Origin of the sequence: Pandoraea thiooxydans (assembly GCF_001931675.1) — a bacterium.
Taxonomy (GTDB): domain Bacteria; phylum Pseudomonadota; class Gammaproteobacteria; order Burkholderiales; family Burkholderiaceae; genus Pandoraea; species Pandoraea thiooxydans.
Genome location: NZ_CP014839.1, coordinates 3,706,009 through 3,763,679 on the forward strand (window position 1 = coordinate 3,706,009; position 57,671 = coordinate 3,763,679).

Consider the following 57,671-nt stretch of genomic DNA (forward strand, 5'->3'; position numbering starts at 1 on the left):
GCCGCCGTTCATCGAAATATTGCCGCCGGTGATGGTGTCCTTGATGTACTGATACTGGCCGTACAGCTTGACGAATTTGAAGTCGTACGCCGCGCCCAGTTGCACGGCGCGCTGGCTGCTGAAGCCCGGGATCTCGCTGTTCAGGTCGCCCGGCGTATTGTCGAACTTGACCTGCTGGTACGCCAGGGTGGCGGAGAACGGGCCATGGAAATACAGCAGGTTGCCGCCCCATTTGTTCTGGCCCGCCTGGCCGGCCTTGTTGCCGAATGCGTATGCCAGATTCGCCGTCAGGCCACGGAAGTCGGGCGTCGTGTAGGCCACCGCGTTGCTCCAGCCGGAGTCGCCGACGATGCCCTGGCCTGAAGCGCCCATGAACGTCTGATAGATCATCGGCCCGAAGGTGTACGAGTCGATGAACGGGTTGAAGAGAATCGTCGAAACGAAATACGGCGTGGTCTCACGCCCCATCGTCAGGGTCCCCAGCGTGTCGCTCTGCAGCCCGACATAGGCATTGCGCGAGAAGGTGGTATCGCCGGTGAAGCGCCCGTACTGGCCGTTTTGCGGCAGGAAGAACCCTTCGATCTTGAACATCGCCTTCAGGCCGTTGCCGAGATCCTCGGTGCCCTTCATCCCCCAGTACGAGGTCGACATGCCGCCGCCGCCCTGCGTCCAGGCGGTGCCCGACTGGCCCGGGGTCTTGATCGCGCCGGCCCAGGCGTCGACCTGGCCGTACAGCATCACCGACGATTGCGCCAGCGCGCTGCCGGCCGACGTCGCCGCAATCAGCGCGCCCGCGAGATATTTCACAAATTTGCCGCTCATGCCGTCTCCTTGATTTTTTTGAATGAATATTGGCCCGTGCCACGACAACGTCGCGGTGGCAACGCGTGACTTCGGGCAACTCCCGGCAAGCGCGATGACCGCATCATTTCACCCAGCCCGGCAAAAGCTGAGCTGTGATTTTTGTCTTGCCTGAAGTTCGTTAATGTTGCGCGAGACGATCGCGAACGGCCATCCCGCGAAGTGTTATCGCAGGTATAGCGGATGCGATATAGGCAAAGCCGCGCCGATCAGGTAAGAATCGGCGCGGCTTTGTGGAAGGTTACCAGGGAAAAGCTGCGTGCAGACCGCGGCGGACCAAGCGGCGCGGGATCAATCGCGGCGCCCGCGCCCGCGCCCCATCAGGGAGCCTTCGGCCATCGAAGGCGGCCCGAAGCTGCGGGCCCGGTTATCGGCCGGCGCGGCCCAGTTCGGGTAAGCCTGCTGTCCGCGATCGGCATTGAAGCGCACGATGTCCTCACGCAGCGACGCCCGGTCCGGGCCATCGAGCAGGCCTCGCTGCCCCGGCCGCGCGTGCGCCAGCGGCGACAGCGAAGTGGCGCATAACAAGACGATTGTGAGAGACAGGCGATGGGCATTCATGATTAGGGGTCCACGATCCGACCGCAAACAAAGCGGATCGGCTCCCCTTTAATGTAGGTGCGCACCCTGCCGTTGTCGACTGTAAAGTTGTTAACAATCGGGTGGGGTTGCAACCGTTTGTAACTGCCGCCGGGTATGGCTTTACGACAGTTACTTCTTCTCCACGGCGATGGAGATCTGGCGGATCCGGTCGCCGCGTTCGGTGACTGAATCGATGGCGCTCACCGCGAAACTCACGGGTGCGCCGAACTTGCGAGTGACGGTCCGCCACTCCGCCGGCAGCTGGTCCGCGTGCGACACGTCGGTGCGCCGCACCAGCTCGGTCCGGGTACAGCGTGCCACCTGCTCGGCAAACACCTGGGCCGAATGGCGCATCACCGGCACGCTCTGCTCGCTGAAGTCCCACACGCATTCATAGGTCGGCGCCAGGCCAGGGCCACGGAATATCTGGCAGTCGCCTCGCGGCATCTGGTAGGTCGCCTGGAAGCTGGCGCCCTTGTCGTCTTTAAACAACAGTGGCCCGGTGATATCGGAAAAACCCCGCTGCGCGCTGCGCGCGAGATCGTAAATACCCTGGCACTGACCGGCGGCCCACGCCATCTGCGCACCGCATAACAGCACGACCACGAGTCCCCGAATGCACTTTGCTGCCGTTTTCATCGCTCGATCCAAAAAAATTGCCGCTCGATCGCGGCGCGAATATTCATTGTTTGCCGCCGCTCGCCGATCGGCTCGCGGCTCCCGGTTACGCAGGCCAGACAGATCGCATTGCATGGCCAGGCGCAATAACCGTTTTCTGACGGGGTATTGCGTCACCTTGCGCCTAATTCTAATGAAATTCGGCAACCGGTTCATCCAAATGAATGATGTCTCGCTCATAAAACCGCCTATACTTCAAATGCAGTTCTGCTGCTGGGTACTGCCTGCTTTGCGACCGGTTGCAGTACAACCGGAGGCGGCACCTCGTGAAGCCAAGTCTGCTTGGCATTGCCGGTCCGGCGCAAGTCCGGGCGCGGCGCGCCCTGTGGGGCAAAACCGGCGGGAGTACCGCCGGTTTTCTTTTTGGGCCTCCCATTAGGGCAAGTGCCGATTCCACGCATTTGGCCGATCTGAAACACTGGATTTACAAGAACTATAGCTGATGGGCACTCACTTCATACCAATGGAGTGTCTGTGGATACCGAAACCGCTATTGTGTGGTTGCTCAAGAGTCGACCTGCCTGGTCTTTTCGACTCCAGAGAATTATTGCCACCCCCACCCATCGCAACCCCGCCTGTTGCCGCCGCGCGCGGCCACCCCGACCGAGATCGAAAACGACGGCTGTCCGAGCGGCAGACCGATGGCGAGCGAACCCATCGGCCGCCTTACCGGTCAAAATTTCGACACACAGGAGGGCATCATGATCGGACTCGCCAAACTACTCGATGGCCTGATGGTGCTGTATATCCTCGCGGCAACCGTATTCGGCGTGCGCACCAGCCATGTGCATGCCGACGACCTGCTGGCCAGCATTGTCGGCGCGCTGCTCGGCGTGACGCTGTTGATCATGCTGGCGCTGCCCTACTATCTGTCGCTGACCACGCTGAGCACCTTCCACGAGCGCCGCGCCAAACTGGTGCGCTGGCTGCACCGGATGCTGATCGCGCTGGCGCTCGGCACCATGGTGCTCGCGCTGATCAACGGCTTTTCGCCGATGCGCATGATGCTGCTGCTGATGCTGGTGATCGCCGTGTCCGTGGTCAATCTGCTCGCGCTGGCGCAGCGGCGCGCCCGCGACCACCGGCTGGGTTATTCCTGAGTTCTGCCGGCGCGCTGGAGAGCCGGCGCGATTTCGGCTTTGTATTTAATTAAATCGTGAATTAATATGAAGTCATGCGCCCCCCAGCCTCCATACCCGTGCCACGCCGGCCGGGCCGACCCGCCAACCAGCCCGGCAACGATCATCGCGACCGCTTGCTGGACGCTGCCACCGCCCTGTTCGCCAGGCAGGGCGCGGCGGCCACCTCGCTGACCCAGATCGCTCGCGCGGTCGAGCTGACCCCGGCAATGGTGCATTACTACTTCAGAACCCGCGATCAATTGCTCGATGCCGTGGTCGACGAGCGTATCGGCCCGCTGATCGAGCGCGTCACCGGTCCGGCACTGGACAACGGCGCCGAAGCCCAGGGCGCGGTCGAGATGATCGTCGGCCTGGCACGGCGCATGCTGCAGACGGCCGAACAGGCACCCTGGTTTCCGCCGCTGTGGATACGCGAGATCGTCAGCGACGGCGGCCTGCTGCGCGAGCGCATGCTGCAGCGTTTCGCGTTGCCGCGCGGGCAGGTCATCGTCACACGCATCGCGGCGGCCCAGGCCCGCGGCGAAATCAATCCGGCGCTCGAGCCGCGCATGGTGTTCGTCTCCGTGCTCGCCCTCACGCTGCTGCCGCTGGCGACCGCGTCGATCTGGCGTCGCCTGCCCGAGCCGGGGCACCTCGATACCGACGCCCTGGCGCGCCATGTGAGCGCACTGCTCACCAGCGGTCTTGGCACCCCACCCACGGAGCGCGACAGCTCATGAGCCACCCGATCAATCTGTCTCGCCTGGCACGTTCCCTGGCACACTCCCTGGCGCTGCTGCCAGCCCTCTGGCTGGCCGGGTGCGGCAAGCCGACGCCGCCCACCTACCAGGGCTACGCCGAAGGCGAATTCGTCTACGTCGCGTCGCCGCTGGCCGGCCGGCTCGACCATTTGTGGGTGCGGCGCGGGCAAACCATCGGCAACCACACGCCACTGTTCGCGCTCGAAGCAGCCGACGAGCTTGCCGCGCAACAGCAGGCGCAGCAGCAACTGCAAGCGTCCGAGGCGCAGCTTGCCGACCTGCGGCTCGGCAAGCGGCCCGCCGAATTGGCAGTGGTGCGCGCGCAGCTTGCCCAGGCACGGGCCAACGCGCGGCAGGCCGACCTGCAATACCGGCGCGATGCCGGACAGTTCAAACTCGGCGGCATCTCGCAAGCGCAGCTGGAGGCCAGCCGCGCCGTGCAATTGGCCGACGACGCCAAAGTGCGCGAGCTGAGCAGCCAGTTGGCGGTGGCCCGACTGCCGGCGCGCGCCGACCAGATCAGGGCGCAAACCGCACAGGTGGCAGCCGCGCGCGCGGCGCTTGCGCAGGCCACCTGGAAACTCGATCAGAAGACCGTCGGCACCACGCAGGCCGGGCTGGTGTTCGACACGCTGTACCGCGTCGGCGAGTGGGTGCCGGCCGGCAGCCCGGTAGTCTCGCTGCTGCCGCCCGGCAACATCAAGATCCGCTTCTTCGTGCCCGAATCGGTGGTCGGCGCACTGCGCATCGGGCGCGCGATCGCCGTGCATTGCGACGGCTGCGGCGCCGCGATTCCCGCCAGACTCACCTACATCTCGACCGAGGCCGAATACACGCCGCCGGTCATCTACAGTAACGAGACCCGCGCCAAGCTCGTGTTCATGGTCGAAGCGCGCCCGGACAAAACCGACGCGCCCCGCTTGCACCCGGGTCAGCCGCTCGAGGTAACGCTGCGATGATGCCCGCGCGCACGGCCCCGGACGACGGCTATGCGATCGACGTGCATGGCTTGAACAAGCATTTCGGCGACAAGCACGTCGTGTGCGACCTCACCATGCAGGTGCGGCACGGCGAGATCTTCGGTTTTCTCGGCCCCAACGGCAGCGGCAAGACCACCTCGATCCGCATGATGTGCGGGCTGCTCACACCCGACAGCGGCCACGGCACCTGCCTGGGCTTCGATATCCTGCGCCAGCGCGAACAGCTCAAGCGCCGCGTCGGCTACATGACGCAACGCTTCTCCTACTGGGACGATCTCTCGATTCGCGAGAATCTCGATTTCGTCGCGCGGGTCTACGGCATGCCGCGGCGCCGCGAGGCGGTCGAGCGCGCTCTGGAAAATCTCGGCCTCGCGCAACGCGCCCATCAACTGGCCGGATCGCTCTCGGGCGGCTGGAAGCAACGCCTGGCATTGGCCGCCTGCATGCTGCACGAGCCCGAACTGCTGCTGCTCGACGAACCGACCGCCGGGGTCGACCCCAAGGCCCGGCGCGACTTTTGGGAAGAGCTGTATCAGCTGGCTGCGCGCGGCATCTCGGTGCTGGTCAGCACGCATTACATGGACGAAGCCGAGCGCTGCCACAAGCTGGCATATATCGCCTACGGCAAGCTGCTCGCGCAGGGCACCGCGGCCGACGTCATCGCCGGCCAGCAACTCAGCACGTTCTCGGTGGCCGGTCCCGACCTGGCTGCGCTCAGCCAGCGGCTGGCGGGCCAGCCCGGGGTCGACCAGACCGTCGTGTTCGGCGGCGCGCTGCACGTCACCGGGCGCGACCGCGCCGCGCTCGAGGCCACGCTGCAGCGCCTGGCCGCGCACACCGACTACCGCCCCACACCGATCGACACCGGCCTGGAAGACGTGTTCATCCACATGATGAACCGCTCGGCCGACAACTTCGGGAGCACGCCATGAGCTTTTCCTGGCGCCGCTGGTGGGGCATCGTGCTCAAGGAATTTTTGCAACTGCGGCGCGACCGGATCACCTTCGGCCTGATCATCGGCATGCCGTTGATCCAGCTGATGCTGTTCGGCTATGCAATCAACACCGATCCCAAGCACCTGGCCACCGCCGTCATCGCCGCCGACCACAGCCCCTTCACGCGCACCTTCCTGGCCGATATGAGCGCCTCGAACTACTTCGACTTCGTCGGCGAGCTGCCCAACGAGGCGGCCGGACGCGAGGCGCTGGCGCAGGGGCGGGTGCAATTCGTCGTCAGCATTCCGGCCGACTTCACGCGCAAATTGCTGCGCGGCGAACACCCGGCGCTGCTGGTCGAGGCCGACGCCACCGATCCGTCGACCATCGGCAACGCCGTCGCGGCACTCGTGCAGTTGCCGCAGTCGCTCTCCGACAAGGATCTGCACGGCCCCCTCGCCCCGTTGGCCGCGCGCGCGCCGCCCTTCGAAGTGCGTGTGCACAACCTCTACAACCCCGAGCGCATCACCCAGTACAACATCATTCCGGGCCTGATGAGCGTGATTCTGACCATGACCATGGTGATGATGACCGGCCTGGCGATGACCCGCGAGCGCGAGCGGGGCACGATGGAAAATCTGCTCGCCACACCGGTCGAGCCCATCGAGGTCATCACCGGCAAGATCGTCCCCTACGTATTCATCGGCCTGGTACAGGCCACCATCATCCTGCTGGCCGCCAAATTTCTGTTTCGGGTGCCGTTCGTCGGCAGCATCGGCTCGGTGTATCTGGCCACGCTGCTGTTCATCGCCGCCAACCTGACGGTCGGCATCACGCTCTCGTCGCTGGCGCAAAACCAGTTGCAGGCGGTGCAGCTGACGTTTTTCTATTTCCTGCCGAGCATCCTGCTCTCGGGCTTCATGTTTCCGTTCCAGGGCATGCCGGGCTGGGCACGGGTCATCGGCAGCGGCCTGCCAATGACGTATTTCAATCGGCTGATCCGCGGCATCCTGCTCAAGGGCAACGGCTGGGTCGACCTGTGGCCCAACATCTGGCCGCTGATGGTCTTCACCGTCATCGTGATGAGCGTGGCGGTAAAGTTCTACCGCAAGACACTTGACTGATCGAGTAACGACCATGCGCGCTGCCCGCTTCTCCCGTGCGACCCTGCCAATGCTCGTGATGCTTGGCGCACTCGCCGGCTGCACCGCCGGGCCCGACTTCAAGGCTCCCACGGCGCCGCGCGTGGCCAGCTACGTGGCCGGCTCGCTGCCTGCGCGCACCGTCTCGGCCGACGCACCCGGCGGCCAGGTGCAATATTTCGTGAGCGATCAGAGAATCGCCGCGCAATGGTGGACGCTGTTTCACTGTGCCGCCCTGAACAAGCTCGTCGAGCAAGCCCTGCGCGACAGCCCGACGCTGGCACAGGCGCAGGCCCGCCTGCATCAGGCCCAGCAGGCGCTGGCCGCGCAAACCAGCGCGTTCGATTACCCCAGCGTCAACGGCACGCTGTCGACTGCGCGCCAGCAGATCAATACGCGCGCGATGGGCCTTGGCGCGGCGCCGAATCCGGGGCCGTTCACCCTCTATAACGCTTCGGTCGGGGTAAGCTACACGCTCGACTTGTTCGGTGCGCAGCGGCGCGCGCTCGAGGCGTTGCGCGCGGCGCTCGACTATCAGCGCTTCGAGCTCGCAGCAGCACGCCTGACGCTTGCCGCCAATGTGGTCACCGCGGTGGTGCGCGAGGCGTCGCTGCGCGATCAGTTGCGCGCCACGACGACGATCGTCGACGCCCAGCGCAGCCAATTGCGCATCACCGAGGGCCGCCACCGCCTGGGCGCGGTGCCCGAGCTCGACGTCATCGCCCAGCGCAGCCAATTGGCGCAAACCGAAGCCACCCTGCCCGGCCTGCGCCAGCAGCTCGCGCAAACGCGGCATCTGCTGGCGGTCTACCTTGGCGTGCCGCCCGGCGCGGCGCGCCTGCCAGCCATCGAGCTGGCCGAGCTGCACCTGCCGACCCGGCTGCCGCTGGCCCTGCCGTCCGAGCTGGCACGCCAGCGGCCCGACATTCAGGCCGCCGAAGCGTTGTTGCATCAGGCCAGCGCCAATGTCGGCGTGGCCACCGCCAGTCTCTATCCGCATATCAGCCTGAGCGCCTCGCTGGGCACTGAAGCCACCGGCCTGCGCGACGTGTTCGGCCCCGCCTCGGGCGTCTGGAATCTGGGCGCCGCGCTCACCCAGCCGCTGTTCCACGGCGGCGAGTTGCGCGCCCGCCGGCGTGAGGCCGTGGCCGCCTACGATCAGGCTGCCGCCGCTTACCGCCAAACCGTACTCGCCGGACTGCAGAACGTGGCCGACACACTGCGCGCACTGCAAGCCGACGCGCAGGCGCTGCAAGCGCGCGCCGACGCCGCCGCGCAGGCCGAACGCACCTACCGTATCACCCAGGGACAATATCGCGCCGGCGGCCTCAGCTACCTGGCCGTGCTCGACGCGCAGCAGCGCGTGGCCCAGGCACGGCTGGCGCGCATCCAGGCCACCGCGCAGCGTTACGCCGACTCGGCCGCGCTATTGCAGGCGCTGGGCGGCGGCTGGTGGGCGCCGGGCGCGCCCGACTAGGCGTCGGTCACCACCTCGAGCGCGCCGCCCAGCATCTGCCGCGCGCTCATCTCGAAGGCCTCGAGCTCGGCGCTCTTGAGCCGCACGCGCAACGTCACGGCCTCGCCATAGCCGACCTCGAGCACCTGCGCGCCGCTTTTCTCGCACAGGCGGCGCAGCGCCGACTCCGCCGCGAAAGCCACGCGGTAGGTCCGCTCGACAGTCGGTTCGGCCTGCACCAGCGTAGCGCGCTTGAGCGCTTCGCTGATCGCCTGCCCGTAGGCGCGCACCAGCCCGCCCGCGCCGAGCTTGATGCCGCCGTAGTAACGCACCACCACACCCAGCACGTTGTTCAGGCCCTTGTGCATCAGCACGTTGTACATCGGCTTGGCGGCCGTGCCCGACGGCTCGCCGTCGTCGTCGAAACCCGACGCGCCCTCGCACAGCAGCACCCAGCAGTAATGCGTCGCGCCGGGCCATTGCGCGCGGATCTCCTGCAGCCGCTGGCGCGCCTCGTCACGCGTGCTCACGGGCAGCACCATGCCGATGAAACGGCTTTTGCGGATTTCGATTTCGGTTTGGACGGGTGCGGCTAATTCAGGCACGGCGTAGCTCGCGCAATAGTGACGCGCTAGGGTATCAGCAATCGGCGGTATCGAAGACGAATGACAATTGCGGTGCAGGCGCCACGTCGTCGCCCGACGGCGCCAAGCGCCTGGCCGCCGTGCGCGTGCGAGGCTGGCGCGCCGCACGGGGAGCTCGCGGCACGGCCGCCGGCGGAGGCGCCAGGCGGAATTCGCGGCCGTACCCCAGTTCCACCACCCGCGCCTTGCCGGCGCCCAGATGCCGGGCGAGGATATCGTGCACGTCCCGGTCGAACGCGACCACCGGCGGCGCGGCGGCCAGCACGTCGGCAACGCCGGCCTCGTCGCGCGCCGAGCCGAGGTAGCTCCAATTGTCGATCACATGCCATTGGCGCTCGTCGCGCGTGCGCGGCGCCTGCTCGACCACGGCGATCGGCCCCGCATAGGGCCAGGCCCGCATGGCATGCGGCGCGAGCGCGGCGCGCAAGCGCTCGGTGTGCGCCTCGCGCGCTTCCTCGCCGACGCAAGCGCCCTTGCAGCGCTTGATCTGATACGCAAAGCAGGCGCGCCGCCCATCGGCTTTCTCAAGACCGAGCAGGCCGTGGCACAGCTGATGCGCGTCGGCCAGCTCGCGCAGCCCGGCTTCGGCGCGCGCCTTCGAGACGAACGGCCCGAACAGCGCCGCGGCCTGGCCAAAATCGACCTGATGCGCATACACCAGTTCCGGCGTGTCGCTGTCGGGTGCCAGGCGCCACGCGCACAGCCCCGCCTGGCGGCGCAAGCGGCGGTTGTGCGGCGGCGCAAACTGCTTGATGAGCTGCGACTCGAGCAGCAGCGCACCGATCTCGCCCGCGGTCGGGCGGTACTCGATGCGGCGGATTTCCTGCGACAGGCGCAGATCCTTGGCGACCCGGTGATCGCCCGAGAAATGCGAGGCGACGCGCTGCTTCAGATTCACGCTCTTGCCGATGTAGAGCAGCAGATCGTTCTCGCCATAAAAGAGATAGACCCCCGGCGTGGCCGGAATCTCGTCGAGCGACCCTTCGGGCAATTGCGGCGGCGTGCTGGCGCGCTTGATCAGCGACTTGACCGCCGCGTCGATCAGCTCGACCGAATACAGGCCGTGAATGCGCTGCCAGAATTGCCACAGCAAATCGGCATCGGCCAGCGCGCGATGGCGCCCGGCCGGCTCGAGCCCGAAACGGGCGATCAAGGCGTCGAGCCCGTGCCGCTGCACCGACGGGAAAAGATGGCGCGAGAGCCGCACCGTGCACAGCACGTCGGCCTTGAACTGAATGCCGGCGCGCTTGAACTCGTTTTTCAGGAATCCGTAATCGAAGCGCGCGTTATGCGCGACGAACAGCTTGCCCTCGAGCCGCTCGGCGAGCGCCTCGGCCAGCGACTCGAAGCTCGGCTGGCCGCTTACCATGTCGTTGGTGATGCCGGTGAGTTGCTGGATGAACGGCGGGATCGATTCCTGCGGATCGACCAGCACGCTCCAATGCTCGACGCCGGCACGGCTGACCTCCACCACGCCGATCTCGGTGATGCGGTCGTGCGTTGCGTTGCCGCCGGTCGTCTCCAGATCGACGAACACGATCGGGCGCGTCAGGCGTTCGGCCAGCGCTTGCGCATCCAGGACTTCAGGCGAGGAAAATTCTTCGGAGCTCACAACTCGGGATCAGAGGGGGCAGCAATCCAGCGATTTTACTGCCAGCGCCTTCCTCGCGTGGCGCGCGCACCGAAATTCACGCCGCAGCCCCCTAGCCGTGGGCTGCGCGGCTGTCGGCCGGCGCCTGCTCGCGCGCGCTCATGCCGTAGTCGCGCACCACGCCGGCGATACGCAGGCGGTAGTCGGCGAACACACCGCCGCGCCCCATCGCCTGCGCCTGCCGGTGCGCCTCGACGTTACGCCAGGCCGCCACCGCCGCCTCGTCGCGCCAGAACGACAGCGACAACAGCTTGCCGGGCTCGCTCAGGCTCTCGAAGCGTTCGATCGAGATAAAGCCGTCGATACGCTCGAGTTGCGGGCGCAGGCGCGCGGCCGTCTGCAGATAAATATCGCGTTGGCCGGGGGCCGGAACCACTTCGAAAATCACGGCAATCATGGCAAGTCTCCTGTTCATGCAAATCGATTGGCCGGCCGCTTACGGGTGGAATTGCGGCAGGCGGATATTGCCCGAGCGGCGATAGGCGAACGTTCTGCTCAGCGCGGCCGGGTCGAGCCCCGCGTGCAGCAACTGTTCGACCGCGGAGGCGGCGATGGTCACAGCCAGCATCTCGCCCGGGCACGCGTGCACACCGGCGCCGAACGTCCACGCACGGCGCGCGGCGCGCCGCGGCAAGAACGCGTCGGGCGAGGCATTCGCCGCCGGGTCCCGATTGGCCGCGGCCAGTACGACCAACAACGCGGCGCCGGCCGGTAATGTCTGGCCAGCCACCGTTGCCGCTTCGGCAGCGAAGCGGCGGGTGTTCTGCACCGGCGCGTCATATCGCACCACTTCCGCGACCACCTCGCGCAACGCATGCCAATCGTGCTGCGGCGATTGCGACAACGACGGCTGCCGGCCCAACGCAAGCAGCGTGTTGCCGATCAAGGCGGCCGTGGCTTCATAGGTCTGCGAGAGCAGGCCGATGCCATTGGCGACGACGATATCCGTTGGCAAGCGCCCCATGGCCTGGGCCGCATCGGCCAGCGCAACCAGGTAAGCGCTCGTCCTCGTGCGCAGCAGCGCATGAAAAAGCCGCTGCAGATGTTCGGCCGCGCGCGTGCCGCGCACCACGGCCGCCGTATCGGCCAGGGGCGACAGGCAGCCGACGAAGTCATCGGTCCAGGCGGCCACCTCGTCCAAATGGTCGTCCGGCACGCCGAGCAGATGCGCGACGGCGCGCGCGGGCATTTCGCGCACGAACGCGTCGAGCCCGGCCAGATCCGCCGCCGGCCGATGCTTGCCCAGCAGCGCCTGGGCCGATGCCAGGCCAGCCGTGCGCGCGGCCTCCGGCCCAATCGCCGCGAGCGTCGAGGCCAGTGCCTGCTTGAACGGGCAATGACCGGCGCCGTCGTTCATGCGCACCAGACGCCCGAAAATCTGCCCCGCCGCCGTGTCCTGCAACGCCTTGGGCACGGGCTCGGCCGGCGGCCTCACACGCAGCGCGGGATGCCGCAGCGCGGCCTCGACCGCTGCGGCGCTGGCCGCCACCCATAGGCCGAGCGAGGCATCGTGCCACAGCGGGGGGCGCGCGAGCAGCTCACGATAGTAGGGATACGGGTCGTCGTGGGTGACGGCGGCGATCGGGTCGGACGGCGACATGCTGGAAACTCCGGCGAAATGTGGCGAGGCGGCAGAAGGGCCCTGTTGTCCGACAGTATCCGCGGTGCCATCGGCACCATGTTTCACTGCGTATTGAAGCGTCGCCGTCAATCGATGGCGCGCGCTTCCAGGCAGGCGCCGATCTCGGCAATCAGCCGCTCGGCCCAGCCGCGCAGCAGCCGATTCGACGGCGCCGCCAGGCTCGAATACGCGACGATGCGGTACACCCTGCCGCGCGGCAGCTTGGAGACGCGCGCCGGGTCCAGCCAGGCATCGTTGTTCACCAGCAGGCGCAGTGTTTCCAGGCCAATCAGGATCGGCCAGGCGCAGGCCAGCCGCAAGCGCAGCGAGGTGGGCGGAATCGCCAGCATATAGTCGACGGCGGCGCGGAAATGCGCCAATGTCCGTTCGACGAGCTCGCGCAGCAGCGGGCGCGCGCGCTGGGAGGCATCCGGCAACAGCAGTTCGGCCGGCGTCAAACCCTCGTGCGCCAGCATCGTGGCGGGAAGGTAACAGCGGCCGATGCGCAGATCCTTGCCGCAGTCGCGCAGGATATTGGTCATTTGCAGCGCCTTGCCGAACCGGATGCCACGCGACATGATCGACGCCTGCTCGCCGCCGAAGGTGCCAGGCACGTGCGCATCGGTCATCCGGGTCCAGAACTCGCCCACGCATCCGGCCACGAGGTAGGTATAGCGGTCGAGCTCCTCGTCATCGCGCAGAGCCGCGATGCGCCCCGAATGCTCGTCGGGAAAGGTTCGGAGGTCGAATTCCATGCCGGTGCTCAGGGTCGACACGATATCGCGCACTGCCGCGCGATCCGCTTCGCTCAACTGCGCCAGGACTGCCAATGCGCAGCCGAGCGACTCCAGCAAGACCTTTTCGTCCGATACCTGGCGCGGTGCCACATCCGCCGCAAGACGGCGCGCGAAGGCCCCGCCGTCGTCCGCGCCGTCGACCTGGGCGCGCAGCGCCAACAACAGCTGCAGGCGCTGCTCGGGCGCGATCAGCGTGGTATCGGCGATGGTGTCGGCCGCGCGCGCCAGCAGATAAGCCAGGCCGACCGGGTCACGCATGCCGGCGGGCAGCACGCGCAAAGTCAGATAAAAGGAGCGGGAAACCCGCTTGAGCAGCGGGCCGAGAAGAAAAGCGCGGTTGGGCGTGGGCATCGACGGTATCGGATCGGTCTGGAACGCATCTGGCGGCTGCCGCATTGTAGCCGGCCAGCCGCGTGTTGCCCTATTGGCCCGAGCGTTCCCGCAGCGACGCGGGGCATGCCTGGTTCGGCCGATACATCGGCCGGTGCCGCGAACCAGGCATGGGCAGGGCTCAGAAGTCGGGCAGCTCGCGCGCGCGCAGGTCGAACACCAGCACTTCGGCCTGATCGCCATCGGCAAACGTCAGGGCGCGCTCGTCGCGCACGCGCACGCCGTCACCGGCCGACAGCGCCACGCCGTTGAGCGTCACGTTGCCGCGCGCCACATGCACATAGGCGTAGCGGTTTTCCGGCAGGCTCAGGGTCGCTTGTTCGCTGCCATCGAACAGCCCCGCATAAACGCGCGCATCCTGGTACAGGCCAAGCGAGCCGTCGGCGCCGTCCGGCGACATGATCAGGCGCAGCTTGCCGCGCTTCTGCTCCACCGGAAAATTCGTTTGCTGGTAGCGGGGCGTCACGCCAGCCCGATCGGGCACGATCCAGATCTGCAGCAGATGCACCAGCGCGCTGTGCGAATGGTTGAACTCGCTGTGCGCGACACCGCGCCCGGCGCTCATCGCCTGCACGTCGCCCGGACGAATCACCGACCCAGTGCCCATCGTGTCCTTGTGCTCCAGCTCGCCCTCGAGCACATAGGTGAAGATTTCCATGTCACGGTGCGGGTGGGTGCCGAAGCCCTTGCCCGGCGCGATGCGGTCGTCGTTGATCACCAGCAGATCGGAGAACCCCATTTGCTTCGGGTCGTGATAATGCGCGAAGGAAAAAGTGTGGCGCGAACTCAACCAGCCGTGCTCGGCTACACCGCGCTCACTGGCTTTGCGAATTTCCAACATGGTTCTCTCCTTAGGTTGTTCTGCGACGCCGTAGTGAGCATCGCATCCGTGGAGCCAAGTTTATCGTTTCAAACCGGAAACACAATCCGCAAAAATAGCTTTTACCGTTACAAAAACGGAACAATCCCGCGAAGCCCCACGGTCAGAACGGCTACCGCGATGAAACGCGCCCCGCCTGACCTGCGAGTCATGCCTGCAGCTCGGCAATCTCGATCAGGTTCAGGTCGGGGTCGCGCACGTAGACCGAACGAATCGGGTGCGTCGCGCCGGTGCGCGCGACCGGCCCCTCGACGATCGGCCAGCCCTTGTCGCGCAGCCGCTCGATCACCTGTTCGAGCGGGATCGACGCGATAAAGCACAGATCGAGCGCGCCGGGCACCGGCACATGCGCCTTTGGCTCGAACTCGCTGCCGCGCACGTGCAGGTTGATTTTCTGGTTGCCGAAGCGAAAGGCAAGACGCCCCTGCCCGAAGGTTTCGAGCTGCATGCCAAGCACTTCCGTGTAGAAGTGCGTGGTCGCCGCCGGATCGACGCAGGTCAGCACCAGGTGGTCCAAATGATCGATCATGATGGCCTCATCGGATTGTCGAACGAGCCTCTTCAGCCGGCGCACGCCTGGGCGCCCGGACGGGCATGCAGGTCCAGCCGGCGGCCCGCCTTGAGCACCTGGCCGGGCACCTCGTGGCCCACCAGCGCAGGCAGGCGGCGCGCGGCCTGCAGCAGCGCAGGCAGGTCGATGCCGGTGTCAAAGCCCATCAGGTCGAGCATGTGCACCAGGTCTTCGGTACAGGCGTTGCCGGTTGCGCCGGGCGCATAGGGGCAGCCCCCCAGCCCGCCGAGGCTGGCATCGAAACGGTCGATGCCGGCCTCGATCGCGGCCAGCGCGTTGGGCAACGCCATGCCGCGCGTGTTGTGGAAATGCAGCGTCAGTTCGAGCGCGGGAAAGGCCTGCCGCACGCGCTCGCACAACTGCCGCACCTGCGTCGGATAGGCCATGCCGGTGGTGTCGCACAGCGTCATGCGCTCCACCCCGAGCGCGCAGAAGCGATCGGCCAGGCGCAGCACCTCGTCCTCGTCGATGTCGCCCTCCATCGGACAGCCGAACACCGTCGAGAGCGACACGTTGATCGCCACCGGGCTCGCCTGCACCGTTTTTATCACCTCGCTCAGTTGTGCCAACGATTGCTCGCGGGTCATGCGCAGATTCGACTGGTTATGCGTCTCGCTGACCGACATCACCAGATTCACTTCGTCGACCGCGCACGACAGCGCGCGCTCGGCGCCGCGCACATTGGGCACCAGCACCGTATAGACCACGCCGGGCACGCGCCTGATCTGCTGCATCACCGCTTCGGCGTCGCGCAGCGCCGGGATCGCGCGCGGCGAGGTGAACGAGGTCACCTCGATCTTGGCAAAACCGCAGTCGCTCAACGCATCGATCAGCGCGACCTTGTCTTCAGTGGGAATGAATGCCGCTTCGCTCTGGAAGCCGTCGCGGGGCGCGACCTCCTGCAGGTAAAGACGTGGCTGGGGGGAAGTCATGACAGTCCTCGCAAGAATTCAAATAATGCCGCGCGCGCGCCAGTCGGCCAGCGTCTCGGGCGCGACGCCCATGGCGGAGAGCACTTCGTCGGTGTGCTGGCCCAGCGTCGGGGCCGGCGCGCTCACCTGGCCGGGACTCGCGCTCAGCTTGGGCAGCACGCCCGGCAGCTTGACCGGCGTGCCGTCGGGCAACTGGCTCTCGAGAATCATCTCGCGCGCCTGGTAATGCGGATCGGCCGCGATATCGGCCACGTCGTAGATCTTGCCGGCCGGCACGCGGGCTTCGGTGAGCGCCTGCAGCACCTCGTCGAGCGAGTGTTCGGCCGCCCACTCGCCGATCGCGGCGTCGATGCGCTCGACTTGCTTGACGCGGCCGTCGTTACGGGCCAGTGCCGGGTCGTCGGCCAGATCGCGACGGCCGATCTGGGCCATCAGTCGGGCGTAAATGCTGTCGCCATTGCCGGCGATCAGCGCGTATTTGCCGTCCTTGCAGCGGTACGCATTACTCGGCGCAATGCCCGGCAGGCTGCTGCCGGCCGGCTGGCGCACCGCGCCGAACACCGAGTATTCGGGCAGCAGGCTCTCCATCATGTTGAAGACCGACTCGTACAGCGCCACGTCGACCATCTGCCCTTGCCCGTCGTTCTGGTCGCGATGGCGCAGCGCCAGCAACACGCCGATCACGCCGTGCAGCGCCGAGAGCGAGTCGCCGATCGACACCCCCACGCGTACCGGCGTGCGGCCCGGCTCGCCGCTCAAATGACGCAAGCCGCCCATCGCCTCGCCGACCACGCCGAAACCCGGGCGGTCGCGGTACGGTCCGGTCTGCCCGTAGCCCGACACGCGCAGCATGATCAGTCGCGGGTTGATCTCGTGCAGCGCTTCCCAGCCCAGCCCCCAGCCCTCCAGCGTGCCGGGCCGGAAGTTTTCGATCAGCACATCGAACTCGCCGATCATTTGGCGCACCAGTTGCTGCGCTTCGGGCTGGCGCAAATCGAGCGTCACGGATTTCTTGTTGCGCGACTGCGCGGCCCACCAGACCGAGGTGCCGTCGTGCATCAGGCGCCATTTGCGCAGCGGATCGCCCCCCTCGGGCGGCTCGATCTTGATCACTTCGGCGCCGAACTCGGCGAGCATCTTGCTGGCAAAGGGGCCGGCGATCAGCTGGCCCAGCTCCAGCACGCGAACACCTTTGAGAGGAGTGGACATGACGGTCTCCATGGATGGCTATCGAATATCGCAGCCATCATGAACCGTCCACGGCGGTTTGAAAATATCGGTTTTTTCGCCCACCCTTTCCCAACCGGAAAGGGTCGCACACGCCACGCCGGCCGGATCAGGCCGCGGCGCCGGGCGCCGACGCCTGCAAAAACGCATACAGCTTGGCCGCCTCCGGCGCGAGCGGCACGCCGGCCTTGACGCCGACCCACAGGGTGCGATGCGCCCACGCATCGGTCAGCTCCACCGCGTGCAGCCCGGCGCCGAGGATCTCGGCGCGCACCGCCGCTTCGGGCAGGATGCCGATACCCAGGCCCGCCTCGATCATGCGGCAGATGCCGTCGAAGCTGCTGACTTGCACCGTCAGGCGCAGCGCCCGCTCGGCCGTCGCGGCTTCGTCGACCATGCGCGCGAGCAGCGAGCTGCCCTGGTTCAGGCCGACGTAGTCGTACTTGAGTGTGTCGGCAAAGGCGATTCTGCGGCGCCGCGCCAGCGGATGATGCGGTGGCACCAGCACCACCAGCTTGTCCTGGCGATAGCGCACCTTGTCGAGCAGCGGCGCCGGGATGTTCTCGGCGAAGATGCCGATATCGGCGCGCCCCGCCGCCACCGCATCGACGATCTCGGCGCTCATGCGTTCCTCCAGGCCGATTCGCACGCCGGGATTGGCCGCCAGGAACGCCGACAGATCGGCCGGCAAAAATTGAATCACCGCCGAGGGCGTCACCCACAGGCGCACATGGCCGCGCACGCCCACCGCGTAATCGCCGATTTCGCTGGCCATCCGGTTGACCTGATCGAGAATCTGGCGCGCATGCTCGGCCAGCCCGCGCCCGGCCGGCGTCAGATCGAGGCCGCGGGGCCGGCGCACGAACAGCGCGCAATCGACGGTTTTCTCAAGCTCGGCAATGCGCTTGCTCACCGCCGAGAGCGTCATCGCGGCGCGCTCGGCTGCCTTGGTCAGGCTGCCGAGTTCGGCGGCCATCAGAAAAACACGCAGCGACTGCAAATCGAAGTGGGAGGGGTTGACCATGAGAGGCACGCGGACCGGGCGTGGTTGACGAAACGACACCTTACCACCGTGGCGCCCACCTTGGATCGGGCACGTGCGGCGCGGCCGCCGACACACAGAGGGTTACCCCAACACCAGAATCCGATTCATCTCAAAGACCGCGGCGCGCCGCTTCGGCTACGGTCCCCTCACGGCGTTGCATTCGGCGCGCCACCGCCACCCATCTCGCACTGAAAAAAAACGGCATGACTGACGCAAACCATTCATCGACTTGCCCCCGGCGTGCTGACGCGGCAAACACCGCCGGCACCGCGCCGCCGAGCCTGCCCCATCTGCCGGGCATCGTTATCTTCGTGCACGGCGTCAATTCGGAAGGCGAATGGTACGACGCCGCCGAAGCCGCGCTCTGCCAGGGACTCAACCAGCGCCTGCGGCGCGACGACCTCACCCCCAACCGGTACGTGGGCGCCGACCCCGTCACCGGGCAATACCGGCCGCGCCGCCTCAAACGCGCCGGCCGCTCGCCGGTGGTCCGCTTCTACTGGGGCTACCGGGCACCCTCGGGCGGCGAGCAGGCGTACCGCGTGCCGCTGCGCGACGCGCACGGCGCCAATTTCTGGCGGCCCGGCGGCGACATCGGGGCGGGCCCCTGGTTCTGGGGCGGGGGACCATTCCAGAACGGCACCAACAATCTGCAACAACTGTGGAGCGACGCCGGCTTTCGCCGCCGTCTGCTCGGCATCGACCTGCAGCGCTTCAACCCGGAATGGGAGCGCGAACTGCACGACGCGCCGCCGCGCACCTACTTCGCCCACGCCGCGCAGCGCCTGGCCGGCCTGATCGACAAAATTCGCGACACCGCGCCGCGCGACACCGTCTCGATCGTCTCGCACAGCCAGGGCACGCTGCTCGCGCTGGCCGCTGTCGCGCTATGCCGGCGGCGCGCGCCCGACGCGGTATTCCTGATGAATTCTCCCTACGCGCTGGACGATAAACTCACCGACTACCTGACCTGCGGCAACGCACGGCCCACCGAGGGCGCGCGCGTGCGCACTTTCCAGGCCATTGCCGCACGTATCCGGCAGGATCGGCGCGAGTTCACCGCCATGCAACTGGCGCAACTGCGGGTCAGCGGCGACGGCAAGGCCGGCTGGCCCTGCCGTCCTGGCCAGCCCGAGCGCGACAATCACGGGCGGCTCCATGTGTACTTCAATCCGCATGACCGCGTGATCGGCGCCCGGCCGATACAAGGCATCGGCTGGCAGGGGCTCCCAGACGCGCTGCTGGCCGAGTTGGGGGATACCGTCAGGCAGCGCATACTGGCGCGTGGCACGCCATGCGGCGATGCGCCCGGCGTCAAGCCGTTCGGCACGCTGCCGCCGATCCCCGATCCGGAACACGGTGTAGCGCCGGGCGACTTCTGGAACGGCAACCAGCGGGTACTGGGCACCGACCTGTGGCTCGCGCCGCCGGCGAGCAGGCGGGTCACCATCAATGCCGAGCCGGTGCCGCATCCGCTCACGGCCGACGAGATGGCCGCGTCGGTAACCAGCGCGGTCATCACCGCGCAAGGCACACAAAGCAAGTTGGTTTATTTCGATGCCGCCCCCAGTACCCAATCGATGTGGGGCGCCCGGCACCCCGAGCGCCGCCATGCCTACCTGTATTCCGAGTACCCCTACCTGGCCGCGCTGTACCGGCCGCAACGGATGATGGTGCGCGACGACGTTCACCGCGAGACCGGCCAGCGCGTCGAACTGGAAACCGCGCAGGAACTTCGCCATCGCATCGCGACGCATGTCACCACGCCCACCAACCACAGCACCTTGCCGGCGCACGCCGAATTCATGCGACGCGTGGTGGCCTGCGATCTGCCGATCGGCTTTTGTGACAGCCACACCACCGAGTTCTGGCACGAGTTGATACACGAGGCCGACTGGACCAGCGGCCGCGACCCCTACTACGCGCACGGCGAGCTGCACGTGCCGCCCATGCCGCCGCAGATCGACCGAGAAACCGTCAGCGAGGCAATCAACCGGGCCGATGCGGAGAAACTGCTTTGGCGTGGGGTGTGAGGCGTAGGGTGTGAAAGCGGCCGCGCCAGCACCGAGGCGAGTATCGCTTCGGCCTGCCAACTTGTCTGGCTCCGGCGCCGCGCTAACCATTCGCAACTACTGCGGCGGCTTCGGCAACCTGGTGTCGGCGCGGCAGGTTGCCAGCGGCAGTTGCCGCGCCGACAGAATTCTCACGACCCGCATATCCTTTTTGTCGACCACCACCTTCAGGCACGCGCAGCTGTAGCCGTGCGGCCCATTGGTCGCAACGAACTGGGCGTCGCTCGCATCCGGAATGCGGTCGATGCCTTGCGCCTGCGGGCCGCCCATCGTGCCGATGGTCCAGGAGCCGTCGCGGTCGTCGAGCCACCAATTGCCGGGCGTGGGGTTGTCGAGCCAGCCGCAGCGAGTCTGCGCGGCCTCGGCAGGGCGCACGACGCCGCACGGCAGGGCGACGCCCAGGCAGGCGGCGAGCGCCAGGCTTGCCATGCCGCGGCGCGATAATTTCAACGTCGTCATGATCGGCGCGTTCGCGTGTCGAGAGGATCCGGCATCATACCGCCGGCGTACCGATTTCAGGCACCATAGGGCCCATGGAGCATTTTTACCTGCATTTCCTGCATGGGCTGGCCGGTCATCCGCACTGGGCCGAAGCGGTGGTGTTTCTCGCTTCGCTGCTGGAGTCGGTAGCGTTCATCGGTACCTTCATCCCCGGCAGCACCACGCTGTTCCTTGCCGGCGCCCTGGTCGGCGCCGGCGCGCTGGGGCTCTGGCCTACGCTCGCCTGGGCGGTGGCCGGCGCAGTGCTGGGCGATGGCGCGAGTTTCTGGATCGGCCGCCGCTACAAAACGCAAATCACGGCACTGGGGCCATTTCGCCGGCATCCCGACATGCTCGAACAGGGCCAGTCGTTCTTCGCCAGGCACGGCGGCAAGAGCGTACTGCTGGCCCGCTTCGTCGGGCCGGTACGGGCGGTCGTGCCGGTGGTGGCCGGCATGCTCGATATGCCGCCCGGCCGCTTTTATTTGATCAACGTGCTCTCGGCGCTGGCCTGGGCGCCGGCCCACATGCTGCCGGGGCTGGTGTTCGGGGCTTCGCTGCAGCTGGCCGGCGCCGTCACGTTCCGCCTGGCGATCATCCTGCTGCTGTTCGCCACCGTGCTGTGGGCTGGCGTGCAACTGGTGCGGCTGGCCGTCGCACACGGCGTGCCGCGGCTGTCGGCGTGGGGCGACCGGCTGCTGGCCTGGGCGCGCCGCGCCGACAGCCGCGCCAACCGCTTCGCGCTGCGGCTGCTCGATGCCAACCAGCCGGCAGCCGGTGCGCTGCTGCTGATGTCGCTGCTTTTGCTGGCCGGCGGCTGGGTTTTTCTCGGTGTGCTGCAGGACGTGCTGGCGCACGATCCGCTGGTGAGCGTCGACAGCACGGTCTACCGCTTCCTGCGCACCCTGCACACGCCGTGGGGCGGCCAGGCAATGGTCGCCATCGCGACGCTCGGCAGCCTGCCGACGCTGCTGGCCGTGGTGCTGGCCGTGGCAGCGTGGCTCGCGTGGCGGCGTCATTGGCGCACGCTCGGCTACTGGCTCGCGACGGCAGCCTTCTCGCAACCGCTGATCCTGATCATCGGGTCGGCGGTGGCACGGCACCCGCCGCCAGCGGCCGGCAGCGCGCTGTTCTCGTTTCCAAGCGCGCACGTCACCAGCAGCGCGGTGGTGTTCGGGTTCCTCGCGTTCCTGCTGGCGCGCTCCACCGGCGAACGCGCGCGCGACGGCTGGCGTGCCGTGATTACCGGCGCGGCGACAGCGCTGGTATTGCTCGTCGCGCTGGCCGATCTTTACCTGGGCCGCAACTGGCTCTCCGATGCAATTGGCGGCATCGCGCTGGGCGTTGCCTGGGTCGCCGTGGTATCGCTCGTGTACGCATACCACCGCGTCGCCGCGTTGCGCGTGCGCGAGGTAGCGTCGCTGACGGCGGCCGTGCTGCTGGTCAGTGTCGGCCTGCAATGGCACATCGGCCAGGCCGGCGCGCCACCGCCCTATCCGGCTGCCAGCCCCGTCACGTCGATAGGCGCACGGCAGTGGCGAGAAGCCGGCTGGCGGCAATTGCCCACCCATCGATCCGATCTGGAAGGCGATCGGCAGGAGGCCTTCGGCATGCAATGGGCCGGCCCGCTCGAGCGCATCGACCAGCACTTGCAGGCGCACGGCTGGCGCGCCGCCGCGCCGCTCTCGGCAAGCCGGCTGCTGTTGCTGCTCGCGCCCCACACGCCGGTGATGCAGTTGCCGGTGCTGCCCAAACTGAACGACGGCACGCCGCCCGCACTGCAACTGATTCATGCCGGCGACACGCCGGATACGCGCCTGGTGTTGCGCTTATGGCCCACCCGCTATCGCGTGAGCGAGAGCGCCAGCGCGCCGGCCCAGCCGCTCTGGCTCGGCTCGGTCGCACACGAATCGGTGTCGCACACGCTGCGGCTCGTCAATATCGTGCGCATCGATCGCCAGGCGTCGCCCGCGGGGCGGTCGCTGGCTGCCCTGCTGGACGCACCGGCGCCTCCCACGACGGGCATGCCGTTGCTGCTGGAGAGTACGCCGGCGCACAAACCGGCGCAAAATAAGTAAGATTCGGCCCGCACCACAGCGACTTCGCGACCTGTACCAATGAGAGAGATCATGCCCACCCGCCTGAATGCCGCCTTCACGGCACTCCTTGCCGCCGCGCTGTTCGGCGCCACCACGCCGCTGGCCAAGGCGCTGCTCGGCACGCTGGCGCCGGTGATGGTCGCCGGCCTGTTCTATCTCGGCAGCGGCCTGGGCCTGGCGGCGCTGATCGGCGTGCGGCATTGGCGCCGCGGCACCGACGCGCCGGCCGACTCGAACCGGATTCCGCGCGCCGACATTCCGTGGCTGGCCGGCGCGATCGCCGCCGGCGGCGTCGCCGGGCCGGCGCTGCTGATGCTCGGCCTGAGCACCACGCCGGCGGCCACCAGCGCCTTGCTGCTCAATCTCGAAAGCGTTTTTACGGCACTCATCGCCTGGGTGGTCTTTCGCGAGAACGTCGACACCCAGGTCGCGCTCGGCATGGCCGCGATCGTCGCCGGCGGCGTGGCGCTGTCCTGGCAGCCCGGTGCCACGGGTGTCTCGCCCGGCGCCTTGCTGATCGCCGGCGCCTGCCTGTGCTGGGCGATCGACAACAACCTCACGCGCAAGGTCTCGGCCAACGATGCCATGACGATCGCCTGCATCAAGGGGCTGGTGGCCGGCGCGGTCAACTTCGGCCTGGCGCTGGCGCTGGGCGCGCGCCTGCCGGGCCTGGCCAGCGCGGCGGCGGCCATGCTCACCGGCTTCGCCGGCTACGGCGTGAGCCTGGTGCTGTTCGTGGTGGCGCTGCGCCATCTCGGCACGGCGCGCACCGGCGCCTATTTTTCGGTCGCGCCGCTGTTCGGCGTAACGCTCGCGCTGGCGCTCTGGCCGGCACTGCCCACGCCGCTGTTCTGGGTGGCCACCGCGCTGATGGCGCTGGGTGTATGGCTTCATCTGCGCGAGCGGCACGAGCACGAGCATACGCACGCAGCGCTCGAGCATACCCACAGTCATCGTCACGACGCGCACCATCAGCACACGCACGACTTTCCGTGGGATGGCAACGAACCCCACACGCACCCCCACCGGCATGAGGTCGTCACGCACTCCCACCCGCATTTTCCGGACATTCACCATCGTCATCGGCATTGAGCGCCGCAACACCCGCCTGCCAAGCCGTCAAATTAAATCCGGGTGTTATTGACGACCGATTAATATCCGGATAATATTCTGGCCATTCCATCTTCGGACTGCCATGATGACGAACACATCCAACCCAGCCACCGTCAACCGCTACACCGTTTTCGACGGCCCGCGCCGCATTGCCGCCGGCTCGCTGGCGACCGCCGCACTGGCGTTCAAGCACGCGCTCGCACAGGGCGCGAGCGGGCCGGTGCTGGTCTACGACGACCGCACCGGGCGGGTGACCGACATCGATACGCGCGGCACCGACGCGGAAGTCGCGGCGCGCCACGCGGCTGGCGACGACCCCGCATCCGCCGCCGGGCCGCGCGGCCGCGGGCGGCCCCGGCTGGGCGTAGTGGCTCGCGAAGTCACGCTGCTGCCACGCCACTGGGACTGGCTGGCGGCTCAGCCCGGCGGCGCATCGGTCGCCTTGCGCAGACTGGTCGACCAGGCGCGGCATGCTCTTGGCGAACAGGACCGGCGCCGTGCGGCGCACGAGCGCGCCTATCACTTCATGTCGGCGATGGCCGGCGACCTGCCGCACTTCGAGGAAGCGGTCCGCGCGCTGTTCGCCGACGACCGGCCGCGCTTCGGGACGCTGGTGGCCGGCTGGCCCGAGGACGTGCGCGAGTACGCTGCCCGGCTCGCGTTCGAGCGCGACGATCCGGCGCTGGTCCCACCGCAGCCGTAGGCGGGGGCGAAGGGATCGAAGAAGTCGAAGGGGTCGAGGGGGCCGCCAGCGGCCTTCGCCAGCCGGTGACATAATTGGCCCGGGCGACGCGCCGCCGGGCGCGTCGCATATCTTGCCTATGTCTTTGTCACGCTTGACCTGGAGCCCCCTATGACCCTTTCGATGTATCAAGCATCCCTACCCGTGATGACGCGCATGATGCGCAATCTCGATGCGATCCTCGCCAAGGCGGCCGCGCATGCGGAAGAGAAAAAGATCGATCCGGCGGTGCTGATGGGCAGCCGGCTGTATCCCGACATGTTCGCGCTGGCGCGCCAGGTGCAGATCGTCACCGACACCGCCAAAGGCTGCGCCGCGCGCCTGGCCGGCGTCGAGCCGCCGAAGTACGACGACACCGAAACGACTTTCGCGGAACTCGCGGCGCGCCTGCAGAAAACCATCGATTATCTGGAGAGCTTCGAGGCCGGCCAGATCGACGGCACCGAGAAAAAAGACATCACGCTCAAGCTCGGCGGCAAACCGGTCACCTTCACCGGCGAGTTCTATCTGCTCAATTTCGTACTGCCCAATTTCTATTTCCATGTGAGCACCGCTTACGGCATCCTGCGCCATAGCGGCGTGCCGCTGGGCAAAATGGATTACCTCGGCCAGCTCGCCTGAGCTGCGGCGCGGCGGCCGGGCGCCGCTGCGCGACTGCCCCCCCTGCGCCGCCTCGTTTTCAAGTTCCTGCGTTATGCCGCCACGCGCCGCTTGGCGCGCGGCATGGGGCGCCCAGTGCTGGCGCTGACCAGACCGCCATCGAGCATCGCTGCCAGGTAGCCGTCGGTCTTGCCCAGCAGGTGATTTTCCATCAGCACGCGCAGGCGCTTGCCGTCACGCCGGCGCAGCAGTTCGAGCATTTCCGCATGCTCGTCGACAGCCCGCTGCCAACGCTCGGGCGTCGGATTGAGCCGCTGGCGAACCTGCCGCAGGCGCGCATTCAGGTTGTGGAAATACTCGGTCAGCGCGCGGTTGCCAGCGACGCGCAAAATCGTCAGGTGAATCTGCTGATTGAGCGCGAAATACGCCGCGCGATCCTGCCGCGCGTGCGCATCGCTCATCTGGGCCTGCAACTGCTCGAGCTCGGCCAGATCGTCGTCGTCGATCTTGCGGCAGGCCTGCTCGCCGCTGAGCCCTTCGAGCGCGGCCATCACCGCCAGCAGATCGGCCGCCTCCTCGAGCGTCAGGCGCGCCACGCTGGCGCGCCGGGTCGCCGAAATATCGACCAGCCCTTCGCCGGCCAGCAACTTGAGCGCCTCGCGCAACGGCGTGCGCGACACCCCCAGCGCTTCGCATAAGGCACGCTCCGAGAGCGGCGCACCGGGCGCCAGCTCGCCGCTGATGATGCGGCTTTTCAGCGCCTCGTAGGCCGAGGCATTCAGCGGCGCGTTCTCCACGTTACGATCCTTTGCAAAATTGGGATACCAAATTAGCATGCAATCGAACGACCCGTCAATCAAAAATCCTTTGATAATTCGCCAATAAAGTCATATATTCCCGTTTTACAGATGCACGCAAACTACCGACATATTTTTCGCTATTTTATTTTTTGGCATCCCATTTTGTTTACTCGATGAGAACACCAATCCCCCGGGAGACAACGTGACTTCGACCGTACTGACCGAGCGGCGCGGGCCCGTCGCCGTCGTGAGCCTGAACCGCCCCGACAAGCTCAACGCACTGACCAAGACCATGTGGCAAGCGCTCGGCGACACGGTGCTTGCGCTGTCGGCCGACGCCGAGGTGCGCTGCATCGTGCTGCGCGGGGCCGGCACGAAATCGTTCGCGCCGGGCAACGACATCGCCGAGTTCGAAACCGATCGTGCCAACGCCGCGCAGGCGCGCGCGTATGGCGCGCTGATGCATCGCACGCTCGACGCGCTGACGACCTGCCCGGTGCCGCTGGTGGCGATGATCCACGGCATCTGCGTGGGCGGCGGCATGGAAATCGCAGCCGCCTGCGACGTGCGCATTTGCGGCGAGTCGAGCCGCTTCGGCGCGCCGATCAACAAGCTGGGGCTCGTCATGGCGCACGCCGAACTCAGCGCCCTGGTGGGCCTTGTCGGCCCGGCCGTGGCGCTGGAAATTCTGCTCGAGGGGCGTGTGTTCGGAGCGGCCGAGGCGTTGCAAAAGGGTCTGGTCAGCCGTGTGGTAGCCGACGGCGAAGTCGAGCACGAGGCGCTGGCCGCCGCCGATCGCATCGCGCAGGGCGCACCCCTGGTGGCGCGCTGGCACAAGAAATTCGTGCGCCAGTTGGCCGCGCGCGCGCCGTTGTCGGCCGCCGACCTGGACGAGGGCTTCGCCTGTTTCGATACCGAGGATTTCCGCATCGGCTACCGCGCCTTCCTGGCCAAGCAGACACCGCAATTCGGAGGACGTTGAGATGGCAGGACCGCTGCAGGGAATGAAAGTGATCGAGTTGTCGCACATCATGTCGGGCCCGGTGTGCGGCATGATGCTCGCCGATATGGGCGCCGACGTGATCAAGGTCGAGAAAGTGCCCGACGGCGACGACGCGCGCCGCTTCGCGCCGCTCATGGCACACGGCGAATCGGCCTCGTTCATGATGCTCAACCGCAACAAGCGCGGCATCGCGCTGAACCTCAAGACCGAGGGCGGGCGGCGCGTGCTGCGCCGCATGATCGCCGGGGCCGACGCGCTCACCGAGAACTACCGGCTTGGCACGATGGAAAAGCTCGGCTTCGGCTACCAGACGCTCAAAGAAGACAACCCGGGGCTCATCTACTGCTCGATCTCCGGCTACGGGCGCACCGGGCCGTGCGCCGACAAAGGCGGATTCGACCTCATCGCGCAGGGGCTGGCGGGCCTGATGAGCATGACCGGCGACCCTGGGCAGGCGCCAATCAAGGCCGGCTCGCCGATTGCCGATATCAACGCCGGTATCCTCGCCGCGCTGGGCATCGTCGCCGCGTACTCGCACCGGCAGCGCACCGGACAGGGCCAGGTGGTCGACACGTCGCTGCTCGAGGCGGCGTTCCAGCAAATGTACTGGGCGGCGGCCAATTTCTTCGCCAGCGGCGAGAACCCGCCCAAGATGGGTTCGGCCAACCCGACCAGCACGCCGTACCAGGCGTTTCGCACCAAGGACGGCTGGATCAATATCGGCGCGGCCAATCAGGCCAACTACGAGCGCCTGCTGCAAGTGCTCGACGCGCCCGAGATCGCGCGCGATCCGCGCTTCCAGACCAATGCGCTGCGCACCGCCAACCGCGTCGCGCTGGTCGAACTGCTGAGCGCTTACCTCGAACGCGACACCACCGATGCATGGGTCGCGCGGCTCGACGCGGCCGGTATGCCCGTGGGGCCGGTGCTGCCGATATCCGAGGCGGTGGCCCATCCGCAGATCGCCGCGCGCGGCATGGTGGTGCAGACCGAGCATCCGCTGGCCGGGCCAACCCGCAGCATCGGCCTGCCGATCCGCTTCTCGGCAACGCCGGCCGAGGTGCGTGGCCCCGCGCCGCTGCTGGGCGAGCACACGCTGCAGGTGCTCGCCGAGTATGGTTTTGCAGAGGCGGAGATCGCCGCGCTGCGCGACGAAGGCGCGATCGTGGCGCGCTGAGCCGGGTCAGCGCATGCGGGAGCGGGCACGGCCGACCGCTGCCTGCCGCGCCGGTCGGCCGCCGGTGGCGGCAGCGGGTCGAATCAACGGCTCAGGCCGCGCGCGGCGATCGGCCACACGCATTCGACCCGCTCGCCACGAAAGCCGACGTACTGGTCGTACAGATTGGCAGTCGGGTCGCAATGGCCCGGCACCAGCAGCAAGCGCTCGCCGAGCAGCCCGTGCGCATCGCCAGCCAGCACTTGCAGCATGCCATGTTCATCGTTGGCCGCCGTGTAGCGCAACTGATCGGCACGCTCGGCCGGCCACAGGCGCGGCAGGCCGGAGTCGACCGCCACGCTTTTCAGGCCGGCATCGCACACGGCCATGCCCGGTCTGGCCTGGCTCATGATGGTCGCGGCAATGAACAGGCTGTGCCGCCACCGCAGTTCGCCCTCCCATGCAAGCGAGCCATAGTGGCGATCCATAAAGACGTACGAGCCCGGCTGGATTTCCGTATAGACGCCGCTGGCGGCGTCGAATTCGACCGTGCCGGTGCCGCCGCCGGTGACCACGCCGCAGCGCACGCCGCGCGCCTCAAGATGCCGCACGTGGGCCGCGGTGGCGTCGGCCGCGCGCCCGGCCGCCGAGCGTCGCCCGGCCCAGTCGTCCTGGTGCTGGATGCCGCCGTGGTAGGCCTGCAGCCCGCCGAAGCAGAGCCCGCGATGGCGCGCGATCGCATCGACCAGCGCACTCAGTGCATCGGCGCTGTCGACACCGCAACGCCCCTGCCCCACATCGACCTCGGGCAGCACGGCGATCGACACGCCGGCCTGCGAAGCCGCCGCGCCCAACGCCGCGACCTGCGCCACATCGTCCGCGCATACGCTCAACGCAACATGCCCGGCGAGCGCCACCGCCATCGCCACCTTGTCGGCACCGATGAATTCATTGCTGATGTGAATGCTCTGGATGCCGGCAGCGGCAAACGGATATGCCTCGCTCAGTTTCTGGCAGCAGATGCCGGCGGCGCCCCGCGCCAATTGCGCATGGGCAATCGCCGGCGCCTTGTGCGCCTTCGCGTGCGGGCGCAATGCGACCTTGTGCCGGGCGGCAAATTCGGCCATCTGCGCGAGGTTATGCTCGAATGCGTCGAGATCGATCAGGAGCGCCGGCGTGCCGACCCGATCGAGTCGATCGCCCGGTGCGGCGATCGGCGGAAGTTGCAGTGACACAGCGTGATTCCTCGTCAAAAAACGTCAAGCGTCAGCGGGTCGGCCCGCTCCGGTCCGGCGCATCGGCCAGCGCGTCGGCCAGGGCATCGGCCAATACGCGGGCGACGTGCACGGCCTCGGTTTGCGCGCCATCGACGATCTGATGGCGGCAACTGGTGCCGTCGGCGACCACCAGCGCGCCCTGGGGCCGGGCTCGCACGGCCGGCAGCAGCGACAGTTCGGCCATCGCTTGCGAAGCCTCGTGATGCTCCGCCTCGTAACCGAAACTGCCGGCCATGCCGCAGCACGACGACTCGATCGTCGACACCTCGAGACCGGGGATCCATCCTAATACCGTTTGCACCGGCGTGAGTGCATCGAACGCCTTTTGATGGCAATGCCCATGCACCAGCGCCTGCGTCACGCCCAGCGGCTTCAGGGCCAGTTGCAAGCGCTCCGCCCGCGCCTCGCGCACCAGGAACTCCTCGAACAGGAACGCATGCGCGGCAAGTCGTTGCGCCTCGTCGCCATAGCCGTAAGCGAGAAACTCGTCGCGCAACGTCAGCAGGCACGACGGCTCGAGACCGACGATCGGCACGCCGCGCTCGACGAACGGCCTGAACGCATCGAGCGCGCGGCGCGCTTCATGCTTAGCCTGCTCGACCAGTCCGGCCGAGAGAAAAGTGCGCCCGCAGCACAGCGGCCGCTGGCCCGGTCTGGCGTTCAAATGCACGGCGTAGCCGGCCGCCTCGAGGACCCGCACGGCGGCCCGGGCGTTTTCAGGCTCAAGGTAATTGTTGAAGGTATCGACGAACAGCAACACCTCGCGGCCGTTGCCCCGAATGGCGGCCGGTGCGGCCGCGCGCGCCAGGAACGCGGGCTTGAAACGCGGCAGCGAGCGGCCCGGGGCAAAGCCCAGCCGGCGCCTGGCCCACGCCGAGACGCCGGGGATATTGTCGGCCAGCGCCGCGAGGCCCGGCATCCTGCTGGCCAGCGGCGCATAGCGCGGCATGAAGGCCACCAGACGCTCGCGCAGCGTGATGCCGTGCAGCGCGCTCCATGCGTGGCGCGCCTCGATCTTGACCCTGGCCATATCGACACCGGTCGGGCAATCGCGCTTGCAGCCCTTGCACGATACGCACAGATCGAGCGCCGCCTTGACCTCCGGATGCGCCAGACCGGCCTCGCCGAGCTGGCCGGAGATCGCCAGGCGCAGCGTGTTGGCGCGCCCTCGCGTGACGTGCTGTTCGTCCTTGGTGACGCGGTAGCTCGGGCACATCGTGCCGGCGTCGAACTTGCGGCAGTGGCCATTGTTGTTGCACATCTCGATCGCGCTGGCCAGACCGCCCGTGGCGTCGGCTCCCGTGCCCGGCGCACTCTGCGCACCGCTTTGCGCATCGCGCTCGACGTTCCAGGCCGACCAATCGAGCGCGGCGCCGAGCGGCGCGACAGCGTAACCGGGCGCGAAGCGGAAGTTGCGGCGATCGTCCATTCTTGGCGGGTTGACGATCTTGTCGGGATTGAAGCGATTGTCCGGGTCGAACAGCGCCTTGATCTCGCCGAACGCCGCGTTGATGCGCGGGCCATATTGCCAGGCCACCCATTCGCCGCGGCACAGGCCGTCGCCGTGCTCGCCCGAATACGCGCCCTTGTATTCGCGCACCAGCTCGGCCGCCTGCTCGGCGATCGCGCGCATCTTGCGCGCGCCGTCGCGCCGCATATCCAGAATCGGCCGCACGTGCAGCGTGCCGACACTGGCGTGCGCATACCAGGTGCCCTCGGTGCCGTGCCGATGAAACACCTCGGTCAGGCGGCGCGTGTATTCGGCCAGATGCTGCAACGGCACCGCGCAGTCTTCGATGAACGATACCGGCTTGCCGTCGCCTTTCATGCTCATCATGATATTGAGCCCGGCCTTGCGCACGTCCCACAGCGCCTTTTGCGCGGCCGCCTCGGGCAGGCGCACCACCGCGCCGGGCAGGCCCAGCTCACCCATCAATTCCTCGAGCTCACCCAGCCGCGCGAGCAGCGCAGCCTTGTCCTCGCCGGCAAACTCCACCAGCAAAATCGCCTCGGGCTGCCCGACCAATGCCTTTTCGATGACCGGACGAAACGCCGGATTGCCCATCGACAGGTCGATCATCGTGCGATCGACCAGCTCCACCGCGACCGGCTCGAGCCCGACGATGTGCTGCGCCGCATCCATCGCCTGATAGAAGGTCGGGAAATTGACCACGCCCAACACCTTGTGGGGCGGCAGCGGCGCGAGCTTCAATGTCAGTTGGCGGCTATAGGCGAGCGTGCCTTCGGCGCCGACCAGAATGTGCGACAGATTGGCGAAACCGTCGTCGGTATAAGCGCGCGGGTTCTGGCAATCGAACAGGTCGATGTTGTAGCCGGCTACGCGGCGCAGCACCTTGGGCACGCGCTCGGCGATCTCGCCGTGCTCGCGCATCGCAATGCGGCGCAGGCCGCCGAGAATTTCATTGACGCGCGCCCCCACCAGCGGCTCGCGCAGCGAGCCGAAGCGCGCCTGGGTGCCGTCGGCCAGCACCGCATCGATGGCCAGCACGTTGTGCACCATATTGCCGTATTCGATCGAGCGCGAGCCGCACGAATTGTTGCCGGCCATGCCGCCGATGGTGCACTGCGCGCCGGTCGAGACGTCGACCGGAAACCACAGGCCGTGCGGCTTGAGCCACGCATTCAGATGATCGAGCACGATGCCCGGCTCGACCGTGACGGTGCGCGCGGCAGGATCGAAATCGATCACCCGGTTGAGCCATTTGCTGCTGTCGATCACCAGCGCCTCGCCGACCGTCTGGCCGCACTGGCTGGTGCCGGCGCCGCGCGCGAGCACCGGCACGCGCTGCTCGCGCGCGATCTCGAGCGCAGCCAGCAGGTCGGCCTGGTCGCGCGGCACCACCACGCCCAGCGGCATGATCTGGTAGATCGACGCATCGGTTGCATAGCGCCCGCGTGCGCCGGCATCGAACAGCACGTCGCCGCGCAGGGCCTGGCGCAGGCGCGCGGCCAGCGGCGTCGTGGCGGCGCCGCGCGAGGGCACGAGGTGAATCGGCTGGACCAGCGAGTCGGGGAATTTCTGCGTCATGGCAAATCAGGCAATCGGATGTCCGGGCCACCTGGCCCATCGGGCAGAGCTCAGGCGATCGTCAGTCGGACCGGCGGCAGACCAGCGATCTCGCCGACATAGACGCCGGGACGTTCCGGGAAATAAATGCCGGTGTACGAACCGGCGGTGGCCACCATGCCGGGCGCGACACGCCGCCCCAGCCCGGTCCAGTGATTGACCAGCCATGGCAGCAGGCGGCGGGGATCGCCGGCCGGATTGGCCGGGGTGCCCTGAATCAGATCGGCGCCATCGAGCGAGAAGCGCATCGGCGGACGCAAAAACGGAAACGCCGCCTGGTAAGGCACCGGCTCGCCGACGATCAACGCGCCGTGGTTCTGCAAGTCGGCCAGTTGCGCAAGCTTGTCGGTGCGCGGCCAGTCGGCGAAGCGGCTGGAGACGATCTCGATGGTCGCGACCATGCCCTGCACGCCCGCCATCACGGCGTCGTCGCTATAGGGGCGCGCCGCAGGCTCGAAAGCCTCGCCGAACACGAAGCCGATTTCGAGCTCCAGGCCGAGCACGCCAAAAGCGCCGCGCTCGACCGTGGCCGGGCTCATCGATACGCCCTCGGCCGGCAGCGGCGCGCCCTGGATCGGACCATCGTGCGACTTGCTGCCGACCTTCCAGCCGGCCGCCTCGCTACCGCGCTCGGCCAGGGTGGCAAGCTGCACCGCATAGGCTGCCGCCTCGTCGGCCGGCACCAGGGCCGCCGGCAATTCGGCCAGCGTCGACCTGCCGGCATGGGCGGCGGCCAGTTGGCCAGCCAGGGCTTGAATCTCGGGAGTGCTCATGAACATCCTTGCAACAGGGAACGGGAATGCAGCCACACTAAAGCAGTGGGGCGATAAATCAAGTCCGGCGGTACTGCGAAAACCGCGTTCCCGGCACCGGCGGCCGGGAACGTGGCATCGAGCGGGCTCGGGCGGCGTCGCGCCGCCACGCGCTCAGGATTTGCCCGACAACACCGGGGCCGCTGGCGCGCCGGCCTCGGCGCCGGCATCGAACCTGCTCTCAGGCTGCATGCGGAAGGCCAGCACGACGCCCAGCGCCATCAACGCCATGCTGGTCGCGAAAGGCAGGTTCCAGTTGCCGAAGCGGTCGATCAGGAAGCCGCCGACCACCGGGCTGAGAATCGCCGACAGCGCCGAGCCGGTGTTCATCATGCCGGCGGCCGTGCCCGCATGCTCGGGCGCAATGTCCATCGGAATCGCCCACATCGGCCCGATCGTCATTTCCGCGAAGAAGAACCCGGCCGACAGGCACATCGCCGAGATCACCAGGTCGTGGGTAAACATCAGCGGGATCAGCACGATCAGCGTGAGCAGCATGCAGATCGACACCATCCAGCTGCGCGCGCGCCGCAGGTTGCCCGTCTTGACGAGAATTTTGTCGGTGACGATGCCGCCCAGCGTGTCGCCGATCACGCCGGCCAGGAATACGCTCGAGGCAAATACGGCCGACTTCTTCAGGTTGAGGTCGTAGTTGTGCAGGAAATACTGCGGGATCCAGCTCAGGAACAGCCAAAGCGTCCAGCCGTAGCAGAAGTACACGATGGTGACCGGCATCATGCGCTTGAAGAGTTTGGCCCAGGCGACCTTGGGCGCCTTGGGCTTGGGCGGGGGCAGGCTGTCGAGTTCCTGCTGCGTGATGCGCGGATGATCCTTCGGATGCTCGCGGAAGGTCAGCGCCCAGACAGCCACCCACACCAGGCTCAGCGCGCCGGTGGCGTAAAACGCGGCGCGCCAGCCGTAATTGACCATGATCGCGACCACCACCAGCGGCGCCACCGCATTGCCGATGCGCGCGGCCGAGTGCGTGATGCCCTGCGCGAACCCGCGCTTTTCCTTAGGCACCCAGCGCGACATCATCGAGGTCGCGCCGGGGAACGTGGCGCCCTCGCCAAAGCCCAGCAGCAGGCGGGCGATGACCATCGTCAACAGTCCGCCGGACATGCCGGTGAGGATCGTCGCGAGCGCCCAGATCAGACCGCAGCCGACCAGGGTCTTGCCGGCGCCGAAGCGGTCGCTGACCCAGCCGCCGATGATCTGGAACAGCAGGTAAGGATACGCAAAGGCGGAAAACACAAAACCGATTTCCGTCTTGCTCAGTCCGAAGTCCTTGGCGAAGCCAGCGGCCGCGGTGCTGACATTGACGCGGTCGAGGTAGGTGATGAAATACATGATGCACAGCATCAGCAGCACGGTGCTGGTCACGCGAAAACGCTTCATGGTGTGTTGTCTCCGTTATTGTCGGTCGCGCGGCGTGACCGCGCGGTGAGTTTGTCGTGGCATCGGTGCCCGCTTCTGGCGGCGGCTGGCCGATGCCTGCGTTGGAAGGCTGGCGGTGCGGCTTACGCCACCGCCTTCAGGGGTGCGGCCGCGGCGGGCGTGGCGGCGAGGTAGGCCATGGCCGCGCTCACGCCGCTGCCGGCCACCGGCACGCCGGCGATCGTCAGCCCCATCTCGCAGCCGGCGAGCGCGGCCATCAGCGTGAGTTCATTGCAATCGCCCAGGTGGCCGATGCGGAACATGCGGCCCTTGACCTTGCCCAGGCCCGCGCCGAGCGACAGGTTGAAGCGCTCGTAGATGATCTTGCGCACGGCGTCGGCATCGACGCCCTCGGGCATCATCACGCCGGTCAGCACGGGGCTATAGACCGCCGGGTCGGCGCATTGAATCTCCAGCCCCCAGGCGCGCACCGCGCGCCGGCACGCTTCGGCCAGGCGCTGGTGCCGCACGAAGACGTTGTCCAGCCCTTCGCCGAGAATCATGTCGAGCGCCTCGGCCAGCCCGTACAGCAGATTGGTGTTGGGCGTGTAGGGCCAGTAGCCGTTCTTGTTCATCTCGATGATTTCGTCCCAGCCCCAGAAGCTGCGCGGCAGTCCGGCATGGCGGCTGGCCTCGATCGCCTTGGGCGAGAGCGCGTTGAAACTGATGCCGGGCGGCAGCATCAGGCCCTTTTGCGAGCCCGAGACGGTCACGTCGACGCCCCACTCGTCGTGACGATAATCGGCCGAAGCCAGGCCCGAGATGGTGTCGACCAGCAGCAGCGCCGGGTGTCCGGCCGCATCGATCGCACGGCGCACCGCCGCGATATCGGACGTCACGCCGGTGGAGGTTTCGTTATGCACCACGCACACCGCCTTGACGAGGTGCCCGGTGTCGACGCGCAGGCGCGTCTCGATGGCCGCGGCGTCGACCCCGTGGCGCCAGCCCTCGGCACCCGGCAAGCCGAGAAACTCGGGCTTGAGGCCGAGGTTATCGGCCATCTTCTTCCACAGCGACGCGAACTGGCCGGTCTCGTACATCAGCACCGTGTCGCCCGGGCTGAGCGTGTTCGACAGCGCCGCCTCCCACGCGCCGGTGCCCGAGGCCGGGTAAATGATGACCGGATGCTTTGTCTTGAAAATTTTCTTGATGCCGTCGAGCACCTTCAGGCCCAGCGCGCCGAACTCGGGCCCGCGATGGTCGATGGTGGGATAACTCATGGCCCGCAGGATGCGGTCCGGCACCGGACTCGGCCCCGGGATCTGCAAAAAGTGACGCCCGGCGGGATGGAAGTCCAGCTGAATCATGCGAATCTCCTGTTAATTGAATTTTGCATGCAAAATACTTTACCAAATTCCGTCCGCTTGTCAAAGAAAAATTTCGCTGGGGAATTGTCGGGTTTACCCCGTATTTACAAGGCAAATACCGAATCAGGACGAGATGCAGTAAAATCGGACGAAACTATCTATGCAAATTTTGTATGCAAAATTCCGCCAATCAAGCTGATTTGAGCGCCGCGACACCCGCGCTGCCCAAGGTCACGCGGCTGCGGCTGCACGACACCGTGGTCGAGCATCTGCGCAACTTCATCGTCGAAGGGGTGTTGAAACCGGGCACCAAGCTCAACGAGCGCGAGCTGTGCGACACGCTGGGGATTTCGCGCACGCCGCTGCGCGAGGCGCTGAAAGTGCTGGCGGCCGAGGGGCTGATCGACATCTCGCCCAATCGCGGCGCGACCGTCTCGCGCATGACCGAAGCGGAGATCCGCGAAACCTTCGAAGTGATGAGCGGGCTCGAAGCGTTCTCGGGTGAGTTGGCGTGCGAGCGCATCACGCCGGCCGAGCTGGCCGAGATCAAGGCGCTGCACTACACCATGCTGGCGTGCCGCGCGCAAAACGACCTGCCCGGCTACTACAGCCGCAACCGCGAAATTCACGATCGCATCAACGAAGCCGCGCGCAACTCGGCGCTGCGGCAAATCTACATCTCGGTCAACCGCCGCCTGCAATCGCTGCGCTTTCGCTCCAATTTCCAGACCGCGAAGTGGGACCGCGCGGTGCAGGAGCACGACGAAATGATTCAGGCGCTCGAGGCGCGCGACGGCAAGCGCCTCGCAGCCATCCTGCGCCAGCACTTGCTGGAAAAGCGCGACGCCGTGCTGCAACTGGCGGCCGAAGCGGCTGAAGCGGGGGCGCAGGACGATTGAGGGCAGCGCCGTGCAAACCCGCACCACCGAGGTGCGCGCTTGCACCGCAACGGTCACCCTCTCTCGCGCCAGATGCCGCGCGGCGCTCGGCACGCGTCTTGCTGGCTTCAGGGATCAACGCCCACCCGTGAGAGACCGTTCGCCGCGCCCGCCATGCAAAGCCCGCCCCCCGCGCCATCCAACCGTATCAACGCCGAGCCCGGCGCCCCCTTCGGCTTGAGCCTCAAACGCCGGATCGGCGGCCTCTATGTGCTGCTGATCGCCTTCAATGCCCTCGCCTGGTCGTGGGCATGGATCGCCTTTCGCGAGCGGCCACTGCTGCTGGGCACCGCCCTGCTGGCCTACAGTCTCGGCCTGCGCCATGCGGTGGACGCCGACCACATCGCCGCGATCGACAACGTGACCCGCAAGCTGATGCAGCAGGGCCAGCGCCCCGTCTCGGTGGGTTTGATGTTTTCGCTCGGGCATTCGAGCATCGTGGTGCTGGCCTCGGCCGCGATGGCCGCCACCGCGCTCGCGTTCGGGCAGCGCCTCGCCCCGCTGCAGGCGGCCGGCAGCCTGATCGGCACGGCCGTCTCGGCGCTGTTCCTGTTCGGCATCGGCTGGCTCAATCTGCTCGTGCTGCGCTCGGTGCTGCGCTCGTTTCGGCGCGTGCGGGCCGGCGAGCGCTATGCGGACGAAGATTTCGATCTGCTGATCGGCAATCGCGGCCTGCTCGCGCGGCTCTTCAAACCGATGTTCCGGCTCGTCTCGCGCAGCTGGCACATGTATCCGCTCGGCGTGCTGTTCGGGCTGGGTTTCGACACCGCCACCGAAATCGGCCTGCTCGGTATTTCGGCAGCCGAAGCATCACGCGGCATGCCGGTCTGGTCGATCCTGGTGTTTCCGATGCTCTTCACCGCCGGCATGACGCTGATCGACACCACCGACAGCCTGCTGATGCTCGGCGCCTACGGCTGGGCCTTCGTCAAGCCGATCCGCAAGCTCTACTACAACCTCACGATCACCTCGATCTCGGTCGTGGTGGCTTTCGCCGTCGCCGCGATCGAGACGCTCGGGCTGGCCGTCGACCACCTGCAACTCAAAGGTGCGGCCTGGCAAGCGATCGCTTCGCTCAATCGCGACTTCGGCACGCTCGGCGCTCTCATCATCGGCCTGTTCGCCGCGAGCTGGACAATCTCGATCGCGATTTACAAATGGCGGCGGCTCGACGAGGTGGAGCTTGGGGTGTAGCGTGCGGCCGCTGGCGGCAAGCCGGGGCGCCTGCCCACGATCACAACGCCAGCGTCAAATGCGCCTTGCCGACGACGACCTTGCCGTCGAAACCATGAATTTGCGACAGCCACGCCGAGTCGGGTAACGTCGGCGGCGCCAGATGCGACAGCACCAGGGTCTTGACGCGGGCGGCGCTGGCAATCTCGCCGAGAACCGCCGCATCGGTATGCGCCTGCGTCAGATGCCGTAATTTGGCCGCATGCGCGAAGCTCAGCGGCTGCGGGAAAAGATTTCTCGCCCAGCCGAGATCGATGGCCTCGTGCACCAGTATGTCGGCCCCCTGCGCCAGCTCGATCAGGTTTTCGCACCGGGTCGTATCGCCCGAAAATACGATGACGCCATCGGCCGTCTCGAAGCGAAAGGCAAAGGCGGGAAACATCGGGCGATGATTGACCAATATCGCCGACACCGCCACGTTTTCGTCGCGGTAGACGGGAAGCGGCCGCATGCGCGGGGCGGGATTGGCGAACGATGCTTGAAGGCCGGCCGGCAGGACGATGTCGTGCACATCGAGATAGCGATGAGGGTTCGGCTTGCCGCTATCGGTGATGTTGTCGTTCAGGTCGGAGGCAAAGCCGCGGTAAAGCGACTCGGTCATCTCGCGGGTGCCCGGTTGAGGATTCGACGGGTTGACCAGGTCGACATGGTGGCCGGAGGCAAGAAAGGCACTGCGCTGCGCCGGAACCGCCCCTGGGCCATGGATTTGAACCGGCGACTTGCGGCGCAGCAGGCCATCGGTCGAGCCGAACAGCAGCAACTCCGAGTAATCGACCACGTGGTCCGCATGCAAATGCGTGATGAATGCCGCGCGCAATGTCTCCAGCCCGCCGGGCCTGGCCTGCGGGCCCGGACTCGCCAGGCCCGCGGCATAGTAGGCGTCGAGCCAGCCGCGCCCGAAATCGACCAGATAGACATCCTTGCCGACGGCCACCGCCGACGAAATGCCGCCGCAACTGCAACCGCGCCAGGCCGTTCTGCCGGCACCCACGCCCAACAGAACCAGCCGGGTGCGCGCCTGTGTCGGCACCGGATCGGGTGACGCCGCGCGCGACCCGCGCCGGCTGCCGAGTGTGGCGCCCAGCGCCAGCGATCCGGCGCCGGTCAATACTTTTCTGCGTGTCTTGTCCATGAGATTTGCGTTCGAAAAATAGATGAACGAGAAGCGCCCGGCCGAGGGCACTCGACCTCAAAACCGGTATTTGCGGAACAGGAAAATGACGCCGGCGCATATCACGCAGATGACGGATGAAGCGGCCAGTACACCCGAGTAGTTGCCGGCCGAGTCATACCAGCGACCGAACAAGGTGGGACCGGCGACGCCGCCCAGGGCAAAGGCCGAATAGGTCAGCCCGTACAGGAAGCCAAAATGCTTCAAGCCGAAGTACCGGGTGACGAAATAAGGCACGAAGTCGCCCTCCGAGCCGACGATAAAGCCGATCAGGATCGCGCCGCCCAGAATCGTGTCGCTTTGCCCTGCGGCGGCGTGACTGACCAGTTGAATGCCAATGGCGCCCAGCATGAAGCACGCGGCCGCCACCCAGGGGGCAAATACCTTGTCGAGCAGCATGCCCACGCCAACGCGCCCGAGCGCCACGCCAAGCCCGGCCACCGCGACGGCGCGCGCGGCGAAGCCCGGTGAAATGCCGCGATCGGTGAACATGGCCGGCAGATGCACCATCGCGCCCAGGCTGATCGCCGAGATCACGAACGTCACGAGCATCAGCAGCCAGAACATCGGCCGGTGCAACGCGTCGCGCACCGAATCGCCCTCGGGTTCGCGCAACGCGAGGTCCGTCGGCGATGCCGGCTTGGCCGGGTCGACCACGCTGGCGCGCAAAAGAAGCCGCGCCACGACGGCCAGCAACAGCGCGATCAGCGCCAGGCCGCGGTAAGCGATTCGCCAATCGTAGGCCTGCAGCAGCGCGTGGGCGACGAGCGGCATGACGGCCGCGCCCAGACCCACGCCGATCATCGAAAATCCGATCGCCGCGCCGCGCCGAGCGCTGAAGACGCGGGAAATGACCGTGACATAGCCTGCCGGGCCGGTTGCTACGCCGCCAAAACCAATCACGAAATTCAACAGCGCAAAGATGAACGGATTGCCCGGCGCCATGCTCAGCAGCGCGAGCAAAACGGCGAACACGATGCCGGAGCCCAACAGGATCCGGCGCGCGGGGTACCGGTCGAACAGCCGGCCGACGACGAACGACCCGCACGCCAGGCCCACCATGAAAAATAGCGCGCAGGCCGAGATCTCCGAGCGGCTCCAGTGGAACGACGCGGCAATGGCTTTCAGAAATATGCCGACCGTAGCGAAATGCACCGTGGCAATGCCGCCGGCCATGCCGAGCGCGCAGCCGATCAGGACGGAGACTTTCTGCAGATTCGAAGCCTCGGCATGAGGCAGACTAATAGCGTTTTCCATTTGACATATCCATGGGGATGGCCTGACGGCAGGCGGTCATGACCGTACGGGCGGGAACGCGGCTGCGCTCGCCCGCGCGGCGCGGATCAGAACGTGTGGCGAATGCCGGCGATCACCGAGGTCTGCGAGCGGGTGCTGGAGGCCGGCTGCGTAAACAGGGCGGCACGGGCCGCGTCACCCGAGGCGTGCTGGTACAAGCCCACCAGGTAAAGGTCCGTTCGCTTCGAGAGGTAATAATCCGCCCCGAGATTGACTTGCTGATATTTGGGACGCCCGCCCGCATCGTTGCGTCCGTCGGTGTAGATATAGGCGGCGCCCAGACCCAGTTGCGGCGACCACTGATATCTGCCGTTGAGTTCATAGTTGTCGGCCCGGGCCGAGGCGATGGAGGCATCGAACACGGTGTGGCTGAACAGCAGCCCGAGCGTGGCGTGGCCCATCGCATAGGTGCCGCCGGCGGCGAATACCTGATGGCTCAGGATGGTGCCGCTGCCGCCCAGCGAGGCGAGCCCGTTGGCTCCGCCGTAATCGGATTGAGCACCGCTGCCCGCAGCGCCTACCGCGCCGGCCGTGCCTGGCGCGGCCGGATGGTTCAGGCGGAAGTAGCCGGCGGCGAGCACCAACGGGCCATGCGCGTAGCGCGCGCCCAGGCTCCATGCCTGGTTATCGGAAAAAGCGCCGGGCTGGTTACTGAACCCGTACAGGCCACCGAACGTCAAGCCGTGATAGTCGACACTGGTGAACTTGACCGAGTTGTTGACGCGAAACGCCGGCGCCAGATCGTCGATATTGCCTTCATGCGCACCGACGATCGAGGCCCAGCGGGCGGCCGAACTCATGACGCCGACGAACTGCAGCACCGACTCGTATTGCCGCCCGAAGGTCAGGCTGCCATATTGGCGACTCCTCAAGCCGACGTAGGCCTGCCGCCCAAACTCGCGCCCGCCCTGAGTGGATTTTCCGCTGTTGATATCGAAGCCGTTTTCCAGCAAGAAAACCGCTTGCAGGCCGCCGCCCAGATCTTCCGAACCCTTAAGCCCCCAGCGGTTGCCGCTCAGGTTGCTCGACTGCGCCTTCCAGGCCTGGCTGCCCTGCTGGTTGCTGACGTAGGCCACGCCCGTATCGACGATGCCGTATAACACTACGTGGCTTTGCGCCGCGCACAGCGCGGGCAGCGCGGCCAACGACGCGAGGATGAGATAGCTAGCTTTCACAGTACATGTCTCCGAATATTATTTTTTGGCATCGCGTGCCGATCCGACGCCCGGCGGACCCGATTGGCGGGTGCCAGGCGGTGCGGTAAAACCGTTTCAATGGGGGGTGGCGTTCTCCTTGCGTTCAGAGGGGGTTGTCAGGTCGGCAGCGGCCTACAGACCGGCCGTGTCGCCCAGCAAGGCGCCGGCGCCCGGCAAGCGATGTGGCAGTTCGAGCAGGCGCAGCATCTGCCGCACCGTGCATGCCGCAGTGGAGGTCACGGGAATGCCCAAGGTGCGTTGCGCGGCCTGCAACGCCGCCAATGAGGGCATTTGCACGCAGGCCGACAACACCACCGCGTCGACGCCGCGCGTGTTGAGCCGTTTGACGTCGGCGAGCAACTGCAGCGGATCGCGCGCACCGACCTCGAGGTTGTCCTCGATCGAGAAATTGAGCGCATCGTGGACTTCGATGCCCTCGCTCTCGATGTACTCGCAAACCTTGTGCGTCAGCGCGTTGGTATAGGGCGCCATGAGCGAAATTTTGCGGGCGCCGAAGTGCTTGAGCTCGTCGACCAGCGCACCGGCCGAAGTCATGACGCGCGGCACCTTGCCGGCCGCGGTGACGGCCCGCGCCAACTGCTCGGCCGCTTCCCGGTGATAGCCGTTGCCCATGCACATGATGGCGACCAGGCAAGCGGTGCTGAGCACGTCGACCTGGGCGTCGGCGAGCTCGGCCGCGCAGCGCCCCATGTCGCGATTCATGCGCTCGAGTTCTTCCGGCACCACGCGATGCATGCGCACGCGGCTCGCGTGAAAGGTAAAGGAGTCGTCGGGATACGCCGCCATGCGCGCCTGCAGCATCGCGGGAATCTCTTTTTCCATGGTGATGTTGGAGCTGGGCACAATTTGCCCGATACGAAAATTCATGGTTCGTCTCACTCGTGGTTTTTGCGTTGCCGGGTCGGCCCGGTGGCCTCGGCATGGCAATACGTTTGCAGCACGGCGCGCAACGACGGCGGAATCGGCGCGCTCTGGCGCGCTTCGAGCCGCACGCAGATCGGAGAGAACGTCGCGCGGAAAATCAGCGTGCCGTCGGGCTTGCGCGCGACGCAGTGGAAGTCATAGGAGCGTTCGCGAATCTCGCCGACCGTGCAGGTGATGTCGACCACATCGTTGGGCCACAGCGTGCCAGCGAAATCGAACGCCATCCCCCGGCATGGGGTGCCGACGCCGTGCACTTGGCCCAGCGACTCGCCGGTGTTGCCGGCCAGGTGATCGGCAAACAACCCGACCGCGCCGAGCAGGTATTCGGTGAAGCGTCCCGTGTAGACCACCCCGGCCGGATCGCAATCGCCCCAGCGCACCTGCCGCCTGACCACAAATGGCCGCTCGCTCAACACATATTCCGCGCTGCGGATCATGGTCATGCCTCGTCGGCCAGCACCACGCCGGCATCCGCGATTTCCCTGACCAGCTCGGGGTATTGGTCACGCAGGCGTGCCCCGTCGACGCGACCGGTGCGCGTCATGAAGCGGTAGACGAATTCATGCGGCGAATAGGTGTCCATCCATTCGCGCATGCGCTCGTACCAGAGAAACGACGCGCTCGACGCATCGATCAGCTGCTTCTTGTGCGGCCCGCGCGATTCGACATAGCGCGCCAGCGCCGCCGGGATATCGTTGGGCGACAGCGCCACGGCCTCGGCCAGCGCAATGGCGTCTTCCATCGCGATGCGCGTGCCGGAGCCGATCGAAAAATGCGCGCTGGCCAGCGCGTCGCCAAGCAGCACCCGATTGCCGGCATGCCAACGCGCATTGCGAATCACCGGGAACTGCCGCCACACCGAATTGTTCGAGACCAGGCGCTCGCCGTCGAGCTCGGCCGCGAAGACCGTCTCGAACAGTGCCTGGCGCTGTTCGTCCGACAGCGTCTCGATTCCCAGGTCGAGCCATGTCTGGTGGTCGCACTCCGCCACGAAGGTACTCATGCTGTCCGAGTAGGGGTAATAGTGCGCAACGAAATAGCCGCCCTGAAATTTGCGGAACACCAGGGCCGGCGACTCAAAGGCCTTGGCCACGCCGTACCACGCGAAGTGATTGCTCAAGTTGTAGTGAGTGGTGCCGAACCCGGCTTCATCGGCAGCGCGAATTTTCGAGTGCACGCCGTCCGCGCCGACCACCAGGTCGCCATCGAGGCGCTCGAAATCGGTCACACGCGTCTCGTAGAGCACCTCGATGCCAAGCCGCTCGGCATGCGCCTGCAGGATTTCGAGCAGGGTAATGCGCGGAATCGCGCCGCCAGCGCCCGGCCGGCGCACGACCACCGCCGTGTCGTTCAGGACGATCCCTTGCTGGTCAGTAAACTTCATCGCCTCGACCAGATCGGCGCAGACTTCGGGCGCGGCTGCCTGCAAGCGCGCGAGCCCGGTATCGGCCAGCACGACCCCGAAACCGAAGGTCGCATCGCGCGGATTCTGCTCGAACACCGTGAGCCGCGCGGCGGGCACGCGCCGTGCCAACAGAATGGCCAGAAACAACCCTGCCGGGCCGCCGCCAACGATATCGGCTTTCATACGGCCTCCGACGGTGCAATAAGGAGCGTTTCGGCGTCGAAGGTCGTGATGCGCCCGACCAGGCCGCCGGTCAGCGCGCCGTACCAGACGGCCGGCTTGAAGCCGAGTTCGCGTCGCTTGAATTCCAGCGACGGCGTGCCGTCGATGCGCAGGTAGTCGCCGTGCGCCGGACCAACCCGGTAGCCGCGCCGCGCCGCGACTTCGGCCAATGCCTGAAACTCCGGCACATCGAGCACGAACATCGTGGCGGCGGCAGGCTCGGTGCCGCCCGCCCCCGAGACCTCGCGCAAGGCCGCGCCCTTGCGTTGCCATACCGCGTCGATCGATGCGAATGCCGCGCCTCGCGCAGTGCACCGTTCGAGTTCGACAGCAGCCGCGACAGTGCGGGTCGCGTCGTCCGCGTCGGACTGGACGAACGGGCGCGTCTGGTAGGTGATTTCGATCGGATAGCCGTTGGGATCGTTGAAGTAGATCGATTCGATCACTTCGTGCCGCACCTGGTAACGCAGCTCGATGCCGGCCTGCTCGACCCGTGCGCGCCAGGCCATCAGTTCCTCGAGGTTCGCGACCTGCCAGGCGGTATGGGTGGCACGATCCTGATAGTGATCGCTCGGCACCAGATGCGCAGGCCGTTCGGTGCCGATGTAGTAGAAGAAGGCGATCGTGCTGCCGTTGCCGCTATCGAAAAAAAAGTGCAGAAAGTCCGCATGATCGGCCGGCCCCCAGCCGCGCGCCGAGATCGCGTGAACCAGCGGCAAGCCGAGCAGATCGCGGTAGAAATGCACGGTTTGCTCCAGCTTCCAGGTGGGCCGCGCGGTGTGATGGACACCGCGCAGGGCGAGTTCGGATATCGCGCCCGCTGCGCGAGATGCAAGATTCGTCATGATGAATTACTCGTGTGAGGGATTGAGTGCGCGCTCGCGCTCGATTTTTTCGGCGATGCGCTTGCGCAGCAGCACCTTGCTGAGCTTGCCCGAGGCAGTCACCGGAAATTCCGGGACGATCTCGACACGCTCGGGCCATTTGAATTTGGCGATGCCATACGCCTCGAGAAAACCCGTCAGGTCCGGGAGCGTGACCGGCGGGCACTCCTCGCGCGGCATGATGAAAGCGCACACGCGCTCGCCATAGGCCGGGTCCGGCATGCCCACCACCGCCGAGGCCAGCACGCCCGGACATTGGTTGATGACGTTCTCGAGTTCCTCGGCATTGATCTTCTCGCCGCCGCGATCGACCACGTCTTTGGTGCGGCCCCGGAAAAAGTAATAGCGCTGGCCGTCGATGAGCTCGTAGCGCATCAGGTCACCCGAGCGGTAAAAGCCGTCGGAGGTAAAGCGATGCACGTCCTCGCGCTCGGATTTGTAGTAGCCGGCGATGGTGTACGGCCCTCGGAAAATCGCCTCGCCGATCTCGCCCTCGCCCACCTCCTCTTCGGTGCCCGGATGGACGATGCGCACTTCGTCGGCCGCGCACACGGGCCGGCCCACGGATTCGGCCAACACGTAATCGGAGTCGCCCGCGCGCGCGAACATGATCACGCCCTCGGTCATGCCGAAGATGTGATAGCAAGGCGAGCCGAGCACTTCGCTCAGACCGGCCGCATTCTTTGGTGCGATCAATTTTCGTTGCGCCCGGGCAGCCACGTCGGCGCGACGCATTTCATCGGCCACCCGGGCGAAGATCGGCCCCGCCAGGCCGTACCAGGTCGGCTGGAACTCGCGGATCAGGCCGCACAGGGTTGCTTGCGCGATGTCGGCGCATACCGTCACCGTTGCGCCGCACAGCAGGAACGGGCCGAAGAAGCACGCCATGTTCATGTTGTGCATCAACGGCGTCGGCATGAACAGCACGTCGTGCGCCGTATAGCCGTTCCACGCGGCCACCGCGTTCATGTTGAGCAGGTATTCGTTCTGGAAGCGCGGAATGATTTTGGGCACACCCGTGGTGCCGCCGGACAACTGAAACACCACTGCCTGGTACGGGTCGTGCTCGACCTCGGACAGCAGCGTCCGGGCCTCGTCGAGCGGCATGGCGTCGATCAGCGCCCGCATGTGGTGCGCGTTGCCGCGCCGCTCGCCGCGCGCTTGCACGATCAGGCGCAGCGACGGCACCTCGGACTGCATCTCCTGCGCGAAAGCGACGTCGTCGAATTTGGCATCGTCGCCCTGCACGAAATGCACCCGGGCTTCGGCCAGGTTGCCCAGATACGACACCTCGTGACGGCGAAACGCCGCCAGCGCGCAGATCGGAATCAAGCCGGCCTTGAGGCAGCCGAGAAAGGCGATCAGCAATTCCTGGCAATTGCCGCACTGGAAAAACACCCGGTCGAGCGGCCGCGCCCCCAGACGCAGCAGTGCCGCGCCGAAGCGGTCGGTCAGCGCGTCGAGTTCGCGATACGACAGCACGCCGTCGGGGCCGGCCACCGCCGTGCGCCCGGCATGTGTCTCGAAAGACGCGCGCAACGCCTCGGCCAATGTCGCCTCGGGCAGGATGCCGGACTCGACATAGCCGCGCAGACGGGTCATATCCGGATAGCGCACGCCGTCGAGCAATATGCGGGGACGATAGAGTTCTCGGTCAGACATGGTTCTCACTCATTCTAATTAGGACTTTACGCCAGACTCATTGCATGGCGTTCTGCAGCCAATCGGCGATATGCCGGCCCACCACCACGCGCCCCGACTCCTCGCCCTCGGACAGCGCCATGCCGTGGTGATTGCCGCGAACTCGCCGGTGCGTTTTGTGCGGCGCGCCGATGCTCGCGAAAATCGCCTCGATATCCCGCGGAAAGGTGCATTGGTCGCCGGTGTACTCCAGCAGGAGCGTGGGCACGGCGATCGCTCCAGCGCATTTGGCCAGCGTCGCGTTCGACGACAGGCCGGACCAGGTCGATAGCCACGACTCGGGCGTGACGATGCGTGCGAAGCCGACGCTGCCCCAATTGGAAACGAACGGATCGTTGCCCCATAGCGAGCCGGTCTCGCGGTCGGACGGGTCGATGCTGAGGTCCCACGCGCGCAAATCGGCATCGGTACGCCACACCTGGAAAATCGGCGCATGTCTGGCCAGGCGGCGATCGAGCGGATCCAGCGAACCGCCCTTCACGCGCTGGCGCGCCGCCAGCTTGCGTGCAAGGAGTTCGCGAGCCATCCGGTCGATACGCTCGACGCGCGCGACCTGCGCGGCGCGGTAACGTGTAACGAACTCCGGAGCGTAATGGCCGCGGCGGGCAGCCACATCGAAGCCGTTGGCCGGCGCGAACGGATCGAGCGCCGGGTCGGTGGCCATCGGGTCGTTTTCGTCGACCACGCTGGGATCGAGCCCGCTCATCAGCAACGCCCCCTGGCCCGGGTGCGGCGACACGAAAATCATGCCGTCGACCAGCGGCATATCGAGATGCATCAGTCCGGTCGAACGCCCGCCAGGAGTTTTGGCAATACGCTGTTCGGGCGCCAGGGTGGCCTGCTGGTTATAGAACGCATAAAGACCCGCACCGCCGGAATTGCCAAGCAGTACGATGTTTTCGTAGCCGGCTCGACGCAGGTGCGCGACACCCGCGGCCACGTCGAACAACGCGATCTCGTGCTCCAGGCGCAAGTCGTTGCCAATCGAGCGCGGCGCCTGGACCCAGCACGCGCAACCGGCATCGAGAATGAACGGCACGAGATAGTGCGTGACCGACATCTCGCGTGGATGCATCAGCGACACGACCGTTTTTTCCGCGCCGGTGGCGGTAAATAGAAAGCCGAGCGTCTTTTGTCCATCGGCCGTTTGCAGCGCATAGGGCTCAACCTTGTAGGGGCGCGCCATCAAGGCCGCATCCCAGTGCGCGCCGCGCAATCCCGCCGTTACATGAGAGGTGGCAAGGGGTTTCACGTCGACTCCGTCGAATAATTGATATGGTGTCAAATAGGTTAGACATTAATTGAGCCAGTGTCAATTAATTAATTGATGGCATCTCAAATATCCGTGTAAACTCTGACTCATATTGGTCCGGCCGGCGCGTCTCGCACCGGTCGGTCGACCGCCTCTTCGCTGAAATCGACGATGAAAACACCCACCAGGAAGCCCGCCGCTTCGCCCAAGGCAACGCCGCCGCGCAAGCGCGGCCGCCCGCCGAAGGTCGAGGCGCCGCTGGGCACCGCGCCGCTGCTGTCGCGCAATGCGCTGATCGATCATGCGGCAGCCATGACGCGGCACACGCCGCTCGATCAAATCTCGATGGTGCAGATCGCCAAGGACTTCGGCGTGGCACCGGGCCTGATTCACTATTACCTGGGCGGCCGGGAAGGCCTGATCTCGGGCGTGATGAACAAGTACCATCACGATCGGCTCGAAAAATTGCCGGCGCTCACCGGCGACTGGCGGCACGACGTGGAGGACATCGCCCGCATCAGTTTCGCGGCGGCGGCCGATGTGCCCGGCATCAGTCTCTACCTCGCCTCGCATAATCGCTTTCGCCTGTTTCAGGACGTGGGCCCAGGCGAGACCGACTACGGCATTGCGGTGTTCAATCACATCACCTCGGCGTTCCTGCAAGGCGGCTTTTCGCCGGAAGCGGCCGCGCTGGCGTATCACTTGCTCGCGCAATTCCTGTTGGCTTCAAGCGTGGCAGTGGCCGGCCGCCAATCGCCGGCCGAGCATCATCAGTTCATTCTGGAAAAATTCGAGGCCATCACCGACGCGCGCTTCGAAGCGGCCAAAGTGGTGGGGCGCGCGTTCTCCGCGCTCGATGCCGACCAGGCATTCAACGAGGGATTGAGATTGCTGCTCGACGGCTTCGCGTCGTGGCAGGCGCCCGTGGCGCAGGCGAAGACCGGCAAGGGCAAGCCGGCGGCACGCTCGACACTCAAGAAAATCGCCGGCTAGCCGGGCGTGCGGCCGCGGCACGCCAAAGCGTGCCCCCGACACCGCGCCGGCCGCGTTCGGCCTATCGGCGCTTGAGATTTTGCCGGGCGATCGGCGCCATCGTTTTCGCGACCGCGCGCAGGGTCGACAGGAAATTGGCGAATGCCGGCGAATCGCGCGTCTCGGCGCGCATGACGACGCCGACCGGCGGTAGCGCCCATTGATGGTCGAAGCGCAGAATGGCCAGGATACCGAGCGACGCGTAGTAATTCGCGACGCCCAGCGGCATCACGCCGACCATGTCGGTATCGCGCATGATCACGTTGTTGCACAACTCGGATAGCGACTCGATCGCGGCCGTCGGCAGGCTCAGGCCCTCGCTCATGAAGTAATGTTCCATGGCCTGCCGCAGCGGCGCCTCGCGGGGCGGGAGAATCCACGCCTGACGCGCCAGCACGCTCGCAGAAATCCGCCGCGCCCTGGCCAGCGGGTGGCCCACCCGGGCCACCACGCATACCGGCTCCTCGTGCAGCACCTCCCAGTGATACTGGCTGGATGCGGCCGGCCTGATCAGGCGCCCCAGCACGCAGTCGATCTCGCCGCGCCCGAGCGCGTTATACAGCACGTCGTTGGCGCCCTCCTGCAATTCGATCGTGATGCCGGGGTGGGTGGCGCGCAAATGCGCCAGCGCCTGCGGCACCAGCAACGGCAGCACCACCTGCTGCGCGCCCACGCGTATGCGGCCCGACAGGCCTTGCGTGAGGCTCTCGATTTCATCGCGCGCACCATCGAGTTCGGCCAGCAACAGCGAGGCCTTACGCAGTAGCGCGGCGCCGACCTCGGTCGGCGTAATGCCGCGGCGCGAACGCACGAAAAGCTGCACGCCGAACATGCCCTCGATTTCCACCAGCAATTTGCTGGCCGCCGATTGCGTCATGTTCATGCGCGCGCCGGCCCGATGCAGGCTGCGCGCTTCGTCCAGCGCCAGCAGCAGTTCCAGGTGCCTGATGCGCAGGCGCGAGCGAATCCGCTGGATGGGCGGCACATGAATTTCCGTTGTCATTCAGCTATTCCTATAGGTTGTCACTGACGCCGAATTCTTCATTAATTGGTTTTTATACCGCCCACTATACTGGCTAGAGAAAATCGATCAAGGAGACACCATGAAAATCACCATGCTCGGCACCGGCGCCGCGCTGCCCGACCCCGACCGCGCCCAGTCAGCCATTCTTCTGACGTTGAACAACGGCCGGCACTACCTATTCGACTGCGGCGAGGGTGCGACGCGCCAGATGGTGCGCGCGAACGTCGATCCCGCCTCGGTGGGCTTCGTGTTTTTGACCCACCTGCATCACGACCATATTTGCGACTACCCGTATTTCGTCATTTCGAGCTGGATGCTCAACAAGACCGGCGCACCGCTGCTGCTCGGCCCAAAGGGCACGCGCCATTTCGTCAATCATCTGTTCGAGCACGGCGCGTACCATACCGATTTCCAGGCACGCAGCGCCTATCCGGTGCGCCAGCAAAACCTCGAGGCGATGCGCCCGGAGGTGCTGGAGGTCAGCCCCGGCGTGGTCTTCGAAGACAATGACGTGAAAATTTCCGTCGACTGGGTCGAGCACCTGCCGCGCGAGGTTTGCGAATGCTTCGGCGTGCGGGTCGAGGCCGAGGGCAAGGTCATCGCCTTCAGCGGCGACACCGCGCCATGCGAGGCGATGGTCAATCTGGCCAGGGATGCCGATTTGCTGATCCACGAATGCACGTTCCCGGAGTCGTTCATCGCCCATCGCGCGAAAACCGGCGTGGGCACGTATTCGCACACCAGCCCGACGGCGCTTGGCGAGATTGCGACGCGCGCCAACGTAAAGGGCCTGGTTGCGACGCACTTCGGGCACTTCGATTCGACCAGCCCGGTGCTCAAGCGCGCCGCCGCCAAACATCTGCCGGTGGATCTGATGGGGCCGCATCTGATGGACGAGATCGTCGCCGATATTCGCAAGCATTACGGCGGCCCGTTGCGGCTGGCGCACGACCTGATGCGCATCGACCTCTAGCAACGGTTGGCATCGAAAAGCCGCACGAATAGCGGCGCATATACATCAAGGAGACAACACAATGACAAATCATACGGAGCGCGCGCTGCCCGCGCTTGGGTATGCGGCGATTATCGGCGGGGTGGCGATCGGCGGTTTCGTCGGGTTCGGCTGCTTCTTCTTCCCGAGCCTGATGATTTTCATGCGCCCTATTCTGGCGGAGTTTGGCTGGGGCCGGGCCGACCTGTCGCTGGCCTTTTCGGCCGCACTGCTGGGTTGCGGCATCGGCGCGCCGTTGTGCGGACATCTGATCGACCGCTTCGGCGTGCGGCCGGTGGCCCTCGCATCGGCCGTGCTGATGGGCGTGCTGATGTTCGCCCTGTCTTTCTTTCGCGGCACGCTCGCGCTGTTTGTCACGCTGACCTTCGCGATCGGTTTCATCGGCGCGCCCACCACGTCGCTCGGCTATGTCTCGGTGCTGCCGCAGTGGTTCAACCGGCGGCTCGGCGCGGCGATTGCCCTGGCCACGGTCGGCTATGGCCTGGGCCAATCGGTGTGGCCGGTGGTTTCCCAGCATCTGATTGCCTGGTCGGGGAGCTGGCGCGAGGGCTACCGGATCGTGTCGGCGTTTCCGATTCTCGGCGGCGTCATCGCGATGCTGCTGCTCAGGGAGCGCCGCCGGCCGGCGGCCCCGGGCGAGACGGGCCTTGGCGCGGTCGGGCTGACGGTGGCGCAAGGCGTGCGCGGGCGTCATATGTGGACCATGCTGATCGCCTTCTTTCTGGTGTCTGCCTGCGCGCTCGCGTTCGAGCCGCAGATCCCGCTGCTGCTCACCGATCGCGGCTTCACGGTGGCTCAGGCGGCCCAGGGGCCCTCGCTGGTCGGCCTCGGGTTTCTGATCAGCCGCCTGCTGTGCGGCGTGCTGGTCGACATTTTTCCGGCAACCCTGGTGTCGTGTTTCTTCTTCATGATGAGCGGCATCGGCTTCTGGCTTTTCCACGACACCAGCAGCCTGGCGCTGCTCAGAGTCGCTTGCGTATTGGTTGGCTTCGCGATCGGCACCGAGCAGGACATGATGGCCTATCTGGTGCGCCGCTATCTCGGCATGCGTGCCTTCGGCACCTTCTTCGGTTTCAACATGGCGGCCTTCTGCCTGGGCGGTGTGGCCGTGCCGCCGTTGCTGGGCCTGTACTACGACCACTATAAGAACTACTCGCTGCCGCTCTACGTGATGATGGGTTGCATGTTCCTGGCCGCCCTGCTGGTCACCACGCTCGGCCGCTACCAATTCGCCGCGCACGTCAAACGGCATTCATCCGAGACGCTCGGCGAGCCACTCGCACGCAGCAGCTGAGCGCCCCGGGGCGCAGCCCGCCCCATCCTTTACAACACATCGAATCAGGATTCCCGCGTGGAATCCCAGGAGACTTTTATCGTGAAAAACAGGCACGCGGCGACCTTCGCCCTGACCACGCTGGCCATACTGGCCGCGCTTCCCACCCTGTGCGCGGCGCAGGGCAACGTCACGCTGTACGGCATCGTCGACACCGGCGTGGCCTACCTCAGCAACCAGGGCGGCGGCCAGGCCTGGAAAACGCAATCGAGCAACCTGAGCGGCAGCCGCTGGGGGCTGCGTGGCGCGGAGGATCTCGGCGATGGGCTGCAAGCGATCTTCCTGCTGGAAAACGGCTTCGACATCAACAGCGGCGCGATGGCGCAGGGTAAAAGAGAATTTGGCCGCCAGGCCTACGTCGGGCTCAAGAGCCGCCGATACGGCGCCCTGACCTTCGGACGTCAGTACGAATCGGTGCTGCAATACGTCGGGCGCCTGAGCTCGGCGGCGCAATGGGCCTCGATTGTCGGCGCCCACGTCGCGGGCATGGACGACCTGGCGCCGGCCTTTCGCGTGAACAACGCGATCAAGTACACCAGCGTCAACTACAACGGCTTCAGCTTCGGCGGGCTGTACGGCGCGAGCAATCAAGCCGGCGAGTTCGCGACCAACCGGGCATGGAGCCTGGGCGCACGCTACTCGCACGGCCCGCTGGTGCTGGCACTCGGATATTTCGTGCTCAATCACCCCGCCGCGCCCGGCACGGCGGGGGCGGTCGGCGCCTCCGGCGCGGGAACGGGCTCGGACTATCGCGGTGCATTCGCGCTCAAGGCGCTCGACGGCAGCGGCACGATCACGCGCCATCAGACCTTCGCGGCCGGCGGATCGTACATTGCTGGGCGCGCCACTCTGGGCCTGGTATATAGCCATGTCTTGTTCGATGCGACAGGCGCCTCGGCCCGGGCCGATAACTATGAAATCAATGGCCGTTACCAGGCGTCGCCGGCCTTGCTGCTGGGCGCCGCCTACGTCTACACCGACGGCCGCTCGGACACCGGGCAGCGGCCGAAGTACCATCAGATCAACCTCGGTGCCGACTATTTTCTTTCGAAGCGCACCGATCTCTATCTGGTCGGGCTGTATCAGCGCGCCGCCGGCGACGCGCAAAACGCCGAACTCAACATGCTGCCCGCCTCCAGCACCAACGTGCAGACCGAAGTCATGGCCGGCATTCGCCACGTGTTCTGAGCCGGCACATCGCTCGCGGTCCGGGCTTGCGCCCGATTGCCGGCAAACGCCGCCCCGGCGATCGTCTCGCGCCAGGTGCGACGCCGGGCTTACCCTCGCGCCGGGATCTCCAGGCCTGTCTTGACCGCCGGGCGCGCCAGGAACGCATCGAGCGAGCGCGTAACGTGCGGGAAGCCGGCGATGCCGACCAGATCGGCCGCCTCGTAAAAGCCGATCAGATTGCGCACCCACGGGAAGGTGGCGACGTCGGCGATCGTGTAGGCGTCACCCATGATCCACTGGCGCGTGGCGAGCCGATCGTTCAGCACGCCCAGCAGGCGCTTGGCCTCGCCGACATAGCGGTCGCGCGGGCGCTTGTCTTCGTACTCCTTGCCGGCGAATTTGTTGAAGAAGCCGACCTGGCCGAACATCGGGCCGATGCCGCCCATCTGGAACATCAGCCACTGAATGGTTTCATAGCGCCCGGCCGCATCGGCGGGAATGAGCTGCCCCGTCTTCTCGGCCAGGTACAGCAAAATCGCGCCCGATTCGAACAGCGGCAGCGGCTTGCCACCCGGCCCGTTCGGATCGATGATCGCCGGAATCTTATTGTTCGGGTTGAGCGACAGGAACTCGGGCGACATCTGGTCGTTGGTGCCAAAACTCACCAGATGCGGCTCGTACGGCAGGCCGGTTTCCTCCAGCATGATCGACACCTTCACGCCGTTGGGCGTGGGCAGCGAATACAGCTGAATGCGCTCGGCATGCTGCGCGGGCCATTTCTTCGTGATCGGAAAAGCGGACAGATCGGACATGGGATTCCGTCAGGGTGTCTTGCCGCCAAAGCGCAGCGCGCGAGCGCGGCGCAGGCGTGGGGATGGGCCAGGACATCGGACCGTCAATATAAACCCTCACGGGAAGTTTTGCTTTGGACTGCCTGGCCCATCGCCCATGATGCCCGAGCCGGAGCGGGCGACAGGCCACGCATGACGCGCATGACGCGCCGCGAGATTCAGGCGCTTCGGTCTATTCGGTGAATCGGTCGAAGACTTCGATGCCCGTTGCGAGTCAGGCAAGGGGCTCGGACGATGAAGATGAGGCGCGGTGGGCGCCGCATTTGACCGCCGGGTTACTCACCGGCGTGCGGGGGATGGCCGGGTCGGCGGCAGACGAACTACCTCGGCAGGCGGATTGAGCGGCAGCCGAGCAAGGGCGCCGCACGCCGGCCAACACCGCTGCCATGGGGGGCACGTGAAGCCGGTAAGCACGACGCCAGGCAATGCACATGGGGATCAACGCTCCAGATCGGCGCGCCGCCGCTGGTACTCGTCGGCGTCTATCTCGCCGCGCGCATAGCGTTCGTCGAGAATGTCGAGCGCCTTGCTGCGGCGCTCGTGCCGTTCGGGCCCGATGCCGGTGGCGCGACGCGTCAGCATGAGAACCACTGCGACGAAGACCACGATGAGCAGAATCATCATCAGGAATCCAAACCCACCCATCATGCCGTATCCGAAGCCGCCAGGATGTCCAAACCACATGATCGATTACTCCGGTTAGCGCCCAACGTGAAATTGAGGATCGCTTTTTATTTACGATAGTCGTGCAATGCCGCTTGGTTCATGACTTGCATCAACGATCCCTACGATCCCGCGCCTGCACTTTCCTTTGATCCATCCCCGCCTCTCGCAGCCAGCCGCTCAGATGCCCAGCCGGCGCAGCCGCAAGGCGTTGCCCACCACCGAGACCGAACTGAGCGCCATCGCCGTCGCCGCGATCACGGGCGAGAGCAGGATGCCGAAGAACGGATACAGGACGCCTGCGGCAATGGGAACGCCCAGCAGGTTGTAGACAAACGCGAAGAACAGGTTCTGACGGATATTGCGCAGCGTGCCGCGGCTCAGGCGCCGCGCCCGCGCGATGCTGCGCAGATCGCCCTTGACCAGGGTCACCCCGGCGCTTTCCATCGCCACGTCCGCGCCCGTGCCCATGGCGATGCCCACTTCGGCCTGAGCCAGCGCGGGCGCGTCGTTCACGCCGTCACCGGCCATCGCGACGAAGCGCCCCTCGGCCTGCAGCCGTTTGATGGTCTGCGCCTTCTGATCGGGCAGCACCCCGGCGATGACCTCGTCGATCCCCAAATGACCCGCGACGGCCCTGGCGGTGGTCTCGTTGTCGCCAGTCAGCATCACGATGCGCAGGCCCTCGTCGTGCAGATCGCGGATGGCCTGCGGTGTCGTTTCCTTGACCGGATCGGCCACCGCGACCAGGCCGGCGACTTGCCCATCGACCCCGAGAAACATGGCGGTGCGGCCCTTGGTGCGCTGCGCCTCGGCCTGATCGGCGAGCGCGGCCGTATCGACCCCCTCGTCCTCGAGCAGCGCCGGATTGCCCAGCAGCACCCGGCGCCCGGCGAGGTCGCCCGTCACGCCCTTGCCCGAGACCGATTCGAAGCCTTGCGCGCTCTCCAGCTCGAGCCCCTTGTCCTGCGCGCCCTGCACGATGGCGGCGGCAAGCGGGTGCTCGCTGCCGCGCTCCAGGCTGGCAGCCAGGCGCAGCACCTCGTCGGCGCCAAAGCCGGCCGCGGGCACCACCTCCTGCAGCCGCGGACGGCCTTCGGTGAGCGTGCCGGTCTTGTCGACCACCAGGGTATCGACGCGGCGCAGCGTCTCGATCGCCTCCGCATTCCGGAACAGCACGCCCACCGAGGCACCCTTGCCGCTGGCCACCATGATCGACATGGGAGTGGCGAGCCCCAGCGCACAGGGGCAGGCAATGATCAGCACCGCGACGGCGTTGATGACCGCGTAGGCCATCGCCGGCGCCGGGCCGAACACGGCCCAGACGACAAAGGTGACGATAGCCGCCAGCACGACCGCCGGCACGAAGTAGGTCGCCACGACGTCGGCCAGGCGCTGGATCGGCGCGCGGCTGCGCGAGGCTTCGGAAACCATGTGCACGATCTGCGCCAGCAGCGTGTCGGCGCCCACCCGCCGTGCCTCGATGATCAGCGTGCCGCTGCCGTTGACGGTGGCGCCGACCACCTTTTCTCCCGGCGTCTTCTCGGCCGGGATCGACTCACCGGTCAGCATCGATTCGTCGACCGACGAGCGCCCTTCGAGCACCACGCCGTCGACCGGCACCTTTTCTCCGGGACGCACGCGCAGCCGGTCGCTGACCTGAATCCGGTCGAGCGCGACATCCTTTTCGCTACCATCGGCCTCGACGCGCCGCGCCAGCTTGGGCGCCATGCCCAGCAGCGCGCGGATCGCCGCGTTGGTGCTGCCGCGCGCGCGCAATTCGAGCACCTGCCCGAGCAGCACGAGGGTCACGATCGTCGCGGCCGCCTCGAAATACACGCCGACACGCCCCGAGCCCGGATCGCGAAACGCCGGCGGAAACAGCCCGGGCAGGGTCTGGGCCACCACGCTGTAGCCGTAAGCCACCCCCACGCCCAGCGCGATCAGCGTGAACATGTTGGGATTCCACGTGACGATCGAGCGCCAGCCCCTGGCAAAGAACGGCGCGCCGCCCCACAGCACCACCGGCGTCGCGAGAGCGAATTCGATCCAGGAAAAATACGACGCCCCCGGCAGCCCACCG

Annotated in this window: 52 protein-coding genes (2 of these 52 only partly in view); 19 read left to right on the plus strand and 33 right to left on the minus strand. The window is 66.5% G+C overall.

From position 1 onward, the window contains the following. From PATSB16_RS17040 to PATSB16_RS17050, 3 genes are all read right to left on the minus strand, one after another. Positions 1–822: the 5' portion of a porin gene (locus PATSB16_RS17040; protein ID WP_047215246.1), read on the minus strand. Its footprint begins 222 nt before the window's first position; 822 of the gene's 1,044 nt are visible here — the first part of the coding sequence; it begins with the start codon at positions 820–822; its stop codon lies beyond the left edge, outside the window. A 330-nt stretch (positions 823–1,152) separates the two neighbouring features. After that, positions 1,153–1,422 carry a hypothetical protein gene (locus PATSB16_RS17045; RefSeq protein ID WP_047215247.1) on the minus strand — a complete coding sequence of 90 codons (270 nt, stop codon included), beginning with the start codon at positions 1,420–1,422 and terminating at the stop codon, positions 1,153–1,155. Positions 1,423–1,572: 150 nt separating this feature from the next. Then, positions 1,573–2,082, minus strand: coding sequence for a hypothetical protein (locus PATSB16_RS17050; protein WP_156884790.1), 510 nt, complete (start codon positions 2,080–2,082; stop codon positions 1,573–1,575). Between the two features lie 740 nt (positions 2,083–2,822). Here PATSB16_RS17050 and PATSB16_RS17055 point away from each other — a divergent pair. From PATSB16_RS17055 to PATSB16_RS17080, 6 genes are all read left to right on the plus strand, one after another. Then, positions 2,823–3,221, plus strand: coding sequence for a hypothetical protein (locus PATSB16_RS17055; RefSeq protein ID WP_156884792.1), 399 nt, complete (start codon positions 2,823–2,825; stop codon positions 3,219–3,221). A gap of 74 nt (positions 3,222–3,295) precedes the next feature. Continuing rightward, positions 3,296–3,982, plus strand: coding sequence for a TetR/AcrR family transcriptional regulator (locus PATSB16_RS17060; RefSeq protein ID WP_047215250.1), 687 nt, complete (start codon positions 3,296–3,298; stop codon positions 3,980–3,982). Beyond that, complete coding sequence (locus PATSB16_RS17065) at positions 3,979–4,962, plus strand: HlyD family secretion protein (RefSeq protein WP_083566826.1); 984 nt, start codon at positions 3,979–3,981, stop codon at positions 4,960–4,962. The genes PATSB16_RS17060 and PATSB16_RS17065 overlap by 4 nt, the downstream gene beginning before the upstream one ends. After that, on the plus strand, positions 4,959–5,915 hold the full coding sequence (locus PATSB16_RS17070) for an ABC transporter ATP-binding protein (protein ID WP_047215251.1): 957 nt from the start codon (positions 4,959–4,961) through the stop codon (positions 5,913–5,915). Before PATSB16_RS17065 ends, PATSB16_RS17070 begins: the two co-directional genes overlap by 4 nt. Then, complete coding sequence (locus PATSB16_RS17075) at positions 5,912–7,042, plus strand: ABC transporter permease (RefSeq protein WP_047215252.1); 1,131 nt, start codon at positions 5,912–5,914, stop codon at positions 7,040–7,042. The genes PATSB16_RS17070 and PATSB16_RS17075 overlap by 4 nt, the downstream gene beginning before the upstream one ends. Before the next feature lie 13 nt (positions 7,043–7,055). Further along, entirely contained in the window at positions 7,056–8,537 is a 1,482-nt protein-coding gene (locus PATSB16_RS17080; RefSeq protein WP_047215253.1) for an efflux transporter outer membrane subunit, read from the plus strand. Here the strand turns inward: PATSB16_RS17080 and PATSB16_RS17085 are convergent. From PATSB16_RS17085 to PATSB16_RS17130, 10 genes are all read right to left on the minus strand, one after another. Beyond that, on the minus strand, positions 8,534–9,121 hold the full coding sequence (locus PATSB16_RS17085) for an IMPACT family protein (protein ID WP_047215254.1): 588 nt from the start codon (positions 9,119–9,121) through the stop codon (positions 8,534–8,536). The genes PATSB16_RS17080 and PATSB16_RS17085 overlap by 4 nt on opposite strands. A gap of 34 nt (positions 9,122–9,155) precedes the next feature. Beyond that, positions 9,156–10,772, minus strand: coding sequence for a 3'-5' exonuclease family protein (locus PATSB16_RS17090; protein ID WP_047215255.1), 1,617 nt, complete (start codon positions 10,770–10,772; stop codon positions 9,156–9,158). 91 nt (positions 10,773–10,863) lie between these two features. Further along, positions 10,864–11,208 carry an antibiotic biosynthesis monooxygenase family protein gene (locus PATSB16_RS17095; protein ID WP_047215256.1) on the minus strand — a complete coding sequence of 115 codons (345 nt, stop codon included), beginning with the start codon at positions 11,206–11,208 and terminating at the stop codon, positions 10,864–10,866. A gap of 39 nt (positions 11,209–11,247) precedes the next feature. Further along, positions 11,248–12,411, minus strand: a complete 1,164-nt coding sequence (locus tag PATSB16_RS17100) for a cytochrome P450 (protein ID WP_047215257.1) — start codon at positions 12,409–12,411, stop codon at positions 11,248–11,250. Between the two features lie 107 nt (positions 12,412–12,518). After that, positions 12,519–13,580 (minus strand): phytoene/squalene synthase family protein, encoded by a 1,062-nt coding sequence (locus tag PATSB16_RS17105; protein ID WP_047216691.1) that lies wholly within the window; start codon positions 13,578–13,580, stop codon positions 12,519–12,521. Positions 13,581–13,740: 160 nt separating this feature from the next. After that, on the minus strand, positions 13,741–14,460 hold the full coding sequence (locus tag PATSB16_RS17110) for a pirin family protein (RefSeq protein ID WP_047215258.1): 720 nt from the start codon (positions 14,458–14,460) through the stop codon (positions 13,741–13,743). A gap of 187 nt (positions 14,461–14,647) precedes the next feature. Further along, positions 14,648–15,028 (minus strand): VOC family protein, encoded by a 381-nt coding sequence (locus tag PATSB16_RS17115; protein ID WP_047215259.1) that lies wholly within the window; start codon positions 15,026–15,028, stop codon positions 14,648–14,650. A gap of 32 nt (positions 15,029–15,060) precedes the next feature. Next, positions 15,061–16,002 (minus strand): hydroxymethylglutaryl-CoA lyase, encoded by a 942-nt coding sequence (locus PATSB16_RS17120; RefSeq protein WP_047215260.1) that lies wholly within the window; start codon positions 16,000–16,002, stop codon positions 15,061–15,063. An 18-nt stretch (positions 16,003–16,020) separates the two neighbouring features. Beyond that, positions 16,021–17,211, minus strand: a complete 1,191-nt coding sequence (locus PATSB16_RS17125; RefSeq protein ID WP_047215261.1) for a CaiB/BaiF CoA transferase family protein — start codon at positions 17,209–17,211, stop codon at positions 16,021–16,023. Positions 17,212–17,338: 127 nt separating this feature from the next. Further along, entirely contained in the window at positions 17,339–18,253 is a 915-nt protein-coding gene (locus tag PATSB16_RS17130; RefSeq protein WP_047215262.1) for a LysR family transcriptional regulator, read from the minus strand. 224 nt (positions 18,254–18,477) lie between these two features. On the opposite strand from PATSB16_RS17130, the gene PATSB16_RS17135 reads away from it, so the two are divergent. Continuing rightward, entirely contained in the window at positions 18,478–20,307 is a 1,830-nt protein-coding gene (locus PATSB16_RS17135) for a T6SS effector phospholipase Tle3 domain-containing protein (protein WP_156884794.1), read from the plus strand. Positions 20,308–20,403: 96 nt separating this feature from the next. On the opposite strand, the gene PATSB16_RS17140 is transcribed toward PATSB16_RS17135, so the two are convergent. Beyond that, on the minus strand, positions 20,404–20,805 hold the full coding sequence (locus PATSB16_RS17140; RefSeq protein WP_047215264.1) for a DUF4087 domain-containing protein: 402 nt from the start codon (positions 20,803–20,805) through the stop codon (positions 20,404–20,406). Positions 20,806–20,879: 74 nt separating this feature from the next. On the opposite strand from PATSB16_RS17140, the gene PATSB16_RS17145 reads away from it, so the two are divergent. The 4 genes from PATSB16_RS17145 (at position 20,880) to PATSB16_RS17160 (ending at position 25,401) form a co-directional block, all read left to right on the plus strand. Further along, on the plus strand, positions 20,880–22,904 hold the full coding sequence (locus PATSB16_RS17145; RefSeq protein ID WP_047215265.1) for a bifunctional DedA family/phosphatase PAP2 family protein: 2,025 nt from the start codon (positions 20,880–20,882) through the stop codon (positions 22,902–22,904). A 51-nt stretch (positions 22,905–22,955) separates the two neighbouring features. Next, a complete protein-coding gene (locus tag PATSB16_RS17150) occupies positions 22,956–24,017 on the plus strand; it encodes a DMT family transporter (RefSeq protein ID WP_047215266.1) in 1,062 nt (353 codons plus the stop codon). Between the two features lie 106 nt (positions 24,018–24,123). Then, positions 24,124–24,741 carry a DUF2239 family protein gene (locus tag PATSB16_RS17155; RefSeq protein WP_047216693.1) on the plus strand — a complete coding sequence of 206 codons (618 nt, stop codon included), beginning with the start codon at positions 24,124–24,126 and terminating at the stop codon, positions 24,739–24,741. Between the two features lie 150 nt (positions 24,742–24,891). Continuing rightward, a complete protein-coding gene (locus PATSB16_RS17160) occupies positions 24,892–25,401 on the plus strand; it encodes a DUF1993 domain-containing protein (protein WP_047215268.1) in 510 nt (169 codons plus the stop codon). Positions 25,402–25,472: 71 nt separating this feature from the next. Here PATSB16_RS17160 and PATSB16_RS17165 read toward each other — a convergent pair whose 3' ends face one another. Then, entirely contained in the window at positions 25,473–26,177 is a 705-nt protein-coding gene (locus PATSB16_RS17165) for a GntR family transcriptional regulator (protein WP_169834629.1), read from the minus strand. Positions 26,178–26,382: 205 nt separating this feature from the next. Here PATSB16_RS17165 and PATSB16_RS17170 point away from each other — a divergent pair, with 205 nt between their 5' ends. Further along, positions 26,383–27,162 carry an enoyl-CoA hydratase/isomerase family protein gene (locus PATSB16_RS17170; protein WP_083566827.1) on the plus strand — a complete coding sequence of 260 codons (780 nt, stop codon included), beginning with the start codon at positions 26,383–26,385 and terminating at the stop codon, positions 27,160–27,162. Between the two features lies 1 nt (position 27,163). Then, complete coding sequence (locus tag PATSB16_RS17175; protein ID WP_047215271.1) at positions 27,164–28,360, plus strand: CaiB/BaiF CoA transferase family protein; 1,197 nt, start codon at positions 27,164–27,166, stop codon at positions 28,358–28,360. Positions 28,361–28,443: 83 nt separating this feature from the next. Here the strand turns inward: PATSB16_RS17175 and PATSB16_RS17180 are convergent, their stop codons facing one another. From PATSB16_RS17180 to PATSB16_RS17200, 5 genes are all read right to left on the minus strand, one after another. Then, positions 28,444–29,574 (minus strand): DSD1 family PLP-dependent enzyme, encoded by a 1,131-nt coding sequence (locus PATSB16_RS17180; RefSeq protein WP_047215272.1) that lies wholly within the window; start codon positions 29,572–29,574, stop codon positions 28,444–28,446. 31 nt (positions 29,575–29,605) lie between these two features. Then, positions 29,606–32,665 (minus strand): FAD-binding and (Fe-S)-binding domain-containing protein, encoded by a 3,060-nt coding sequence (locus tag PATSB16_RS17185; protein WP_047215273.1) that lies wholly within the window; start codon positions 32,663–32,665, stop codon positions 29,606–29,608. A 50-nt stretch (positions 32,666–32,715) separates the two neighbouring features. Next, complete coding sequence (locus PATSB16_RS17190) at positions 32,716–33,477, minus strand: 2-keto-4-pentenoate hydratase (protein ID WP_047216694.1); 762 nt, start codon at positions 33,475–33,477, stop codon at positions 32,716–32,718. A 153-nt stretch (positions 33,478–33,630) separates the two neighbouring features. Next, positions 33,631–34,914, minus strand: coding sequence for an MFS transporter (locus tag PATSB16_RS17195; RefSeq protein ID WP_047215274.1), 1,284 nt, complete (start codon positions 34,912–34,914; stop codon positions 33,631–33,633). 122 nt (positions 34,915–35,036) lie between these two features. Beyond that, complete coding sequence (locus PATSB16_RS17200) at positions 35,037–36,260, minus strand: pyridoxal-phosphate-dependent aminotransferase family protein (protein ID WP_047215275.1); 1,224 nt, start codon at positions 36,258–36,260, stop codon at positions 35,037–35,039. 173 nt (positions 36,261–36,433) lie between these two features. Here PATSB16_RS17200 and PATSB16_RS17205 point away from each other — a divergent pair, with 173 nt between their 5' ends. Together PATSB16_RS17205 and PATSB16_RS17210 are read left to right on the plus strand one after the other, a co-directional pair. Further along, entirely contained in the window at positions 36,434–37,159 is a 726-nt protein-coding gene (locus tag PATSB16_RS17205; RefSeq protein WP_047215276.1) for a GntR family transcriptional regulator, read from the plus strand. A gap of 153 nt (positions 37,160–37,312) precedes the next feature. Then, positions 37,313–38,392: a HoxN/HupN/NixA family nickel/cobalt transporter gene (locus tag PATSB16_RS17210; protein ID WP_083566828.1), complete on the plus strand. Its 1,080-nt coding sequence runs from the start codon at positions 37,313–37,315 to the stop codon at positions 38,390–38,392. Between the two features lie 40 nt (positions 38,393–38,432). On the opposite strand, the gene PATSB16_RS17215 is transcribed toward PATSB16_RS17210, so the two are convergent. The 9 genes from PATSB16_RS17215 to PATSB16_RS17255 form a co-directional block, all read right to left on the minus strand. Next, on the minus strand, positions 38,433–39,563 hold the full coding sequence (locus PATSB16_RS17215; protein ID WP_052892824.1) for an MBL fold metallo-hydrolase: 1,131 nt from the start codon (positions 39,561–39,563) through the stop codon (positions 38,433–38,435). A 57-nt stretch (positions 39,564–39,620) separates the two neighbouring features. Beyond that, positions 39,621–40,859, minus strand: a complete 1,239-nt coding sequence (locus PATSB16_RS17220) for an MFS transporter (RefSeq protein WP_047215277.1) — start codon at positions 40,857–40,859, stop codon at positions 39,621–39,623. Positions 40,860–40,945: 86 nt separating this feature from the next. Next, complete coding sequence (locus PATSB16_RS17225; RefSeq protein WP_047215278.1) at positions 40,946–42,073, minus strand: porin; 1,128 nt, start codon at positions 42,071–42,073, stop codon at positions 40,946–40,948. Positions 42,074–42,226: 153 nt separating this feature from the next. Next, positions 42,227–42,982: a maleate cis-trans isomerase family protein gene (locus tag PATSB16_RS17230; RefSeq protein WP_047215279.1), complete on the minus strand. Its 756-nt coding sequence runs from the start codon at positions 42,980–42,982 to the stop codon at positions 42,227–42,229. Positions 42,983–42,990: 8 nt separating this feature from the next. Then, positions 42,991–43,482, minus strand: coding sequence for an acyl-CoA thioesterase (locus PATSB16_RS17235; protein WP_237170251.1), 492 nt, complete (start codon positions 43,480–43,482; stop codon positions 42,991–42,993). After that, positions 43,479–44,627, minus strand: a complete 1,149-nt coding sequence (locus PATSB16_RS17240; protein ID WP_047215281.1) for an FAD-dependent monooxygenase — start codon at positions 44,625–44,627, stop codon at positions 43,479–43,481. Before PATSB16_RS17240 ends, PATSB16_RS17235 begins: the two co-directional genes overlap by 4 nt. Next, complete coding sequence (locus tag PATSB16_RS17245; protein WP_047215282.1) at positions 44,624–45,511, minus strand: VOC family protein; 888 nt, start codon at positions 45,509–45,511, stop codon at positions 44,624–44,626. Before PATSB16_RS17245 ends, PATSB16_RS17240 begins: the two co-directional genes overlap by 4 nt. A gap of 6 nt (positions 45,512–45,517) precedes the next feature. Next, a complete protein-coding gene (locus PATSB16_RS17250) occupies positions 45,518–47,212 on the minus strand; it encodes an AMP-binding protein (protein WP_047215283.1) in 1,695 nt (564 codons plus the stop codon). Positions 47,213–47,249: 37 nt separating this feature from the next. Then, entirely contained in the window at positions 47,250–48,437 is a 1,188-nt protein-coding gene (locus tag PATSB16_RS17255; RefSeq protein ID WP_047216697.1) for an alpha/beta fold hydrolase, read from the minus strand. A gap of 237 nt (positions 48,438–48,674) precedes the next feature. Between PATSB16_RS17255 and PATSB16_RS17260 the strand changes: the two genes are divergently transcribed. Then, the gene (locus PATSB16_RS17260; RefSeq protein WP_047215284.1) at positions 48,675–49,496 is read left to right on the plus strand and encodes a TetR/AcrR family transcriptional regulator; all 822 of its coding nucleotides are present in this window, start codon (positions 48,675–48,677) and stop codon (positions 49,494–49,496) included. Between the two features lie 61 nt (positions 49,497–49,557). Here the strand turns inward: PATSB16_RS17260 and PATSB16_RS17265 are convergent, their stop codons facing one another. Beyond that, positions 49,558–50,538, minus strand: coding sequence for a LysR substrate-binding domain-containing protein (locus tag PATSB16_RS17265; protein WP_047215285.1), 981 nt, complete (start codon positions 50,536–50,538; stop codon positions 49,558–49,560). 100 nt (positions 50,539–50,638) lie between these two features. On the opposite strand from PATSB16_RS17265, the gene PATSB16_RS17270 reads away from it, so the two are divergent. The 3 genes from PATSB16_RS17270 to PATSB16_RS17280 all read left to right on the plus strand — a co-directional run bounded on the left by PATSB16_RS17270 (position 50,639) and on the right by PATSB16_RS17280 (position 54,092). Then, positions 50,639–51,532 (plus strand): MBL fold metallo-hydrolase, encoded by an 894-nt coding sequence (locus PATSB16_RS17270; RefSeq protein WP_047215286.1) that lies wholly within the window; start codon positions 50,639–50,641, stop codon positions 51,530–51,532. A 61-nt stretch (positions 51,533–51,593) separates the two neighbouring features. Then, a complete protein-coding gene (locus tag PATSB16_RS17275; RefSeq protein WP_047215287.1) occupies positions 51,594–52,865 on the plus strand; it encodes an MFS transporter in 1,272 nt (423 codons plus the stop codon). 81 nt (positions 52,866–52,946) lie between these two features. Beyond that, a complete protein-coding gene (locus PATSB16_RS17280) occupies positions 52,947–54,092 on the plus strand; it encodes a porin (RefSeq protein WP_237170252.1) in 1,146 nt (381 codons plus the stop codon). An 89-nt stretch (positions 54,093–54,181) separates the two neighbouring features. Here the strand turns inward: PATSB16_RS17280 and PATSB16_RS17285 are convergent, their stop codons facing one another. The 3 genes from PATSB16_RS17285 to PATSB16_RS17295 all read right to left on the minus strand — a co-directional run. Next, positions 54,182–54,886, minus strand: a complete 705-nt coding sequence (locus PATSB16_RS17285; protein WP_047215288.1) for a glutathione S-transferase N-terminal domain-containing protein — start codon at positions 54,884–54,886, stop codon at positions 54,182–54,184. Positions 54,887–55,363: 477 nt separating this feature from the next. Next, a complete protein-coding gene (locus PATSB16_RS17290; protein WP_047215289.1) occupies positions 55,364–55,609 on the minus strand; it encodes an SHOCT domain-containing protein in 246 nt (81 codons plus the stop codon). A 159-nt stretch (positions 55,610–55,768) separates the two neighbouring features. Continuing rightward, positions 55,769–57,671: the 3' portion of a copper-transporting P-type ATPase gene (locus PATSB16_RS17295; protein WP_047215290.1), read on the minus strand. Its footprint extends 302 nt past the window's final position; the window shows 1,903 of its 2,205 coding nt (coding positions 303–2,205); its start codon lies off the right edge, out of view; the stop codon is at positions 55,769–55,771.

Coding starts and splice junctions, on each gene's coding strand:
- PATSB16_RS17045 (WP_047215247.1), bottom strand. CDS start 1,422: ATGAATGCCCATCGCCTGTCTCTCACAATCGTCTTGTTATGCGCCACT.
- PATSB16_RS17050 (WP_156884790.1), bottom strand. CDS start 2,082: ATGAAAACGGCAGCAAAGTGCATTCGGGGACTCGTGGTCGTGCTGTTA.
- PATSB16_RS17055 (WP_156884792.1), top strand. CDS start 2,823: ATGATCGGACTCGCCAAACTACTCGATGGCCTGATGGTGCTGTATATC.
- PATSB16_RS17060 (WP_047215250.1), top strand. CDS start 3,296: ATGCGCCCCCCAGCCTCCATACCCGTGCCACGCCGGCCGGGCCGACCC.
- PATSB16_RS17065 (WP_083566826.1), top strand. CDS start 3,979: ATGAGCCACCCGATCAATCTGTCTCGCCTGGCACGTTCCCTGGCACAC.
- PATSB16_RS17070 (WP_047215251.1), top strand. CDS start 4,959: ATGATGCCCGCGCGCACGGCCCCGGACGACGGCTATGCGATCGACGTG.
- PATSB16_RS17075 (WP_047215252.1), top strand. CDS start 5,912: ATGAGCTTTTCCTGGCGCCGCTGGTGGGGCATCGTGCTCAAGGAATTT.
- PATSB16_RS17080 (WP_047215253.1), top strand. CDS start 7,056: ATGCGCGCTGCCCGCTTCTCCCGTGCGACCCTGCCAATGCTCGTGATG.
- PATSB16_RS17095 (WP_047215256.1), bottom strand. CDS start 11,208: ATGATTGCCGTGATTTTCGAAGTGGTTCCGGCCCCCGGCCAACGCGAT.
- PATSB16_RS17100 (WP_047215257.1), bottom strand. CDS start 12,411: ATGTCGCCGTCCGACCCGATCGCCGCCGTCACCCACGACGACCCGTAT.
- PATSB16_RS17105 (WP_047216691.1), bottom strand. CDS start 13,580: ATGCCCACGCCCAACCGCGCTTTTCTTCTCGGCCCGCTGCTCAAGCGG.
- PATSB16_RS17110 (WP_047215258.1), bottom strand. CDS start 14,460: ATGTTGGAAATTCGCAAAGCCAGTGAGCGCGGTGTAGCCGAGCACGGC.
- PATSB16_RS17115 (WP_047215259.1), bottom strand. CDS start 15,028: ATGATCGATCATTTGGACCACCTGGTGCTGACCTGCGTCGATCCGGCG.
- PATSB16_RS17120 (WP_047215260.1), bottom strand. CDS start 16,002: ATGACTTCCCCCCAGCCACGTCTTTACCTGCAGGAGGTCGCGCCCCGC.
- PATSB16_RS17125 (WP_047215261.1), bottom strand. CDS start 17,211: ATGTCCACTCCTCTCAAAGGTGTTCGCGTGCTGGAGCTGGGCCAGCTG.
- PATSB16_RS17130 (WP_047215262.1), bottom strand. CDS start 18,253: ATGGTCAACCCCTCCCACTTCGATTTGCAGTCGCTGCGTGTTTTTCTG.
- PATSB16_RS17135 (WP_156884794.1), top strand. CDS start 18,478: ATGACTGACGCAAACCATTCATCGACTTGCCCCCGGCGTGCTGACGCG.
- PATSB16_RS17140 (WP_047215264.1), bottom strand. CDS start 20,805: ATGACGACGTTGAAATTATCGCGCCGCGGCATGGCAAGCCTGGCGCTC.
- PATSB16_RS17145 (WP_047215265.1), top strand. CDS start 20,880: ATGGAGCATTTTTACCTGCATTTCCTGCATGGGCTGGCCGGTCATCCG.
- PATSB16_RS17150 (WP_047215266.1), top strand. CDS start 22,956: ATGCCCACCCGCCTGAATGCCGCCTTCACGGCACTCCTTGCCGCCGCG.
- PATSB16_RS17155 (WP_047216693.1), top strand. CDS start 24,124: ATGACGAACACATCCAACCCAGCCACCGTCAACCGCTACACCGTTTTC.
- PATSB16_RS17160 (WP_047215268.1), top strand. CDS start 24,892: ATGACCCTTTCGATGTATCAAGCATCCCTACCCGTGATGACGCGCATG.
- PATSB16_RS17175 (WP_047215271.1), top strand. CDS start 27,164: ATGGCAGGACCGCTGCAGGGAATGAAAGTGATCGAGTTGTCGCACATC.
- PATSB16_RS17185 (WP_047215273.1), bottom strand. CDS start 32,665: ATGACGCAGAAATTCCCCGACTCGCTGGTCCAGCCGATTCACCTCGTG.
- PATSB16_RS17190 (WP_047216694.1), bottom strand. CDS start 33,477: ATGAGCACTCCCGAGATTCAAGCCCTGGCTGGCCAACTGGCCGCCGCC.
- PATSB16_RS17195 (WP_047215274.1), bottom strand. CDS start 34,914: ATGAAGCGTTTTCGCGTGACCAGCACCGTGCTGCTGATGCTGTGCATC.
- PATSB16_RS17200 (WP_047215275.1), bottom strand. CDS start 36,260: ATGATTCAGCTGGACTTCCATCCCGCCGGGCGTCACTTTTTGCAGATC.
- PATSB16_RS17205 (WP_047215276.1), top strand. CDS start 36,434: ATGCAAAATTCCGCCAATCAAGCTGATTTGAGCGCCGCGACACCCGCG.
- PATSB16_RS17210 (WP_083566828.1), top strand. CDS start 37,313: ATGCAAAGCCCGCCCCCCGCGCCATCCAACCGTATCAACGCCGAGCCC.
- PATSB16_RS17215 (WP_052892824.1), bottom strand. CDS start 39,563: ATGGACAAGACACGCAGAAAAGTATTGACCGGCGCCGGATCGCTGGCG.
- PATSB16_RS17220 (WP_047215277.1), bottom strand. CDS start 40,859: ATGGAAAACGCTATTAGTCTGCCTCATGCCGAGGCTTCGAATCTGCAG.
- PATSB16_RS17230 (WP_047215279.1), bottom strand. CDS start 42,982: ATGAATTTTCGTATCGGGCAAATTGTGCCCAGCTCCAACATCACCATG.
- PATSB16_RS17235 (WP_237170251.1), bottom strand. CDS start 43,482: ATGACCATGATCCGCAGCGCGGAATATGTGTTGAGCGAGCGGCCATTT.
- PATSB16_RS17240 (WP_047215281.1), bottom strand. CDS start 44,627: ATGAAAGCCGATATCGTTGGCGGCGGCCCGGCAGGGTTGTTTCTGGCC.
- PATSB16_RS17245 (WP_047215282.1), bottom strand. CDS start 45,511: ATGACGAATCTTGCATCTCGCGCAGCGGGCGCGATATCCGAACTCGCC.
- PATSB16_RS17250 (WP_047215283.1), bottom strand. CDS start 47,212: ATGTCTGACCGAGAACTCTATCGTCCCCGCATATTGCTCGACGGCGTG.
- PATSB16_RS17255 (WP_047216697.1), bottom strand. CDS start 48,437: ATGGCGCGCCCCTACAAGGTTGAGCCCTATGCGCTGCAAACGGCCGAT.
- PATSB16_RS17260 (WP_047215284.1), top strand. CDS start 48,675: ATGAAAACACCCACCAGGAAGCCCGCCGCTTCGCCCAAGGCAACGCCG.
- PATSB16_RS17265 (WP_047215285.1), bottom strand. CDS start 50,538: ATGACAACGGAAATTCATGTGCCGCCCATCCAGCGGATTCGCTCGCGC.
- PATSB16_RS17270 (WP_047215286.1), top strand. CDS start 50,639: ATGAAAATCACCATGCTCGGCACCGGCGCCGCGCTGCCCGACCCCGAC.
- PATSB16_RS17275 (WP_047215287.1), top strand. CDS start 51,594: ATGACAAATCATACGGAGCGCGCGCTGCCCGCGCTTGGGTATGCGGCG.
- PATSB16_RS17285 (WP_047215288.1), bottom strand. CDS start 54,886: ATGTCCGATCTGTCCGCTTTTCCGATCACGAAGAAATGGCCCGCGCAG.
- PATSB16_RS17290 (WP_047215289.1), bottom strand. CDS start 55,609: ATGTGGTTTGGACATCCTGGCGGCTTCGGATACGGCATGATGGGTGGG.